Source organism: Bacillus sp. SM2101 (assembly GCF_018588585.1).
GTDB classification, from domain to species: domain Bacteria; phylum Bacillota; class Bacilli; order Bacillales; family SM2101; genus Nanhaiella; species Nanhaiella sioensis.
The window spans coordinates 1-57,671 of record NZ_JAEUFG010000020.1 but is presented as its reverse complement, the minus strand read 5'-3'; the positions used below and the strand labels follow the sequence as shown (position 1 = coordinate 57,671).

Genomic DNA, 57,671 nt, shown 5'->3' with positions numbered 1-57,671 from the left:
TTTAATTGAGAAAAATGGAGCAATTCACGTATATAACAAAGGGGAGTTTATTGATGAAGTCAAATTTTCCTTTTCTGGTAAATATCCAGAGCTTGATCAAATTGAACAGCTAGTTGATAAATATTGTGAAGAGCGAGGAATCTGATTACCTTACATTCTTTCTTCTACCTTGCGTTTCACTTGCCCAATTCATTAAGAAAAGCGCATTTCTTTCTCTAGAAATGCGCTATGTAGTGGGATCGAATCTCTGGCACTATTACATTATTTAGCTATAAGATTACCGATTAAAGAATTGATTTTATTTTCTCGTTATTTTCGAGCATTACGGTCTATGGTCATTCCTTAATTGGATGTCATATCGCTTTATAATGTAATACATACTATGTACTTGGCACCTGTGTATCCAATCATTAAGAATGGTTACATGGCTTTAAAATGCATATTGATACAAACCATAATAAAGAGGAATACTGATTAATACTCCAAAAATACTTTCTATAATTGATAGTTTTTTTATATAACCTGGAGGAAAAACGATTCCTGTTATCCCCCATATTAATGCACATACAAATATTATCATCCAAATAAAAGGAGTTAACATTTGAACATTGTACACATAACCGAATAACCCGATAAAAGTGATAATGTGCATTACTAAATCAAGTTTTTGCCTTTTGGTTTTAAGCTTCTCCACGTATAAAAAAACAATCAATGAAGCTGCTAGAAAGATCAAATAAATTGACCACATTACTGTAGCAAACATACTTTCCTCCATGATATGAATAGTTTGCTCAATCTTATAATATTAAAATTGAATTGTCATTAGTAAATTTTTGGTAGAGAAAGCATATATTAATCTACAAAACAAACGCTTAAAAATGACACAATACTTACTTCTTTGACGGTTGAAGGCTTAACTATAGAAATAATATAGAAGCTAAAATAAATTCATGCTAACTTCTTTAATGGCAAACGCTAATCTCTATTTTAGATTAGCGCCAGATTGTTAGTAAGCATCCATCATATTTCCATACCTAATGTGCTTCTTTTGTAACTAGCTGATGGGTATATAGATTTCTACTTCTTCACCGTTTTCTACAGGATGATAAGTTTCTATTATGTATGAACCTTGTTTATTATGATACCCTTGTTCTTTAGCCCATTCTCCTAATTTAGAATGAAGTTCACCGACTTCCATGATACTCCCTCTCGTTACAACGAATTCATCCTTTACTTCAATATATTCCATGTCTGAAGGAAGTTCTGATATAGACTCCGACACAATAATTCCTACATAATATTCTCCTTCAAGATGGTCATCGCCCTTTTTAGGCTCAAAGAGAGCGATCTCTGTTCCAGTGTGGTTCGAGATTTCGTCTACCCTACTCATAAATTTCTGAGCATTCATCGGTACTTCATTTCCAAAGTTTTTGAATTCTCCTTTATTTTTCATTCCGACAATTTTAAATGTTTTTTCAAGCTTTTTAAATTCCATATTTTCTCCCCCTGATTATATAATTTTAGAGTCCATTTACTGGTAGTAGGTAATAATAGGTTTTTATTACCATATGTATATCCTAAACCTTGAAGTTAGTTTAATGTCAAATATTTTTTTCATATATTTTTTTAAAATCTATTTGTCTTTAAAAATAATAAGGTAACTTCTGTTAACGAACGAACCCTGCACTTAAACAAACTCCTAATAATAAAAAGAGCACAAATCTTTATTTTAGATTTGCACTATATTGTAGAATATCATTATATTTTTCAAAACATGTCATTTTACCAATGTGATAATCTTCTACCCTATGATAAAGAAATCATTAAACATAATATAAATACAATACTCGATAAAGGTGTCATTACGTATCTTTCTCTTATACTTCTGAATATTAGCTTTCCTACTGTATTTAAATAAACTGTTATTACTCAAAATAAAATATTTGTAGGTGAAAATTAAATATATTCTGCAAGTCAGAATGCTGTAAAAATACAATTCCCATAAAGTGTAGCCGATCCATTTTTTGATTTATATAAGAATTGGTTGTTATAGAAATAAAAACCAATCAATTACATATTACAAAGAGATCATTCCTGTATAATGTATTTATAAGTTAATGTTATATTTCACCAAGAAACCTTTCACTCTAGATATATTTCTTTCTATAAAATTTGTTGGATTTTCACTAACCTCTAATATATAATTCAGGAAACTTACTCTTCTAGCTGTCATAAATAGATCTAGCTCATAGTCAGTTACATCAGGCAAATCACGGATCTTTCTATAACCATTAAAATAAAGTTTTTTCACTTCGTCAAAATTTAGAGATTTATTATACTTGTAGTAATACAACATAATTGATAAATCGTGTATTGGTAAACCGAGCATAGAATCTGCAAAATCAATAATGTGCATTTGTTCATTTTGCACCTTAATATTAGCTGGATTTAGATCACCATGTATTAATTGAATGTCTTTGATATTATTTTTATAGTAAGACGATAATTTATCATTTAAATAAGGGATAATACTGTCCATTATTTGATGGTATTCCTTTGACAAAAATTTCTGAAACTCTTCTTGCTTATATATTGCTTGTTCTCCCTTAAAATAAAACACTTCATCCCACATTTTGGGGGCAAGCTCTGTAGGGACCGAAATCCCGTATGTTGCGTTATGCAAATGAGCAGTTAGCTCACCTAATTGTACAAACCGCTTATCATTTTCATTTCCCTCTAGCTCTTCACCGTCCAACCAACTATATACAGCAACATGTTTCGGTGTAGAAGTATAATCAGATGTAACAACTTGTAATTTCTCACCATCTTTAGCAGGGATCATTTTTGGTGCTGAAATGTGGTTTGTTTTATTTACAATGTCCATAAAAAATATTTCAGTAAGGTTATCTTCAAGAGAGCTATATTCATCTTCAAAAATTTTTAACACATATACGTCACCCAAGCTATCTATAACCTTGTATAGAAAGTTGGTCTCTTCACTCAAAAATTCTAATCGCTTAACTTGTAGATGATATCTTTCTGTCGAAAGTTCTGCTACCTTTTGTAAAGCTTCTTTTCTTGATAATGGGTTACTTTGTTCGTATGCCATACTTTAATACATCCTTTCACATTGCAGCTTTTCTCATGATTCTTACTATTAAGACTAATTGATGATTAACCACAGATATATAGCAAGAATCATTAGTAATCAAGGTCACCATAAAAAAACTGAGCATCTATTTTGCTAGATGATCAGTTCTAATTCATTAATTCTTTGTATAAATTATTTTTTTTACAGTTTCAGTTGAAAGGAAATATTGTTCAGCTAATTGATAAACAGTCTTCCCGTTTTTAAAATCATTTTTCATAGAAGTATTTCTTTCATTGATTTTTTGCCTTCCACCAGAACATGCACCCCATTTTTGAAAATTATTCTTCGTCTTAGGGATATATATTGTTTCCCCTTGAACATATTGTTGAAGTTCTTTTAGAAGTTTTTCAGGTAGAATATTGTTTGCATTTATATAACTCATTTCTGCAGCCCCTTATTCGTAATTAATTACTATAAATAAGGTGCAAAGCCATATATCAGAAATGGAAATACAAAGCAGCAGTGATTTTATTCTTCACTTCATGCGAAGTATTAATTTCTAATACAAGACTTTGCATGAGTAATTTCCAAATTTGCGAACGAAATAATTATCATAATAATGCCCCTTCCCAAGTTAGACTATTATATTATTTTATCAGAATTTTTAAACTTTCAAAACTAGTAATGAACACAATTTACATTTCCACATTTCCCATAAACTTTTAGGAGGTCAGAAATATGTTAGATGATGCTGACTAGATCTATTTAAACTTTATTAGAACTAACTATATAAGACTAAGAGCATTTTTATTTATATTTTATCCTTCAAATGGTGAAAAGCACTAACCCTTGTTACAGATTTACGCCATTTTGTTGAATAAATAACATTTAATTAGTAAACAGAATACTGGCTCATCTTCTCATCACCATTATCACAGAATTAGTACAATATTATATGTATCTTCTTTTTCACCGATTGGACAATTAATTTATAAATACTATCCTATTCAAAATAAAAACACTGGAACTTTAAATTTTTTAAAGTCCACAGTTCTCATTTTTTAGTAACCACAATTTATATTAAGTTTCATATTTTACTATGTACTTGTGTATTTTTTTGGTAAATACCATAATTTAGGATTTTTCGTCCAAGCTAAAAAGAAGTTATAGCATACACTATAGTAGTTTCTATTAAGGAGGTGTATTAATATTGTCTTTTTGTGTTCGTCTTAAGGAGCCAATCGCCGCAGAAGTCGGTGTTCAAGAGTTTATTCAAGTATGCGCTTTTTCAACTACTGATTTAGAAAGGGACACAAAAGTTTTAGTAGCTTTAGGAGATCCCGATCAAGTAGATGATATAAACTTTGTGTTTAGCGAGGGCTCACCAATTGAATTTAACGAAGTAGGTGTTCATGTTTTTGATGATGTAATCTTAAACACATGCGCTAACATTCTTGGAACTTTCAATAAAACAGGAGAATATTTATTTCAAGTGGCATTACTTGATCAAAATACTAATGACATATTAGATTTTGAAGCTGCAACTGTAAAAGTATTTAGCTAGAAATTAAAAGCGCTATGAGCACAGGCTGATTATCACAATATCACTTGTGTTTCATAGCTTGCGAATTAACCAATCCTATTTTCCATATCTTTATTATAACAAGTATTGAAAAGAGGTGGCTTTATTTGACGAGGACGGTGATTGATGCGAAAACGCATAAAGTAATTGCAACGATACCTGTTGGTATTGTAGCAAAAATTTTGTACAGCTTGACGTCTTTTCGCCAGATGGAAAACTTGCTTATGTCACGAACAATGACGATACAACTGTGTCTGTGTAACAACACATAGCGTTATTGCAACTGTGCAAGTTGGGGGTAGTCCACGTTTTATGGCCATCTCTCCTGATGGAAAACTCGCTTATATCACAATGATCTCTGGAACTGTATCTGTCATTGATATGAAAACGCATAGCATGATCTCTATCATTCAAATAGCGGACGGCGTTTAAGGTATTGTCGCCTTTACGCCTGATAGGAAACTTGCTTATGTCGTTGAATCATCTTAAACATAGTTGACAAATTGTCCATTTTGGTTACTACAGTATCTGATTTACGCAATATTGTTCAAAACATAATACCCTTAACCACATTCTTGCGTCAAATTGTTCAATAAATTTAATCTACCAAAAACCTATCACCTTTACTTGATGGTTGTGAAATCAACATAAACTCAACTTCATTATTTGACCTGTTACACATTTGGTGGGGTACCAAAGGAGGAACTTCAATTCCCTCTTGAGGATTTAAGGTTATCTCTTTACCATCTACCTTAATAGTTGCTATTCCTGATAAGACAAAGAAGAATTGGTGTGATTGTTGATGGTAATGATTTGATTCAGATGTATTAGCTGGCATACGTTCATGAATAACACTTAAATTTTGATTTTTCACTAAGTGCCACCCTTCAACGATATCTCCCAATATGTAATGTTCAGCATTGTTTTTGCTTATTTTCATTTTCTGAACCCCCTATCAATAAAAATCTTAGCTTTTCCAATACATAAATAACTTCAATTAAAAAGTTCGGTTCACTTTCTAAAAATTCCTGCTCTTATTCAAGAAAAAGACGCTTATCTTTTAGATTAGCGCCAGGTTGTGGAATAACATTTTCATGTACTCCAATAGTAAGCTAAGCTTATCTTAGTACTATTCGACTCATTAATCACTATGTTTACTATAAGGTGACGCTAATTCGCCCACCTGAAACTATGGATTCATTTTTAGACATTAATAAATTCTTTATGCTTTGCCTCAAGTACACCTTTTTCTTCCCACTTATCTAAAAATGATTTAAAGAAACCTTCTGTATGATGATTAAGTTTTTTGGCAAAATTATACCCATTAATTCCAGCTGATATGTTGTATGAGTCTAATTTTAACGTCTTAACAAAAGCATCAATAGCCTCTTCTTCTCTTTTTAACGTACCTAAACAATGCCCAATCATATACTGGGTGAATATTAACCTTGGAAGACCAACATGTAGAGATTTTTCAAACATTTCTAATGCTTTCTCAACCTGATTAGATGCTAAAAAGACCTCTGCTACCTCATGATACGAAATACTCCAATTCGGATCTAATCTTAGAAGGTTTCGACCTGCTTTTTCAGCTGCCTGCAGATTTTTGGATACATATAAATGCTCCTTTAATTCGGATTCATAAATAGTTTTGATGGCATCTGATTTACGATATTCCTGCCAGCTATTTTTAGGAACAGCTAAATTAGCAAAGTATAAAGATTTTTCCATTTCTTTTCTTGTTTCGTTTATTAGTAAATCCTCTGCTGGAATCATTGCATAAGCACGATAAAATTGTGATAAAGCAATATGCTCTTTAAAATCTCTTCCTTCTCCTAAACTATCGGCAGTTTTTAAACCATACTCAACAAACCAATTAAAAAGTTTCTCTCCAATGCTCTTAGCCTTTAGCTTCCACACAATCGCATTTGAGCAAACCATCAAAATTTGTGATTCTGGTAATGTGTGTACTTCGAATAATTCCATCATCTTTGTAAATTCTTTTTCATGTTGATTTTGATTTTGTCGATTCTGCAAAATAAATTTTAAAAAATAGTATTGAATTTTATTTTGTACAACTAAATCATCGATATTGATTGAAGAAAAAATAGAAATGGCTAAATCATAGCGCGCTATGTATGTTAATCGGTAGGATAAAATTAATTTTTCTATAGACGATAACGATGACATATTGCTTATATTATCTTTTATATCACGCATAAATCCACTAGTTTCATAGTCTAATTTTAAAATTTTTTCTAAGGGCAACTCTGTTACTCGAGACACCTCAACTAATGTAGAGGGCTCCAATACTTGTCCCAAATGAAAAGGTATTTCATGTTCTATTGTTCTACAAACACCCTGTGTCCAAAGTGAAGATATATTATCAACCTCTTTTAAATGTAGGATAGCTGATAAAAAAGCATTATCATTTTCCATTGTTATTATCCTCCCTTTCCTATTAAACTCTTATCTAATAAAAAAGCGATAGTGAATTCTCAGAGAGAATTCACTATCTTAGTAGCTTATGCAGGGAAAAGTGCAGATAGACGATCAACTACAGGACTCTCAAATGTCATCATGGAAAATCACCCCTTTTATGTAACTTATTAACATTGTAAACCAGATTAATTGTTTTGTCAAACAATTACAAAAATATAATTTATTTCTAAAATTGGAAAATTTATACTTTTTTGTGTTATAATTGATTTTGGAGGGTGATTAATTTATGAATAAACTATGGACAAAAGACTTTATCTTTCTTTCTCTTAGTAACCTGTTTATGTTTGGAAGCTTTTATATGCTTTTACCCACATTACCATTATTTATAGTCGATTCTTTACAAGGAGAAGAAAAGCATGTAGGGCTAATTATTGGTCTTTTTTCGGCAGCACAAATCTTTTCGCGACCCTTAACTGGTAGATGGCTTGATTATTACAGTAGAAAACATGTATTCTTGTTGGCTAGGATTTTATTTGCTCTTTGTATGTTCTTCTATTTAGGAATTGCTAGTCTGTTTGTTTTTTTTCTTTTGCGTTTCGTGCATGGTTTTGGTTTTGGAATGGCTACAACTGCTTCAGGAACAATAGCTTCTGATATTATTCCTCAAGAGAGAAGAGCCGAAGGTATGGGATATTATAGTACCTTTGCAAGCATTGCCATGATTGTTGGTCCATTTTTGGGACTAGTATTATTACAGGCTTATGATTTCTATGCGATGTTTCTTATTTGTACATTATTATCGATAACGAGTTTTGTATTAGGCTACTTTATCAAAGTTTCTAAGACAGAAAAATCAAAAGAACGTTCGAAAAAGAAATTTAAATTAACTAATTTCTTCGAATACAAAGTAGTTCCGATATCAATTGTATCTGGTCTTATGTATGTCCTATATGGTGGAATTGTGTCCTTCATCTCCCTATACGCTAAAGAACGTGGTAATGTTGATTTAGCTGGTTATTTTCTAGGGATTTTATCTATAGCTTTAATTTTCGCACGTCCACTATCGGGAAAAGTATCGGATAAGTATGGTTCCCATCTGGTAGTTTTTCCAGGCTTTATATTAGCTATCATAGGTGTATTACTGTTAAGTCAAACTCAAACTGTCCTCACCTTTAATATATCAGCAGCACTTATAGGGATAAGCTTTGGGTTAATGCTACCTAGTTTGCATGCTACAATGCTTGAGTTAGTTCCCGCTGAAAGACGAGGAACTGCAACAGCTACATACTTTATGGGAAACGACATAGGTATTGCATCTGGATCATTCATTCTTGGTTTTATTGCTAATTATCTTGGATATGCCATGATGTACTTATCATCAACTCTTTTCATAGTACTGAGTTTCATTTCATATCTCACTGTTTTACACAAGAAAAGACTGGAACAAAAACAGGAAACATCATTATCATCATGAAATGTGATTTATATTTTAAATTGTTATTTACCTCTTAGAACGTTACTTTTAAGTAACGTTCTTTTTATTTGGCAAAAGGGAAATACAGGAATACAGTTATGATATCAAAATGAAACGCAGCATGATTTTACCCTGAGCATTATTCAGATGAAATTTGTAGTATATATCCTCCCATTTACACATAGTTTCATGGATAAACATAAATATATTTATGTTTATAGTGAATTACAATAAGATGACACTCATTAGCTTAAAGCTCCTACTTCCATAAAAAAATGAAGTCTACAACTCTTTAATAATTCATTTCTATAACAATGCAAAAAGGACTGATTTCAGTCCTATGTAACCTAAATTTCTAAAATGTTATGGAAAGTATTTTTCCTCTTGTTTATTAAGCTAATAACTAAAAGGGTGAATAGTAGTAGAACTAAAGCATCTGTAGAAGATAACCACCTCAAAGTTGACCAACGGCTTTCTTAATATAACTTTGTTTCGAATAAAAACTATGTTTTAATAAAATTGAAATCAATCATCAACAATTGAGGTGAAAGAAGCATGGAAAAAATATTTTACGGAACAAACCAAAATCAATTTGGTGAACTACTTCTTCCTGAAGGTGAAGGACCTCATCCTGTCGCCATTGTCATTCACGGTGGATTCTGGCGAAAACGAGTCACGCTTGAGAGAATGAGAAAGGTTGCTCAGGATTTAACAGCAAGCGGGATTGCAACATGGAACATTGAATACCGTCGCACAGGCCAAGAAGGTGGAGGTTGGCCCGGTACATTAATTGATGCTGCGAATGCGAGTGACTACATACGTACCCTTTCAAAATCTTATCCACTCGACCTGAATAAAGTTGTGACAATCGGTCACTCCGCTGGTGGTCATCTCGCAACCTGGATTGCTGCACGCCATCGTATTGCAAGGGATAGCGAGCTTTTCATCGAAGACCCTATCTCTATTCTCGGTACTGTTAGCCTTGCTGGAGTGAACGACCTTGAAATGATGCATGGTGTGCATCATTATCGTGACAAGGTGCTATCTCGCGAACCAGATAATCCAACAGCTGAATTAATTGGGGGATCGCCAGAGGAATATCCAACGCGTTACAAACATGCTTCTCCTGTTGAACTTCTTCCAATCGGTGTCCACCAGACACTTATTCATGGTGCACTTGATATCCACGTACCGATCGGAATTAGTGATCACTTTCACCGTGAAGCAGAAAGGGCAGGAGATAGTGTAAAATATGTTAACCTTCTTACTGCAGAACATCTCATGTTGACAAATATCACCTCTCCCGCATGGCCAACAGTCAAAGAAGAGGTTCTGTTACTAGTCAACAATTAAGAAATAAGCAACGCTTCTATCCAGTTGAGTCACAGTGTATGGTGCCAGTTAGGTTATTACATAGTGCAACATTCCAGCAGGTATCATAATGACGGAGTTATCATAACTGCTTCTTTGAGAGCTTAAATTGTTTCTATCCATAGAAGGTTCATACCTAATAAGAAAAATACTGACTACTAGGTATGATCCTTTTATCACTTTTTAACAAATAGATTGAAATGATCCATTCTAAAAACTCTTAAAATGTATTTTTCAAATCTTCCTAGCTAACTAGACAAATTTTCATTCAATGTCTTGTCCTCTTAATTTGAATAAAGACACATCTTTTTCAAAATGTGCTCCATATTGCTTAACAAGAAGTTATTCATTAAGGTACTCATTAAACCATACATCAATTTCATCAACCACCTCTTCAAAATGAGTGTTTAACACATGATCACCTTTAGGATAACTTATAAATTTATATTCTCTATTATGCTCTTTTAACTTATTAGCTAGTTCATTCGCTTGTTTAACGGAGACTCGCCAATCATCTTCACCATGTAAAATTAATGTAGGTACCTTTATTTCATCAGCCCAGAAAATAGCTGATCTATCAATGTATTTTTGTTTATCAAGCAGCGGATTCCCTACTAAATCTTCTAATACGCTTTTCATGTCTTCTCCTCTGTTTTCATACGTATCAAAAAGGTCAGTAATTCCACCAACTACTGCAATTGCTTTTACTTGGATATCTTTTTTTGCTGCTAAGTAAGCCATCATTCCACCTCTTGACATTCCGAGCATGAAAATATTATTCGTATCTGCATAAGGTAGTTCTTTGGCAACATTCACAAGGTTCATAACATCATTTACATCTGATCCACCAAATTCATCTTGTCCTTCTTTACTAATACTCCCCCGATATTGTGACGCGATTACGATATATCCTTTCTGCGCCCACCCTGATAAATAGTTAATTGTATTAATGTCTATCATTCCATAATCACGATTCCCACCTCTGTTAAAAATCAAAACAGGGGAAACCTTATGATTCTCTTTAGGTTTTATGATATATCCAGTAACCTCATGTCCATCACTACGATACTTTAAGTTTATTACTTCAGTATTCTCTAACTTTCCTTCCGGACGGTTTTCATTTTCTAAGCTAATAATCGTTTTTTCAGCCTCAGAACAAGCAGCTAGACTTAAAACAAGAAACATTAATAGAATGACCTTAGACCTTTTCATATCTTTCTCCTCCATTTGTACTATCTGCGTGAAAAAACAAAATTTAGTTTCAATATCACTTTAGCTTTATTAAACTATTTTGTTTTTTTCTTTAGAACCTTCTATTAATTGCTAATAATTACAACGAGATTGTGTTTATAATACACGAAAGAATGTAGTCAATCTTAGCTTAGTACTATTCGGCTCATTAATCATTGTGTTTCATTATTTTTCTACCACTTTAACTTTTTTTCACCCATGAAAATGTGATTGATCCAAATATAAGAAATAGCATACTGATTACCCACATGATTCCTGCCACACTAAGCTTTAAGGATACTTCTTCTGATGCCATGGGATGATTAAAATCAAAATTAATTGCTGCAAGGAATAAATTTACTGCCCAAGCTAAAAAAACGAGATAACCTAGAACGAATCCATAAGCCATTCTATACGACTTTCTTTTGATAAATAATAATAAAATAACGATAAAAGATATTCCCATTACTATAGAAAATCCATATGTTAAATATCCCATCGTTTCTTGCTCCATAGGCATAATTTTCCCTCCTCTATTTACCTTTATTTATTCTCTTCATATCAATAACTCCTGCTATTGTATAAGTATTTTGAGGTCATACTAATCTAATAATATACCATAAAATTCCTTATATAAATTAATAGGCTAAAATGAAAACTAGTAACAAATGTCCATCGAGACTACTAAATAACCTCGTTTACACAATATTGCACAAAACATAAAGAAAGACGCTTTCAGTATTATTACTGAGCAGCGCCTGCTAACCTTCAAGATAATGGTCCTAAAACGAAAATGACGCTAACCTTTTCCACATTAACGCCAGATTTCGGAATAAATAAAAGTTGCTTCATCCTCAGATTTCTAATTCTGCTTCACAAGCACCACTGATACTAAAATAACTGATGTTATTTACTTTCTATCTCACTCCTGGCCTTCTCTATCATGGTTTTTATAAACGGTTCTTTCTTCTTTGTATAAGTCGGTCTATCAAACTTATATTTAGAAGCAAGTTCTTTTTTTAGTGAGGCATACTCTTTAGCTGCATGGGGGTGTACTCTAAGATAATCACGAAACAATAATTTTTCAATCCACTCACTGCTATTAAATTCACAAATATGTAGATGCGAAGTACCCTGTCTCCATAATCCCTTCCTAAAAAACTCTCTATCTTTAAACTCAGGTTGGGGGACATATTCATATTCAATCAATTTTATCACCTAGAACATTAAGAATTCTTTCTTTCTCATATCCAAATTGATTTTCCCAATTTGGATTATAATTACTAAGAACAACAATTGGTTTTGTCATATTTATTCCACCTATGAAAATATTACTTTTTTATTTTGCACTTATAATTCTAAAATGATTTGTTGCTTACTACAACTTTCTGGTGAATACAAAAACACGATGATGTTTAGGTCATCGCGTCATATTGCTGAAGATTAATGCATTATTTTTTGTGTAGTTTCGAGTATAAGCTTATGTTCTTGAAGCATATCAATATTTCTTGTGTAACCTTTGATTTACTTTCCTAGTTTGGCATAAAGCTTTCCATTCTCTTAGTTAGACATGGGAATCTATTTTGCACCTTTTTGATTAGGGCCAAGTTTGTCATCTCGGTACAACACAATTTTTGTACATTCAAATATTAGAAAATCTGTGTCTTTCCTTACATATCAAAATATGCATACTCATAAACTAAAAAAATGAAAGCTTCTTCCCTAAGTGTAAGAAGATTGTTTGGTAATGTAGTCATAACGTCACAAGAAGCTTTTGCATAAAGGACTCATAATCATGGGCATCCTCGCATTAGCCACGCGTTGACCTCCCCCCTTGCCTGCACCGAATGTCTATTGGATTATAAAAATGATAGATGTTCGTTTTAATTACGTTCTCACTTTTGTTTCAAATTACTTCAGCAAGCTGGTTAGGCAGTGTTGTCTTGCCAAATAACGTAACCTATGCGAATAAGGTGATTTATTTTTCTACTTTATATGCTATTTGCTCACTCTGACACCTGTTTGCTACCCATTATTTAAAACCCTTCTTAAATTTATACCAATTTCCACAAAGGTGATTTACGAACCCATAGAAAAATTAATAGACTAAACATACAAGCAAGTAAAAATACTAGCGAAGGATTATACCACTCTGCAATCCAGCCTGATGCAATAATTGCGATAGGCATACCAATCTTAAACATTGAACCTGTAATCCCGCTAATTCTTCCAATTAGTTCATGTGGCGTCGTTTCTTGGCGATATGACCAAATACAAATTGATGAGATCGTTCCAAATAATCCGTATAAAAACAAACTGAATCCTAATATCCAAATGTTATTTGCAATAAATAACATAAAGTATGTTAAACCTGATAATAATGTTGTCATTCCGAGAATCACACCAACCGCCATTTTATTGCGAATCCACGTAACAACACTACTCCCTACCAATCCTCCAAGGCCAGCACATGATAAGACGATTCCCAATTGTGAACTATTTAGCTGTAATACATCCTTAGCAAAAAAGATAATCATTGTATCTACCATTCCCGAAGTGGAGTTAGTAAAGATAACTAGAATGGTGATCATCCAGAGTGGCCTATTATTTCTAAGTTCTTTCCAGCCTTCTTTTAATTCTTCACGAAAATTTGTATCCCTCTCTATTTCAGCTTCGTTTGAATCCAATAACATGAGTAGGAAGAATGCAACGGTAAAAGCAATTGCTGTAATAAGTAAACCGATATGCAAATTAGAAAAAAATAATATTAAACCTGTTATTGCAGGGCCCATTATCCCAATAAATGTAGTAATAAATGCAAATGATGCGTTAGCAGGAGTTAATAACTCTGTTGGTAATACTTGCTTAATTATACTTGCCCTTGCATTAAAATAAGCGTAACTACAAGTCATCAACATGAATCCAGCACTGTAGAAAACGATTAAGTTCTCAAACCCAATTTGGATGAGCATAAATAACAGAAAAAGCACAACAATTTGTAAAAAGATCGCCCATAAAGACCACCTTTTTTTATTGACACGATCAACGATAACACCAATAAACATTGCCAATAATAGATTAGGAAGAAATTCAATAGCCCTCATTGTGGACATTGCTACTGAGGATGCTGTTAAAGTGTATAATATCAACGGAAGCGCTAATTCATAAACCTTACTTCCAAAAGCAATAATTGATCCAGTGATGAAAAGAATAACAAAATTTTTATTCATCCATAGTGATGAATGTTCGTTCTTTTGTCGAATAGATATGTTTTCTTTTGGTTTAGGTAGATTCATAATCTTCCCCTTTCTACTGTTATTTATTGGCTGTTTTCGCATAGATTGACCTTTGTTGTACTAATAAATAAACACAAATACAACTAGATTTCGTAGCTTTTTTTCTATACAAAGATGATTTATGAGTCAATGACACCTTTAACTTCTAATTTAGGAGCTATTATCAACAAAGTTTACGAAAAGAGCCTATTTATTAGTTTAAACTCAATTAAGGTGAAAGAAAGCTGAAAGAATTATATTGTTTTTTCACCTTTTATCTCGTGTCAACTGGTTGGTTTAACTAACCAACAGTGGAGAATGAAGAAAAAACTGCACTGTTGGGAGCTTCAATTAGTTTGAATAGCCATCTATGAAGAGCTTGATTTTGTGTTAGTTAAAGTGTTCTATTACTTTATTGTTTCTAAAAAATCCCTACTCCATATAGAGTAAGGCTTATCTGACAATCAATTATTTGAAAAATTTCTCAGCACCATTATTACTAATATTTGTATATTCCACTGTCACACGCTTGACTCGTAAGAATGGAACTCAATGTAATTCTAATTCCCACTATTGAACTTTCAAAGTAATAATATTGATTTCATACGTATTCCCATGTACGCCACAAGGATATAACCTAAGCCCTCTCACACTTATACTTTCATTGACATTTATTAGTGAGTCTTAACGTCCTTAGTAAATATATAATCGAGATTAGCATAGTCAATAATAAAATAAAAAAAGGGTATAATTGATATATTATTAGTAAATTGTTCGCTAGCACATCTTCGCAACTACATGTTTGTTATTGTAAGAGCAACGCTATCAAATTAATTAGGAATTAATATTTTGCTTTCACTTGATTCCTGTATTATACCTAATCAAATTCACGAAAGATAATAACAACAATGTCTCTTTAAAAATCTACCTATTAGGATGTGTGACAAATGTTAGTGGAAGAGCACTACCTACAATTACGAACCCATTTTTCTAACGAACAGAACAGAGAATGGATTGAAGTAAAATTAACGAGAATCAGTGAAATTCTATATAGTACAAAAAGAAATACCAATATTCTAATCAAAAAAATGGAAGACCGTAACTGGATAAAGTGGTCTTCTGGAAGAGGTAGAGGAAAATCTTCTAAAATTATGTTTTTAAAAGAGAAAGACCTTTTATTAGTAGATCTTGCTAAACATAGAGTTTTGTCAGGTGACTTACATAGCGCGCATACTTTATTAAATACATATAATATCAGCAATGAAGGCAGCGTAATGTTCTCCAACTGGATGGAACAACAACTAGGGTATCATCAAAAAGAAAGTTCACAACAGCAATTGGACATGCTTCGTTTCCCATTTTATCGACCAATACCATTTCTAGATCCTGCATTCGCAATGCGTCGAACTGAAGTTCATATCGTTAAACAAGTGTTTGACACATTGGTTATCTTTAACCCGAAAACGAAAGCTATTGAACCTCATCTTGCCCATTATTGGACTAATGATGAAACATACAAGGTGTGGACATTTTATTTACGAAAGGGTATACGTTTTCATCATGGAAAAACGATGTCATCATTAGATGTGGCCTATACCTTACAAAGAATACAGAACCCTAAAACGGAATCACCACATCAATGGATGGTTAACGGTATAAAAAAAATTACTTGTATGCATGAACATGCCATTCAGATTGAACTTTTTGAACCTAACTCTTTATTTGTAAATGTTCTAAATTCTTCTAAATTGTCTATTGTCCCTAATGATTTACATGAGCATGAAGAATTTTCAACATTCCCGGTTGGAACAGGTCCATTTTCTATTAAACGAAACGACAAGTCTAAGCTATTATTACAAGTAAATGAATACTATTTCAAAGAAAGAGCTCATCTAGACCAAATTGAAATATGGATATGGCCAGACTTTACAGTTGAACAAAAACTAAAAAGCCTTAACTTTAAATACTTACATATAACTCATTCATTGAGAGATGGAGAAGGCTTCAACGAGTTAAATCGGTTTGAAAATGAGAGTTTTTATTTGGCGTTCAATTTACATAAACAATCACCATATCAAAATGTGAATTTTCGTAAAGCATTTCATCTTGCAATTAATAGGACCTCATTAATAGAAGACCTTGGTGGACTAAGGCATAAACCAGCAAGTGGCTTCCTGTCCAGTAATCTAATAGAAACATACATTAACGACTACGATATAACTAAAGCTAGAGAAAAACTAGCTCAAAGTGGTTACGCTGGAGAAACCATTCATTTGTATACATATGAAATGCCATTAAATATCGAAGATGCTCAGTGGATAAAAAGGGCAGCTGAAAAGCTAGGTGTTTACATCGAAATATCGGTATTTCCAATCGAGGAATTAAGAAAAAAGGATGTCATGATGCAGGCTGATCTAATTGTAGCAGGTGAAGTATTTGATGCAAATATTGAAATTGAATTAATCGGTGTCTATAAAGAGAAAGGTTCATTTATCGGCTCGCTTATAGGAGAAAATTATGAAGAAGAAATAGAAGAATTAATAGCAACAGCATTAAAAACATCAAATAAAGAACAGCGTTTGCACATATTAAATAACATTGAAAACATCATAAGAAACAGCTATAACGTTATATTTTTATATCACAACAGACAAAATGCAGTACACCATGACAGCTTAAAAGGTGTCTCTCTAAATGCACTTGGTTGGATAGAGTATAGAGAATTGTGGTTGGAAAAATGAATCATCTACCAACAAACAAAAAGCTTCTCTATTGTTAATAGTAGCTAAAAGGTCAATCAAATTTTTGATTGGCCTTTTAGCTGTATAAACCGTTGATAATTTACTCAAGAATTTTTCAAGATAATTATTAAAACGTAGTTGTCCTTACTGTATAAACATAGAAGTTGATGATCACAACTGCTTAGTTTTTGTACATCTATAGCTTCGTATCATTATTTTTACAAGGTGGAACCCCAAACTACTCCTCTTGTTGACTAGTTCTCCTAGCAAAGTATAATTCAAAAGATTTTTTAATTCCTATTAGATTTAGAGATATAATAACGACCGTGAGTTAGAAAATCTTTCTTACAGACTAACCACCCTACCCAATATTCATTATTTCTCATTTATCACGATACTTTTTGCTTGAACACTTTTTATTTCCTGTACAGGCATGATTTTATTGTTGTATACGTAGATTATGTAATGGTTTACGATTAGCAAAGTATTTTTCGATAGAACGAAGTACTTCTTCATTACCTGGTAATGAAACTGTTTCAAATGCTTCCTTGAAGGAAACCCATTTATAATCATTATGTTCATAGTTTAAACTTACCTTTTGTGCTTCATCCACATAACCTATGAAGACCGGAGCAATATAGATGTAATTTTCTTGAGGTGAATAAATTTGATCAAATAGATTCGAGGTATAGAGGGAATTACAAGTAATCCCTGTCTCCTCTTCAATTTCTCTAAGAGCAGCTTCCCACGCTTTTTCTCCTTCTTCTATACTCCCACCTATATAACACCAAACATCTTGTAAAACTGCTGTATCACGTTTAAGCAATAGAACTTTGTAATCTGCTCCAACTCTTTTTAATAATGCAGCCGCAACACCTGTACATCTTAACGGCACTTCTACATTAACCAACGTAACACCCCCTTATCTTGTCGTTATAGCTTTTTTTTGACAATCAAAATTTGATTCTCCTCCCTCTCTAAAAAGAAATTTGAGCCCAATTCTGATAAATAAGTCTGAATTTCTATAATAATCCTTTGTCTCTTTTCAAAGAAGATTCCTTGAAAGCAATTTACTCATCGATTGGTTTTCTGAAATTGTTTCTATTTTGAAAAACTACGAATTTATTATCTGGAGTAGTCTACCTATTTTTAGTTAATCGACAGTTGTCGTTTTTCTTGTCCTTTTTGATGAGATTGAGATAAAGACCAGTCATGTGTCACATTCCTTGTAAATATCTTTTTAAAAGAAGGTTTCCATTCTGATAAATCCTGATAAACAAACGTTATATTGTTACATATTTTGTCTGCAACTTCGTACATATGATTTATATCATAAGCCGTAAATAATATATAACCTTTACGTTGAGTACTGTCTACAATAGTTGGTATGGTGTCGCCCTCTTTTACTAATAGATCAATTAATACAACCTCGGATATGTTAGCTAATCCTTCATACTTGATTTCTTTTAGGCAACCTGGTTTTGGAATCAAACTTAAAGACATAGCTTGACATTTAGAAGGTACACATCTAAATTCATCAATAGTTTTAGTTGCCAACGCATCATAATAGTATCCAAATTGAGATATGCCAGTTGTTAATTCTACCATTCTCCAAATATTTCCTCCACCTATTCTGACTTGAGACTCTATGATTATTGGGTTATTTTGTCTGTCTATCTTTACCTCTGTATGAGTAATGCCGTCTTCCAGCTGCATGTCGTCCAAAAATAGCATGACTTTCTCAATGATTAATTTTTTTTGAGATTCATCTATAGGTGCCGGCATAATAGTATAGTTTATTAAAAACGTAGCTTCTTTAAATATTTCAGCTGATATAGCAAGTATAGAATGTTTTTTGTTATGAGAAACGGCTTCTACCGTATAAACCACGTTACCTTCAACGTACTCTTCCACTAAAATAGGTAGCTGAATACCGTTATCTTTAATAAATACCTCTACGTCATCTCCTCTGTCTAACTTAGATACCTCTTTACCACCTGCACCACTCGGGGGCTTTATGATAATACTATCTTTTTTGTTCAAAAATTCATCAATATCTTTTATATTATTGCAAACTATCGAATCTATCGAAAAGTCCTTGCCTGCTAAAATTTCACGCATCATGTCTTTATTACGGGTTATCATATTAGCGTTGTAAGATGTTCCTTTAACATTAAAAATCTTTGCAATTATAGAAGCCGTATCTAAGGCCGTTTCGTTGAAAGATACAACCATATCAAACGGTTTCTCTTTGTACAATTCTTCAGCGTAGTATACACATATGGGTATGTTTGTTGTGTCTATTTCTTTTTTATAGAAACACTTTTCTAAGATCGTTCCATCGAAATATACGTGTTTAGTGTAAGACCCTATATACGAAACAGTAAATCCTCTTTCTAAAGCATCTTGTATAGGCTTAGTCCATCCCCCTACAAATAAAACGTGTGGTGTATTTTCTAGTTCAGTTCCTTTTAATATCTTATACATCATAATCATCTCCTCTAAAGTGAAGTCATATATTCAATGTTGGTTCCTTTTGATACGCCTCGCCTTAACAACACTATTAAACACAATGTTGTTCCGAAGCCCCCTATAAATAACGTAGTTTGAAGTCCAAATATTGAAACTAACAATGCACTAGCAAAACTTCCTAATGCCCAAGCTCCCCAATTAAGCGTACGCTGTACAGCATTCACTCTGCCTAGCATGTGGCTTGGTGAGGCAAGTTGTCGTATGGTTGCAGCGTAAGGGCCAAATACTCCTTCTCCCATACCATGTATGATACTTGCAGCTACTATGCCGATAACGGTTCCCAAATATCCCATGATCGGTATAAAGCACAGACCAATAACTGATACAGTAGCGCTATAAATAAGCACTTTTGTATTATTAAATTGTTGACTTTTTTTCATAAGTATCGTATTGCCTATTAAAAATCCTACCGCTGCTGAACCTACAATAAATCCTATTTCAAGTTCAGATAGACCCATTACCTTATAAAGGAATATTACTAAAATGCTATTTAGTATGTATTTAAAAAAACCGTAAACAGCGCCACAACTTACAATTGGTTCTAACACAGGGTGTTTTTTAAAATATATCAACCCTTCATATATGTTTTTATAAATGGATTTTACATTTACGTTTTTTAAAGAGCCCTCTGTATGCGGTTTAAACCTTGAAATAAATAATACAAATACAAAACAAACAAAATACGTTACTGCGTCAACAGTGAATGAGCCTGTTAATCCAACTAGAGTAATAACAATTCCTGCTAGCATAGGACCAATTACTATAGAAAGAGACTCCGATAGAGCTAGTTGAGCATTTCCTTTTTTCAAGTTATCTTTATCTGTTAATATTTCCGGCAAGAAAGAAGGAATTGCAATATTGTAAAAAGTAGTAAATATGCCGTTTAAAAACATGAGAAACACCAATAAAGGGAACGTCATTATATTTGTTACAGTCAGTATGAAAACTGATAAAAATAAAACGCCTTGGCATATACTACAAATTAGCAAAACCCTTTTTCTGTGAAGGACGTCTATCAAAGCACCAGCTACTAATCCGAAAATTAGGTAGGGGATGAATATAATCCCACGAAGCAAGGCAGCATTCGCCTCACTTGTTTCTAGCACCTCTAATGCAAAAAGTGGCAAAGCTACTAGTGTAAACTGGGTACCTAACAAACTTATAGACTGTCCTAGCCAAAGCTTGTAAAAATTAAAATGTTTGTTATTTTTCATAATACAACCCCGTTAATTCATATTTATCATTTCCCAGTCAGAAGACCCCCACTTCAAACAAAAACAATGCAAAGCGAGTAAAGGTTAAGTGGGGGTTAATTGACCATTGGCGCAAGCCAAAACTCGCTTGTGATATCGAACAATCAACCTATTAATAGATAGGTTAGGTGAAGACGGTGCTCGTCAATAAAACCTTTTAATTTATAATCTATCCAAACAAAGAACAAAAACGATCAATTGCTAAAACTATAGGTTGCAGTCGTTTTGTATACAATCATTTTTTAGCTAAATGGCAGATACATATAAAGATCCTGTACAACATAAGTAAGATAAGGTGAAGCCATATTTTTCATATAACATTTGTACCACGTCAGTATCAAAACACTTTTAGTTCCAAAATGAAGACAAGGTGGTCCTTATGACAGCACTATGGTTCGAAACCCCTCTGGCTAATGAAAAGTTCGTCTTCTGAAAAATACTGTCGCATGCGCTTATAAACCATTTGATAGGCGGAAGGATGATACCATTCTTCCATTTCTAGATTTCTATATAATTCTTGTAAGCCCAACTTGTATGTTCGTTTCCCACCGCTGCCGTCCCCCATAAAATAATCATCAATACATACTCGGCTAACCAGGGGCCGCAATATTTCTGCAAATCGCTCGCTACTTGGCAATACAGGTGCGATGGCAACCTGTGTGGGAATACCGGATTCAGCAAGCAGTTGGAGTGTTTTAAGCCTTGCCGGAATAGGAGGAGCGTACGGCGCAAAATGCTTGCGAATATCTTCTCTATCAGTCTCTACTGTCATACTTACCCGAACTTTGGTTCCCAACTGTTGCAACATCTTAATGTCCCTGCGAACAAGTGGGCTTCGTGTTTGAACAAGCAGGAAGTCCGGTGGACTTTCCACCATGATTTTCAGTAAAGACTGCGTAACTTTCTCTTTGTGTTCGATTGATTGATAAGGGTCCGTGCTAGATGACATAAAGATGGTGACCGGTCCTCTTGTCTTAGCTCTGAGCAATTCTTTTTGAAATGTAGACGCAGCATCTTTCTTAATGTCTACCCAAGTTCCCCATTCTGCCTTACGAAAAGTGGAGACAGGCATTTGACGCACATAACAATACGAGCAGGCGTATGCACATCCCGTATATGGATTCAATGAGTGGCTATATCCGGACAAAAAACCAGTACCCTTATTCAGCAATGTTTTCGGCGTTTTATATAAATACTCAATTGTCATCTGCAACCACCTGCTAAATCATATTTTGTGTACGGATTAGACAAGAAGCAGCAATGCTGATTTGTTACATGCTTACATGGAGGACATGTCGGCTTGGGTTTACTTCGCATCATGAAATATAACCCCCAAACTATACCGCTTTCCAGAGGTGACCGTGCCAACGCCATGTCGCAGAGTCACCCTATAATAGCCACGCGTACCCAATACCGGTCGATGTTGGGTTGGAAAGATGAGACCTTCACCTTGATTCAGCGTAATGACATGACCTCTGCTCTGTGCCCGTGGTCGCTGTTCGATGAGTAAAAATTCACCGCCTGTATAATCTTCGTTCCGTTGGTTCAGAGTAAACACGACTTGAAAAGGGAAGAAAATATCACCGTACAAATCCTGATGGAGACAATTGTAGCCCCCTGCTTCATATTTCAAAATTAGTGGAGTGGGGTGTTTCTGCCCCGCCTGATGACATTGATCGAGAAACATTGCCAAGGTTTCTGGGTACTCGGGTGATCTATTCAGCTGTTCTAACCAGCGATTGGCCACCTTCGCAAGTTCCGGATACAATATATCGCGATGTTGTTGTAATAAATCAGGAATAGGCGTTTGATAATACTTGTACTCCCCCATTCCGAAACGATATTGCTTCATGTCGATGGTCTTGCGATATAGAGATTCGTCTTCATAGCTATTGATAAGACTAGCGCACGAGTCCGCATTTAAAAGTGGTGGCAGTTTGGCGTAGCCCTGTTCATCAAGCATTTGATGCAGTTCTGCCCATTTGAGATCGGCTAAAGATGTTATATGTTGTTTAGACATGTTGTTGCTCCTTCTCATTGGTAGCTGAGCCTCGTTCAAGTTCCAACAGATGTGTTTTCATTTCCATTCCGCCGCGATATCCCGTCAGCGATCCATTTTTGCCGATCACACGGTGGCATGGAACCGTAATTAGGATTGGATTTGCTCCAATGGCCCTCCCAATTGCCCGAACCGCAGTAGGTCTTCGAATTTGACGAGCAATATCTGAGTAGGATCGAGTTTGACCGTACGGAATATCACATAGTGCTTTCCATACAGCTTCCTGAAAAAGTGTTCCGCGATAAAAGATTGGAATCGTGAAACGATTGAGTTTTCCTTGAAAATAACGATTAAGCTCATCTACATATGGTTGCAATTTTTCGTCATCTTGAATCAGATCGTTTCCAGGCAAGTAATGATTTGACCATTGCACCAATTCTTCAAATGGTTGATTATGCGATCCGACAAAGCATAAGCCTCTTCTTGTTGCAGCAATGTAAACCTTCCAGTTTTCATAAGAAAACAAGGACCAATAGAGAGAGATGCTTTTGTTAAGTGTCATTTGAAAAAGCCTCCTTCAAGCGTTGTTTTTGCTGTCGACGATAAGCTTCAGGCGTTTGTCCGATTTTCTTCTTAAACAGCGTAATAAAATAAGGCGTATTGGAAAGCCCGACAGATTTACCGACTTCAGCAATCGGGTCATCGATAGTAGTCAATAACATTTTTGCCTTTTCCAATCGGATATGCTGAATGTAATCCACTGGAGTCATGCCTTTGATTTTTTTAAACGTTCGATGCAAGTGATAAGGAGATACGTGGCTCATAAGCGCAAGGACTTCAAGCGTCAACGTTTCATTGTAGTGGCTATCCACATATTCGGTTATGAAAGCAATCCACTCCTCATCTGGCAACCTTTTCCCTGTTGGCTTGCACCGTTTGCATGGGCGAAAATGTGCGGCTAATGCTTGATTAGCATTTTCAAAGAAGCCAATGTTTTCTCTATTGGGTAATCTTGATTTGCAAGAAGGGCGACAAAAAATCCCTGTTGTTTTCACTGCATAAAAAAATTGTCCGTCATAAGAAACATCATTATTGGCAATGGCCTCCCATTGTTCATCAGAAACAGGTGCGGATAGAATTGGCTTGTCAGAGTCTGGTTGTTGAAAAGCCCAATGTGGATTCATTTTCCAATCGTCTGTCATTATGAATCACCTCTAGCTTTAGTATAAACCTGAAACTCAGCTTATGTATGTATTTTAGAATGTAATAGCAAGATAACGAAATCTCCAATGACATGTTGTTATATTAATATACGTAGTCAGGTCACGCTGAAAAACCTGTGAATCCAGGCAACAGTTCGACTTCAATTTATCCCAAATATACACTTGTGAAATCGGGTCAACGTTTCATAAATTGTTTGGAATCCTAAAGACGTCATGTGATAACTGGTCAAAGTGTAAAACAGCATAATGACAAATATCTTCAGGCCTTTCCTATGGTGTAAGGAATGAACACGAGAAATGTGTGTTAAAGGGAGGGACATGTAGTTTGGGTTACTGATCATGATTAAATATCTTCAAAAGCGCACAAGAATAACTTTTTCAAAAGTTTTTTGGAAAAACATCGAACTTAGTGTTCGTTGTTTTTGTTTATAAAAGACAAATGAACATATAGTTTTAGATAAAATGACATGGTATAATTATCCAAAATGAAAAAGGGGTGATAACAATGTCAAAAGAACCTAATTATAAAGAAATTAAAAATCTTAACATATACCACCTTGAAGTGGCTAAAGTTATTTCTTTGTTTTTATTCTAGCTTTTTCCGTTGTTAATCAAAAATACTAGTTATTCCACATGACCCTAAAATAACAGAGACGCTAATCTTTATTTCAGATTAGCGCCATGTTGGTGAATAATATCAGTATATGATTAAAGAGGGGTAATAAAATCCTTCTATCCCAGAGTGACACAACAACTATTCGTATTACGTTTTAAACTTTTTGTCAAAGCTCTTTCTAATTTTCCTTATCCATAAAGATTTCATTTACACGTACATAAATAGAGATCGTGGCATCTTTTCATCTATAAAACGATGACTACCATATAAAAACACTATTATGGTACGAATTTGGTAACAATAGCAACAAAGATTACGAAAAGAGTCTTTATAAAAGTAACTCTGTACTTAGCCATTCATTAAATTCTTCATTCGTTTTTCTTATGCTTTCTCCATCTAAAATTATATTTATACCTTCTTGTTGATAGTAAAAAAATATATAATATTCTTTACCATTCTGTGTCCCCTGAAATAGCATTGCATTATAATCATCACTTTCAAAGGTCCAATCTGGATTTTCAAATGTATGATTTAACAAATCGTACATACTCTCTTCATTCGGACCTTTAAACTTTGCCATTTGCTCCTTCATTATTTCATCAAAATCTTCCATATCTTCTCTTCGTATCGGATTCTCTTGTGATTCTTCTGTATCGGATAATGTAACCTGATTATTATTTATTGAAAATTCACTTAGCCATTCATTAAATTCTTCATTCGTTTTTCTTATGCTTTGTCCATCTAAAATTATATTTATATCTTCTTGTTGATAGTAAAAAAATATATAATATCCTTTACTATTCTTTGTCCCATGAAATAGCATTGCATTATAATCATCACTTTCAAAGGTCCAATCTGGGTTTTCAAATGTATGATTTAACAAATCGTACATACTCTCTTCATTCGGACCTTTAAACTTTGCCATTTGCTCCTTCATTATTTCATCAAAATTTTCCATATCTTCTCTTTGTATCGGATTCTCTTGTGATTCTTCACTCTCAGATAATGTAACCTTATGATCATTTATTGCAAAATCGGTTTTCTGATATACTAACCCTCCACCGATTAATGACATTGTTAACATACTAGCAATTATGATTTTTATCATGTTGTATAACCTCCAATTTTTTGGTTTTTCTTCTTGATGATTGTATTTTATTACGATTTATTTAAAAGAAGATTACAAAAAGGTTACAACTTTGATCACTAATAATGCTCCAACTTAATAATAGAAGTAAAGCGATGTAATAAATACAACAACCCTTCAATATGTAATAAATGTTTGCTCAATATTTAACACCCTTCATTTATATAACTGTTCTATGGAAAAAGTAACTCCTCAATTTATCGTCTCAAGTATTTTGACTAAATATATATGATTCAACAAAAACAGGAATGCCTCGCCTCTCACTATTACTAACCTCTCATTCTAAAGTTGTATTAATATATCATTCTTAATTCTCATACCGTCCTTGATACATATTTAGTATAATGAAATAAGCTGATCTAGAGAAGAAAACTCTTATCACCTTCGATAGAGTTGAACGAAGGATACATAGAGTAACTCGGAGGGAGGAGTGTAAGTTGGGAATCAGAAGAATTCATCCAATAAGTCTCACCATAATCATTGGTACACTCTTTGCTCGAATGGCTACATTTATGACAATCCCATTCCTAGCAATTTACCTCACTTCAGTGAAGGGGGTTAGTCCAGGTTTTGCTGGTGCTATTATTGGAGTTAGTTCAATTGTAGGCCTATTTGGTGGTTTCATCGGTGGTTATTTGTCAGATTTATATGGGCAAGAAAAGGTCATGAAATATTCCATTTTTATTTGGATTTTTGTTTTTGTTGGCTTTGCTTTAGCAGAAAGTGTAGTTACGTTTTTTATTTTAAATGCCTTAAATGGTTTATGTCGTTCTTTTTTTGAGCCATCGTCTAGGGCGTTACTTTCAAAAGTTACTAAGCCAAAAAATAAACTGTTGGTGTTTAACCTTAGATATGCAGCCATTAATATCGGTGCTGCAGTAGGTCCCCTTATTGGATTAAAGATAGGTAGCTCATCTTCAACATCAGCATTTTTTGTGACTGCAGTTATTTATGCTTTTTACTTTATTGTTCTGCTTGCCATGTTTTCTATAAACCAAATTGATGATAGTTTAAACACTAAAACAAGTGAACGAGTAACCATGGCAAAAGCATTGAAGGTACTTAGTGCTGATCGTGTATTTTTTTTCGCAGTCATTGGACTAATTATGGGGGTGTGCGGTTATTCTCAATTTAGTTCAACCATCCCACAATATTTAGCCTCCTCACCAATTATAACAAATGGTGTAGAGGTATTCTCTTACCTTATCGTGTTTAACGCTATAACAGTATTAATTGTCCAATATCCAGTAACAAGGATAGGAAAACGTTATTCCGCACTAACATCAATCATGATAGGAACATTAACGACATCTATTGGGTTACTAGGCTTTGCGTTTTTTACTTCTATACCCTTTTTATTCTTGTCGGTCTTCGTATTTACGGTCGGTGAAGTAATGATGTTTACAATGACAGATTTATTTATTGATCAAATATCACCACATGACTTAAAAGGTTTGTATTTTGGTGCGATGGGTTTTACTGCAATTGGAGGATCATTCGGTCCTTTGATTGGAGGGCTTATGTTGGAGTATTTCGGTTATACAAACCATTTTACTTTGTTTAGTGTGTTGGCACTAGTCTCTTCACTTGGGTTCCCCGTTCTTCTGTATGTTAAGGGCTTAATGAAGTCAACAAATCGGAAAGTAGGATATAGTTTATAACAGATTTTACTTAGGGATAGAGTTATAAATACCAGAGACAAAATAAGAGATGAGTATAAAGCAGGTTTAATTACATTAGACCTCAATATCTTCACTCCTCCAATACAATCTTTTTAATAAAATAAAATGGTATGATTAATGATGTATACGATGAGTTTGGATATTGATCATTATTTTCAAACCTTAATTTATAATTAATTCAAGTTACTGGTTTAATTTCAGCGTGGTTGCCGCTATCGCTTGTGTGAATAAGCTCTTACACTGGATCTGTACCATATTAAAAGCAAAACAACCTTCCAAACTGTATATTCGGAAGGTTGTTTGTCATGGATTATTTTAGTATAGCATGGATAAATAAAGTTTTTATTGGAAAATCGTGATAAAACATGAGCTGGTTTATTGAAAAAAGAGCTTTTCTTATACCATTGTCTTTTATGTTAAAATTCTATTATCACTAAATTAATAAGAAGGGGAAAAATGATTTCTTACAAAAAAATTAAAGAGTATGCAATTTATTTTATTGTTTTTATAGTGTTTTGGTTCTTTAAGAGTAAGTTTGATAATTGGTTTAATGCAGAGTGGGAACGATTTTCAATTTCGTTTTATATGTATTCTACTCTTTACGTAATTTCTAATTTCATATTCGGTATTGTGATTGGATTACCGACTTTTTACAAAGAAATCAAAAAGCAAGGTAAATGGAAACTTCATCTTGAAAAACTTCTATTACTAGGCGTACCAGCTATGTTTATTGTTATAATAAGTTATTTTTACCTTCCGAGATATCCTCTTTTCTTTGAGCTCCAGGCTCATAGCTGGGAAAGTGGTCTTAGTCTATATGCTACTACATTTTTAGGTTATGTGGTTATATCGAGCTTTTACAAAAAATGGATTAGGGTTGAATTTAGCCCTTAGTAACCTTGTTTAACAATATTGCTCAATACATTAAGAAAGGCGCTTTCAGTATTATTACTGAACAGCGCTATATCGTATTATGAAGTCATCCAGTAACTTTCTGGTTGACCTATTTGTAATAGGTATTATTCTTAATGTAGTCTGGATACCCTTAACTACCTTCTTGCACCAAATTGTGGAATAATAAATTCAGAATTGTCTTTAATCTAATAAATTTATAGATTTTAAATCATTGAGTTCACTAATTAAAATAAAGATACGGGCCGTCACTTATTATTTTTGTGTTTATTTATTCTTATTTTGGTGAGAATACAACATCACCTGCACTATCGAGTAAATTAATCGTCGCGATTTGTTGGTGCGTCTTCGTATCAATCACTGATATTTTATTATCATCTGCACTCGATGCATAGACAAACTGTCCTTTAGGTTCAATTGAAACAAAATTATTGCAAGCCCCAATATTACCAACAGTTGCAATGACACTATGTGTTTTTGTATCTATCACAAGTAAATCACCAATATTAAGTAATAGCACGTAGGCCAACTTTCCATCTGGGGTAAAGGAAATATCGGATACAACATCATTTACATCTAATGAGGCAATGACACTATGTGTTTTTGTATCCATAACAACTAACCTATTTGGGTTCTGACTTCTAAGATAGGCCACCTTCCCATCTGGGGTAAAAGCTATATCATTTGGAAAATCACTAACAGGTATAATCGCAATTACACTGTGAGTTTTTACATCAATCACCGATACAATACCCTCATCATCAATAGTCACATATGCTAGTTTCCCGTTTGGCGTGAAAGCAATCTTATTCGGCTCGGCACCAATCGATATAGTCGCAATCATATTATGTGTTTTTACATTTATTACAGATATAGAGCCGTTGTCCATACCAGTGGCTGATACGTAAGCTAGTTTCCCGTCTGGTGTGAAGACGACTTTATCTGGACTGCCTCCAACCTGCACTGTTGCGATTTCACTATGTGCTTTCACGTCAATCACTGATAATGTGCTCTCCCCATCAATAGTCACATAAGCTAGTTTCCCATCTGGTGTTAAGGCTACATCATCTGGATTGTTCCCAATCTGTATTGTTGCAATCACACTATGTGTTTTCACATCTATGACAGATACTGTGTCATTGTTTTCACCAGTATCTGATACATAAGCCAACTTCCCATCTGGTGTAAAGACTATATTTACTGGCACCCCTCCAACTTGTATTGTTGCAATCACACTATGTGTTTTCGTATCAATTACAGATATCATACTACCAGCCCTAACATAAGCAACTCCCATAAAATCCACCCCAACATCATTTTTTTATTGTTACTATACTCTATGTACGTTGGTGTGGGTTGACTCACTTTAATATCACATGTGTTTCAAAAAAAGAAGGTCTGAAATCAGCCCTTTAACTTTCACTACAAATTTCATTAATCCTTTTCTGTGGATCTTCTAATTACAATAATGGCTGATGTTAACAAATAAGAACTAGTCCTTATTCATATTCGACAAGTTGAAAGCATTATATGGGATAAAATATATAGTTCACTAATAATCTACAAGCTTTTTATAACCATCTTGAAATGTATTAAAAAAAGTATTCTCATTAAAAAAGAAACTCAAAAATTTATCTTCACCTTTCGAATGTATTACTTTGTAAAAATAGGTAGAATCCACTTTTAAACCGTTTTCGAACTTAATGATTAAATGTTTTGACTCAATGGAAGTATCATCATATGTATTAAAAAGAGGTAATATATAGGTTTGTGTATATTGGATGTCAGTATCAATAAGATTCTCTCCTGATTTAACGATATAATAATTATTCTTATCTTTATTATAAATTATAAATTCAGAATTATCTTTTAAATACCCTTCTTGATGAGGTCGTTCATCAAACAAATCACTTTCTACAATACCTATATATTCTAATTTCTCTGCACCTATTTCTGACTTTATAGATGCAGTCTTACTAAAGAAAGAATTATAGATAACATAGATGGTAATAAATAATAATAAAATACCAACTATTACTGTGGCCTTCTTTTTCAATATAAAAGCCTCCATTCATAAAAGTTTTTTTTCAGGGGGTATAACACTCTCTTTGGATAGTTTTGAGTCTATCCATTCTCCGAACAATACTCTTAAAATTATAATAGTGTAGAGTAATATATCCCCCCCTTTAAATGAACTATTTAATTTGGTTCAATACCTTGTAAATACCAAAAGCTTGACCCAGCAAGGTTTAAGTATAGATAAGCACCTCCACTTGTAGTTCCCCAATGGTCGTTAATACGAACAAACTCATCATAATAAGTACGGTTGATTAAAAATTGATCTCTAATCTAAATGTTGTCTTATACTTTGCATAACCTTATACAGTAACTGTGTGTTCACCATAAGGTTCATGATTCATACTTAGATATGATGGCCCATATGTTTTAATTTAATCTTTATAAGTTTCATAGGATGGCCCTAATTTCCAACAAGGGTCATCACTTGTGGATTGTGTTCCTTCTCCTATTGCTTCTGCAGCTACCTTAAATATATCATCGTTGTTGTAATTCCAAACACCATCTTTTGAGTCAAATTTGAGTACCCCTTGCCCATTATTTCATAACTTTTTTATCAGTAGACACAAGGAGTTAAATATCACCAACACTGAATGACTAGACTCAAACTAGGAACAGCTTCCAATATATATACAACAATAAAGTGAAAATGCAGTGTATATTATGCTTGAACAAAAAGCAGTTGTTGGAACTACTGAAAAATATACTAAGTTATTAAATTACTATGAGTTTAAAGTAAATTATTTATCAAACACAAAGTTTTTTATCTCGTTACATAAAATAAAGCATAAACCTTCCAACAAGGAAGATTTATGCTTTACGTCACAAAAATAAATAAAACCACCAAATGTATGTATTTGGTGGAGACGGTGGGAGTCGAACCCACGTCCAGAAACATCGTCACTTAAGCTTCTACGAGTGTAGTCGATATATTAGTATTTCGCAGACTCTTCAGCCTATCGACAGGCTTCCAAGTTACTAGTCTGATTGTTCTCTTCCTTCATCCTCAGACGGTGGAATCCGGCGTAGCCCACTTAAAGTGAGTTCCTTACCCTACCACATGGGCGATGGAGGGAGGAACCGCTAGCTGACTTAAGCAGCTAAAGCGAAGTTATTGTTTTCTTTGCCAGTTATAGGCGTTGACGTTTTAACGAGGCCGATCCCCTCGACTCGCAACTTAAGCTCGAACTATCCCTGTCGAATCCGTAACGTCCCCATTATAAAATGTTGTTCAATATTTAGGATGAACAACTTTAAGGAAGTAACAAACGGATAGATAAGCTACAATATATATTAAGTTATGTTAATTAGTGTTGTTATCTTAACTACATTTATTATTATAGCACATACACATTATTTTTCAATTGACAATTTATAGGTAATTAAAATGACTTCTGACGATCGCGGAATGCCCTTTCGACCTCACGTTTTGCTTCTTTCTTCTTTAAGTCCTCACGTTTATCGTACTTCTTCTTTCCTTTTCCTAGGCCGAGTAATACTTTTGCAAAGCCATTCTTCAAATATAACTTAAGTGGAACGATAGCATAACCATTTTCCTTTGTATACCCGATCAGCTTGCTAATTTCCTTCTTATGCAATAACAGCTTTCTTGTTCGAAGTGGATCATGATTATAACGATTTCCCTGCTCATACGGACTTACATGCATATTATGGAGGAATACCTCGCCATTTTGCACTCTCGCAAATGCATCCTTTAAATTAACTCTACCTGCTCGGATCGATTTTATTTCTGTACCTTGCAGAACGATGCCAGTCTCATATGTTTCTTCAATAAAATAATCATGATATGCTTTTTTATTTTGTGATATAACTTTTCCTTGACCGCGTGGCATCAATTGTTCCCCCTATATAAACGTATATTATATTTTAACAGAGGCCCAATTCAGATTGCAACTATATTAACAACTCCTCTATACAACTTTCAAATATTTATACGTATTGTGCAAGCAATATTATTAATACTAAAGAAATCCATAGCTACGATTTTACTCGTAGCTATGTAGTACTAGCGCTTTTTCTTTTTCTTTTTACGCTTAGCGTTAGGGACATTTTCGTAAAACTTCTTTTTCTTCTGGGCTTTCTTTCCATCATTCTCGCTCTTATCATGCTGTTTGTTCCGAGAAGAATGCGTTTTTTTGCGTCCTTTGCCAGCATGGATGACCTTTGGTACGTCTTTTGAAGTTTTGCGGCGACCTTTCATACCTACTACTTCAAAATCTACTGAACGTTCATCTTTATTTACGTTAATAACTCTTACAGCTATTTCATCCCCAATACGAAATACATTTCCCGTTCGTTCACCAATCATGGCATAGTGGCGTTCATCATAGCGGTAATAGTCATCTGTTAAATAGCTAACATGAACAAGCCCCTCAATTGTATTTGGTAATTCAACAAATACACCAAAATTAGTAACTGAGCTTATAATTCCATCAAACTCTTCACCAATTTTATCTTCCATAAACTCCGTCTTTTTAAGTTCATCCGTTTCACGCTCAGCGTCGACCGCACGTCGTTCCATACTTGATGAATGCTCAGCAATTTCTGGTAGTTTCTCTTGCCAATTTTGTTGAACCTTTTCATCTAATTGACGATTAATTAAATATGTACGTATTAACCTATGAACGATCAAATCCGGATAACGACGAATTGGTGACGTAAAATGAGTATAAAAATCAGTCGATAACCCAAAATGACCAAGGCTTTCTGGGTCGTATTTAGCTTGCTTCATAGAGCGTAGCATAACTGTTGATACAACAACCTCTTCTGGTTGTCCTTGAACTGCCTCAATAATCTCCTGTAAAGCACGAGGATGGATTTCATTTGCTGAACCTTTTACTACATAGCCAAAGTTTGTAATGAACTCTAAAAAGCGATTTAACTTTTCTGGATTAGGATCCTCGTGAATACGATATATAAAAGGTACATTCATCCAATGAAAATGTTCAGCGACAGTTTCATTTGCAAGTAACATAAACTCTTCAATAAGCCTTTCTGCTACTGACCGCTCTCGAAGTACGACATCATAAGGGGCACCTTCTCGATTCACTAGAACTTTTGCCTCTTTAAAATCAAAATCAATTGCCCCACGTTGCATCCTTTTGTTACGTAACAATTCAGCAAGGTCAGCCATATCCTCAAACATAGGCACTAAAGAATCATACTTGTTTCTTAACTCTTCATCCTTATCAGTTAAAATATTGTTTACATCCGTATACGTCATTCGTTCAGTCGTTTTTATGACACTTTGAAATATTTCATGATGAACGACATCACCAGCTTCATTTATTTCCATTTCACATGATAAGGTCAATCGATCTACTTGAGGATTCAAGGAACAAATCCCATTTGAAAGCCGATGTGGAATCATCGGAATCACACGATCGACTAAATAAACGCTCGTTCCTCTTTCATGCGCCTCAATATCAATTTCTGCCCCCTCTTGGACATAATGACTGACATCGGCAATATGTACTCCCAGTTTAAAGTTACCATTCGATAATTTAGTTACCATAACAGCATCATCTAAGTCCTTAGCATCCGCACCATCAATCGTCACAATAACTTGGTCACGTAAATCACGTCTATCTTTGATGTCATCTTCTGATATAGTATCAGGAACTGAATTTGCTGCTTCTATTACTGCAGATGGGAATTCTTGAGGTAGTCCATGTTTATGAATAATGGAAAGAATATCGACACCCGGGTCATTCTTATGACCTAATATTTCTATAACTTCTCCTTCGGCACTCATTCTACCTTCTGGATAGCTAGTTAAGCGAACGACAACTTTATGTCCTTCAACTGCACCACCAGTCTTCCCTTTCGGAATAAAAATGTCATTTACAATTTTTTTATTATCAGGAATAACAAACCCAAAATATTTGCTTTCCACAAATGTCCCTACAGCTTCCTTAATACCACGATCTAATATTCTTACGATTGACCCTTCTTTTCTTGAGCCAGAAGAATGTGGGTTAATGCGAACAAGGACGACATCGCCATGCATTGCATTTTTTAATTCGTTTGGTGGAATAAAGACGTCATCAAGTGATTTGTCATCAGGAACGACAAACGCAAACCCTTTTGCATGACCTGTTAACGTGCCTCTAACTAGATTCATTTTTTCTGGTAGCCCATAGCGATTGCTTCTTGTTCTAACGACTAGCCCTTGCTCCTCCATTAAGACAAGTGCTTTGACAAATTGCTTAAAATCAGATGAATCTTCTATACCAAACGCTTCCTCTAATTCTTGTACTGTTAATGGCTTATACGCTTCTTCTTTCATAAAAGATAGCAATTTATCGGTATGTTGCTGGATTTCATCCATTGTATCTCCCCTCCTTTTTAAAGCATTTTCACATAGCCTGTTTGGAATATTATACTAGACACTCCATAACTAAGGGTAGTAACCTCATAGAAATACAACAAATTCTTCTACCCTTCTCTTTTTAAACTCGCTTGTTTCATTGATTATATAATAATTAGCTATTCCAATCTAAACTTTCTAAAAAGGCATAAACATCTTCATGCAACTGCTCCCGCTCTTTGTCAAGTGTAATCACATGGCCAGATTCCTCATACCATTTCAATTCCTTAATTGGTGATTCTACGCGGTTATAAATAATATTAGCACTGTCTGTATTAATCATGTTGTCGTGTCTTGCTTGAACGACAAATGTTGGTGCATAAATTAAATCAACTTGATCTCTAACACCAGCAATTAACTGCTGTAGTGCTTTTAAGGTCGTCATTGGCGTTTGCTGAAACTGCTGCATTTCTATGTCAATTTGTTCAACAGATTTCCCTTCAAACTTCTTATATTCTCTTGCATAATCAAGTACACCCTCGTACATGACCTCTTCACTCTTAATATACATCGGTGCACACATAGGAACAATTGCTTTTATAGGTACAGTGTAACCTAATTTTAACGAAAATACCCCCCCAAGTGATAGACCTGCTACGGCTATTTCTTCATGTCCTCTATCTTTTAAGTGTTGATAGGCTTCCATGACGTCCTGCCACCAGTCCTCTGGCCCTGTATGAACGAGCTCCTCTGGAGGAACACCATGTCCTTTATAAATAGGCGCATGACACGTATAGCCTTTCTTTTCTAAAAATCTTCCTAGCATTCTTACATCAGCTGAATTACCTGTAAAGCCATGCAATAATAACACCGCACGTTCGCCTGCTTCAAAGGTAAACGGCTTTGGGACGACTTGTTTCATTGTATATTCTCCTTTTCACGATGCAAAATACTGTTATAGTTTGCTCAAAACCATATAAACGTTATTATAGATCAAATTCACCATTTTCTCACTTAATAAATCTTTATTCATAGTATGTATATCGGACTTAACCATTCATTCATGTAGAATGGAAAAATAACATCATTTTTGCACCTAAAGTTGGAGATTTTCTCCCATAAAATAATTGTCTAATCGGCAATCCAAATGGAACACAATTTAAAAATCGCTGTGGTGAAGCATTAGATATCTCTACATTAATGAAAGAACCATTACACTCAGACGTTAACCACCAACAAAAACCACATCTAATGGTAACGGAGCATGGAAGAATTTAAAAGCGTATTACTTTTAGATTGTACGAAAGTATTCTTAGAGAAAATAAATAATACCAGCTTATTAAGTTTTTTGTATATTTACACGTACACAACTAGAATCCGTGGCATCTTATCAAACCCCTTTTTCGGTCTAATATAACAAAGGAACAAAGTTTACAAAAAGAGTCTATATTAAAAATAGAAATTTTTGTAATAAAAAACATCAATTTAGCTTTATGTCAGATTTGTCTCTTCTCCATCTCGACCTTAATCTTTATTTTCGAGAGACCCGGCTGCTGTCATCGGAGACTTATATAGCCTGTTTCAGAACTTAAGTTGGGATTATCGTGCTAATAGACATCGAATTTTCAATCAACCCTAATTGTATCGCTATGTGATACACGAGCTACAAATCTCATATAATTGTAAAATATACGATATAATAACATTTAGATTTCCTTGTCAATATAGGAGTTATCTATAATACTACAATTCGTGGGGAGTGAATATAAATGGATGAAAAAATCGCGATTGTAACAGGAGCTAACTCAGGAATGGGGTTGGCAACAACCGTTGAAATCGCCAAAACTGGGGCTACAGTTATCATGCTTTGTAGAAATAAAGAACGTGGTAACAAAGCTTTACAGGAAGCGATTGAACAAAGCAATTCAAACAAAATTGATTTAATGCTCTGTGATTTAGGTTCCTTTGAAAGTATTCGTTCATTCGTCAAACAATTTAAAGAAAAATATAATGTTTTGCATATATTAGTGAATAACGCTGGGGTTATCTCTTTAAAAAGGCAAGAAACAGTAGATGGTTATGAGGCACAAATAGGTGTTAACCATCTTGGACATTTTCTGTTAACTAATTTATTGCTAGATGTTATGAAAAACTCTAAGGAAGCTCGAATTGTTAATGTATCTTCTGGAGCTCATAAAATTGGAAAAATACATTTTAACGATATTAACCTAACGAAAAGATATAGGACTTTTAAAAGCTATTCACAATCTAAACTAGCGAATATTTTATTCACTAAAGTGTTAGCTGAAAGATTAAGAGAATCCTCTATTACTGTAAACGCTCTCCATCCTGGCGCAGTAGCTACAAATATTGGTGTCGACCGCAACACAGGTTTCGGTAAGACCGTCGTTGGATTGTTGAAGTATTTTTTCCTGACACCAGCTGAAGGGGCAGCTACTGCTGTTTATCTCGCTACAAGCCCTGAAGTTAAAGGTATAACTGGAGAGTATTTTTATAAAAAGAAGATCACTCCAGTTTCAAAACGAGCTCAAGATAACGAAGCTGCGCATAGGTTATGGAGCTGGAGTGAAGCTGCCGTAGAATTAACAAACGATTCTTTATAAATAACGGCTCTTAACGTAAACTTTGTTGCTATATAGATAAAAACGTCGTTTCACTTAACATTCATCGTTTTATAGAAGAATAGGTGCCATAGAATTTTTTAGTATGTTTATTTTTTCGTACAAAAAACAAAAGTCTATATGAAAACATCCTAAAAAAATGATAGCTAGGTACTTATAATATTACACTTTCCTATAAATAATTCTCTATCGTCACTTCCATACTATTAATAGCATTATGACGAAGGAGGATTTCCATATGAACCAAAGTAAAATACCTGAACAGCATCAAAATCAGCAACCTGGCCTGGAAAACATGATGGATCCAAAACCAGTTTCAGCTCTGCCTTCCTATAAGGCGAGTGGTAAACTAAAAGATAAAGTTGCGATTATTAGCGGTGGGGACAGTGGAATAGGAAGGTCAGTCGCTATACATTATGCAAAAGAAGGATCACATATTGTTATCATTTATTTGAATGAACATGAAGATGCGACCGAAACAAAAGACCTTGTAGAAAAAGAAGGTAGCAAATGTCTGTTAATTGATGGTGATATTGGTGACGAATCTTTTTGTATGCAAGCGATAAAGCAAACCATAGAGCTTTTTGGAAAGATTGACATCATTGTAAATAACGCTGCAGAACAGCACCCACAAAGTGGGTTACTTAATATTACCTCAGCACAACTAGAACGAACGTTTAAAACAAATATTTTCTCCTTCTTTTATCTTACAAAGTTTGCATTACCCTATTTACAGCAAGGAAGTGCCATTATTAATACTACTTCTATTACAGCTTATGAAGGAAATGAACAGCTCATCGATTATTCAGCTACAAAAGGTGCAATTGTTGCCTTTACTAGATCATTGGCAAAGTCATTGGTAGGGAAAGGTATTCGTGTAAACGGTGTTGCTCCCGGTCCAATTTGGACCCCTTTAATCCCTTCCACCTTTTCAAGCGGAAAGGTAGCAACATTCGGAAATAATACGCCAATGAAACGCCCAGGACAACCATGTGAAGTTGCCCCAGCATATGTATATTTAGCTAGTGATGATTCATCATATATGACTGGTCAAATACTACATATAAACGGTGGAAAAATAGTTAATGGGTAAAAAGAAAAGCAGGATGCAGATACTGGAAGCATAACACATGAAGATGAAGGTGTTTTCCTTTCGACTCAAGACTACACCACTTTAGGCTGAACATCTAGAATTGTTTAAGCACCTTGATCACCCTGAAAAAGCGCTGGAACTAATTAGGATCTTATTTATAGAAGGTAGAATTTAAAAAACAAAGCAGAAAAGCCGATTCCCTCTGGAATTCGGCTTCTTAGATTAATAACAATAACAAAGCATTTATATATAGGTTACTAAAATATTGCTCAAAACATAAAGAAAGACGTAATTAGTATCATTACCGAACAGCGCCATTTCATGAATAATTTTCAACTAGTCCAATAGTAAGCTACGCTTACCTCTTCGAACTATTCAACTTATTAATCATTGTGTCATATAATAATGATTCATTTGCAATACATACTTTTCCAAATAACTAACATCTTTGTAAATTGAAAGTTATTTAGGCGTAAATGCGACAGCCCTAGGATTTATCCCCACTTGCACAGTAGTTAGCACACTATGCGTCTTCGTGTCTATAACAGACACGTCCCCTGATCCATTGTTTATGACATAAGCATGCTTTCCAGCTGGTGTTATCGCTATATCAACTGGACCCATCCCCACTGGTACGGTAGCTATTACGGAGTGTGTCTTTGTATCGATGACTGTCGTAAACATACCTAGCAACGGATCTGTCCCAAAAACCTCTGTGTTCGTGACATAAGCGAGTTTGCCATCTGGAGTAAAAGTAACTGAAGCAGCTGCACCACCCGTATCTACGGTCGCAAGCACACTGTGGGTCTTCGTATCTATAACCGATACATTTCTCGATTCATTGTTTGTGACATAGGCAAGCTTTCCATCCGGTGTTATTGCTACATCAAATGGATTCGATCCCACTGGTACGGTAGCTATTACAGAATGTGTCTTTGTATCGATGACTGTCGTGAACATACCAAACACTGTTCCTATAAACGATGCGTTTGTAACATAAGCGAGTTTGCCATCTGGAGTAAAAGTAACTGAAGCAGCTGCACCACCCGTATTCACAGTAGCAAGCACACTGTGGGTCTTCGTATCTATAACTGACACGTTTCTTGAGTCATTGTTTGTGACATAGGCAAGCTTTCCATCCGGTGTTATTGCTACATCAAATGGATTCGATCCCACTGGTACGGTAGCTATTATGGAGTGTGTCTTTGTATCGATGACTGTCGTGAACATACCAAACACTGTTCCCATAAACGATGCGTTTGTAACATAAGCGAGTTTGCCATCTGGAGTAAAGGTGACATTAGCAGGAGTGCCAGCGGTATCCACGGTAGCAAGCACACTGTGGGTCTTCGTATCTATAACTGACACGTTCATTGAGGCATTGTTTGTGACATAGGCAAGCTTTCCATCCGGTGTTATTGCTACATCAAACGGATCACTTTCCACATCCACTGTAGTAATGACACTGTGGGTCTTCGTATCAATGACCGACACAGTTGCTGATCCTTGATTTGTGACATAGGCAAGTGTCATAAAAAAAACACCTTCTTTCGAATAATTGAGGATCAAAACGATTTTATCTATAGGAATGCTACGAATAAACATAATTTAATAATTATAAATAATATCCATATCTCAGATACCATAAAACTTATTATGTTTGATGAAGAAGGATTTCTTCTGTAACTCCTTACTACTTGACGTGTAGTAAAACATGTTTCGCTATCGGGGGCACATAAAAAAAGACTTTTCCAAAACAACTCTTCGTTAATAACCACTAGCCATCCTTAAATTACTCTTAATATAGTATATGTGTGTCTGTCGATGTTGTAGAACCACCAATAAGCATACATAATATTGAATTTCCAGCATATTTACTTCTGTAAAAAGACTTCTAAAATTCCCCCCTCAGAAAGTATTAACTTTTCTCCCGAGCTTTATTTAATATAAACCACAATGAAAAAGATGCATATTATCCTTAAATGAGTGAGCATCTGTAGTGTTAGATGGAATTAATGATTAAGGTTCTTATTTATGTTAATTATTCATATTCATTCTTTAACTAAAAGACTTTATATATATCTATTTATTTTCTCTCAGTTTCATTATTTGGATATAAGCCTCCTAAATCTCTAGTAGGATTGGGTCGGTGTAGAGTCTTCACCCGACTCATCGTTGGTGTAGTTAAATTGAACAAAATCACTGATGGTGTCTAGCTCTTTCATATTATAGAAAGCTATTATTAATTCTGGATAAGGTAGGTAAATATTTATAAATAGGATAAAGGGGTGATTAACTATTGCTAAAAATAGGATTAGACTCAAGGGTGTTAGATTGTCAACATAGAGCCGGTGTAGCAAGGTATACTCATAATGTAATTAATGAAATAGTAAAAGATTATGAGGACCAGTTTTATTTGCTAGGTGGACCTGTTGATTATTTAAATCATTTAAATAGAATTAGTATCGAACTACCCAACTATAATTTTGAGTATGCAAATAAAAGCATAGAATTAGCAGGGAATTCATCTGAATTGGATTTAGTGTTTTCTCCATTTTATTCAATTCCAGAACAACGAAATTTCAAAGCAGTATTAACAATTCATGATTTAATCCCATTAAAGCTAGAGGAGTTTTATAATAATACGCTAATTCACCAATTAATGGATGAATTTATTCGTAAAACAGTGGAACATGTAGAACATATCATTGCAGTGTCAAATCATACTAAACATGATATTATCGAGTTATTTTCTGTTGAGGAAGAACGAATTACTGTTATATATCCAGGACTAGATAATATTTTTTTGTCAGAACAAGAAGTCGAAAGCACATCTAAAAGCCAAGCTATACTGAATAAGTACAATATAAATAAACCATATATTTTATCAGTCTGTTCGTTCGAATTTAGAAAGAATCTCCAACGAATTTTAAATGCTTATGAACAATTAAGAGAAGCTCATAACGATAATATTGGATTAGTGTTAGTTGGAGGAGGGTTGTGGCCTTATGGTGAGTTATTCACTAATATAAGACACAGTAAATATTTTAATGACATCGTTATTACAGGTTACATTCCTGATGAACACCTCCCAACCCTTTATAAAAATGCTGAAACTTTTGTTTATCCTTCATTATATGAGGGTTTTGGATTTCCAGTTATCGAAGCAATGGCTTGTGGTACTCCAGTCGTTACATCAAATGTATCTTCATTATGTGAAGTAGGCGGTGAACTAGCTGTTTATTGTGATCCCTATAAAGTTGATTCTATCGTTAATGCGCTAGAGGAGACACTATTTAAAGCTAATAATTATAAAGAAGCAACAGCATTGAAAAAATGGGCTAGACAATTTTCATGGAAAAAAGCTGGGGAACAGACTAGAGAATTGTTATTTACAACTGTAAGTAGTATTAAGTAACACTCCTAATTACTTATTTTAAATAAGTAATAGGAATGGAGGAATAATCCCAATCATAATCTAAAGCCATTCGACAATGATCAAATGAGCTTATCTCTTCCATTAAGTTCTCCTATTTATTATATAAATAATATATCAATACTTCTAAATACTATATGTACAATTCTCTTCTTAATTAACAACTATTTATCGTTGCTTACAGAACTAGAAAAAATGATTATAACTTTTACCACTCTGCTAAACACTATGTGATAGATTGCTATTCGCTATGTTTCTTTAATAAGGATAAAGTATAATTGTAATTTTATGTTAAAATAATCATAGGGATGGTGAAGGGCTGTTCTAAATTAACGAAACAAAGTTATGTTTAAGACTATGGAGTAATAAGGTTGGTGAAAAACTATTAAAAAGATTTTACTCCCAGTGATTTATGTAAGTGAATGGGTATTATTTTTGTATATACTAATTTTTGTCTTTATGTTCAATATGATATATTACGCTAATATAATTCTGATTGATATGCCCTGGGAAGAGCCTATTGTATTGCCATTTATGAAATCATTAATCTTTGTATTAGTAGTAGGCATAGTTAGCTTTATATATATCAAATATCTAATAGGTAGTGCGTTATACATAAAAATTAAAGGAGTTATTTGGGGGTTATTATTCAGTTCGAATCTTCTAAGTTGTCTTCTTTGGTTTAGTTTAAGCTTTGGCTTTAATTTGTCTTATCATGAACGGATTTTACTAATAATAGCTATGTTAGTAAGTGCAATATTAACAATTCAAATTGTCTTTAAATATCGAAAAACTACAGTGACATAGTCCACTTAAAGTAGGTTGTTATACTCCCCTTCACTTATCAGATCTCACGGTCTTGATTCAAGTGGGGTATTCTGACCGTAAAATGATAAAATCTCTCTTAGCTAGTAAAATGTAATACACTTAAGACGTAGATACTAATAATAGATTCGGACATAAGGATATAGTTATAAAATCACCACAAAAATCTACGATTATATTTTGGAGGTTATGGACAGATAATTCTACCAGTATAGAGGAAAATAGTAGATTTTTTTCGCGAAAGGAAGAGGAGAGAAAAAGACCATTCATAGGATCATTTTTTTATAGCGAGATTCATAGACATATTACAAGAACAATTGAGAAAATTAAAAAGGAAGAACCTGTGCAAACAAGAAGAACTGGGCGCTGATCAATATAACCCAACTTTCTTTAATTCACTAAAATGGGCTTTCTAAGAGTGGTCAGCTCTGAGGGAATCGTCTATTGTGTAAGACCGTGAGTTCTATAGACACTTGCGGTCTTTCTTATTTTATGCAGATATTGCTTTTCTATATCATAAATGTTTGGAAACGTACAATTCCACATCTGGTAACTTGTAAGATGTTACGATAGATATTGAAAAATTTCTTTAATTACAAACTGTTCGTTGACTGATAAAGGAATAAAAGGGGTAAATGTATTGTGAAGATCTTATATGAGTTAATTATGATAAGCTTAGTAATTTTAATCATACTTACTTTTTGGATAGAAAATTCTTTTAATTCCATTATAAGTTGGATAGTTTGGGTTGTGTTTTTCTTAGATTTCATTTGTAGATTAATTTTTGTGAAAAACAAATGGGAATTCATAAAAAATAACCCCTTACTCATCGTTGCAATTATTCCATTTGATCAATTTTTTCAATTGGCCCGCCTTGTAAGAATCATTTATTTATTTAGGATTAAGACCATTACAAAATATTATATACAGCCATTGGTTCAACGGATATCTAATTTATCAAAATTACTTATTATCTTAGCCTTATTGATAATATTTTCTGTAGAAGCACTGCTATTATGGCAACTAGAGAACAATATTATATCTTTTTGGCATTCTTTTTACTTTGTGATAGGGCAATTGATGTTTTTTGGACGTGATATATATCAGGTAAATCACACTGTAAGTTATATTTGTGTAACTTTTAATTCAATAGTCGGAGTAGTCATTCACGGGTTGGTGATTCAGTGGTTTTTCAATAGAATTGAACCCTTTTATTTGAAATTTACTAGGATCCAACGCAAAGGTGAATAATTTGGTAAAACTACTCGTCTCTCTATCGTTCGTCTTTTCTAGGGGCAGTTTGAATTGAATAAGACAATACTCATAATGAAAAACGCTTGAATTAATATTCAAGCGTTTTTTTGTGTCGTCTTATATACGATAATTTACGTTACCGTTTAATATACGTTTGTATTTATTTCACCAGGTTATCTGAACCGCCTAGAGAAAAACCCTGAGCATGATAGTACATTAATGAAATAATAATATTGCTTGTAAGCTTTTTTTATTTAGCTTTGTTAACCCTTAAAGACCCATATATGCTAATACAATTGTTAACACGAAAAACAATACAGACAAAATAATCGTTAAGTTTTGTAAAACAGCATCTAATCCTCTTGCCTTTTGCTTTCCAAAAAGCTGCTCGGCTCCACCAGAAATGGCACCTGATAATCCTGCGCTTTTCCCTGATTGTAAAAGAACTACCGTAATGAGAGCTAGACAATCTATCACTAATAATGTCACAAATAATGTGGACATATGATACACCTCCAGAAAATCGTACTATTCACTTATTATAATTTAGCATATCTTAAAACTACAAACAAGTCCTTTTCAGGTAGTGACAGTATTTCAAGCACTACCGTAACAAATTATTTGTACTATTTGTTATTCCAGCTGTACCTATACTTATTTATATGAGGAGATATTTAATGACCTTTCGCTGCCACCCAATGTCTGTTGCACTATGGCATTTATAGTATTCAAGTAGAGTTACCTTAGCATTGAAACTAATTTTTTCCCGATGGCTTCGTCATTTGCTATTAGAGAAACATGACGTGATATATTAAAATCTTGAATTTCGATAGCTTTAACATTCTCTGATCTATTTTGTATAAATATTTCTGGAAGAATGGACATACCAAGGTTTGCTTCAACAAAACCTAATATACTTTGACCAAATTCAATTTCTGAGGCAACCTTTAAAGTAGAGCCCTTTGACGCAAATTCTTTGTCAACGAGCATTCTAGCATCGCATGTAGAGGGAAGTACAACAAATGATTCATCCTTTATTTCATGAAAGGAAATAGAGGTTTGGTTAGCATAAATCGGATGATTGGCATTTATAAATAAGAAAAAGCGTTCTGAAAATAAAAACTTAGAGTAATAAGAATGTTTGATTTCTCGATCATCAAATAATGCAACGTCTATTAACCCCTTCTCTAGCCCCGATAATAATTCCAAAAAGCTATGAGAAATTTTTACTCTGAATTGATCATTGTACTTATGCTTAGCAAATTTATAAGGAAGATAAGACGTTGCTATACTCGGCCAAGATCCTATTGTAATATCACCTATTCCTTGACTAAGATTAATTTCTTTACGTACAGAATTGACTTCCTTTAAGATTTTTTTACTGCTCTTTAATAATATTTCACCAGCCTGAGTTAATCGAACACCCGTAGAAGAGCGAATAAATAAACTAGCGCCTAAATCTACCTCAAGGTTTCTTATTTGTTTACTTAAAGCAGGTTGACTCATGTGTAATAATTCACTCGATTTAGTCAAACTTTTCGTTTCTGCAGTTATTTGAAATGCTTCTAACCATTCAATTTTCATGTATTTCACCTTTATAACTTTCTGTTATTCCCATCTAACATAATGGAAGTACATAATCTTATATATTGATGATAACCTATAGAAGTAACGAAGACAATTTTCCAATAAGAACAATACTACATCAATAATTATTATAATTAGGAGGTATATACATTGGCAAATATATTAATGGTTATATCAAATGGAATAGCAGTAAAATCATATCGAACAGGTTATTGGTCTGAGGAATTTCATGTTCCATTAAATGTATTAGAAGCAGCAGGTCATACTGTGTCAATTGCTTCACCAAAAGGCGGAGATGGGATGGTTGATCAGTTTTCTTTAAATGATGAAACAGACCCAGACGGGAAATCAAGAGAGTTTGAAAAGCTTGGGCGTTGGAAGGATACGTTACGTTTAGCTGACTTACAAGGAAAAGATTACGATGTCATATTATTTGTCGGAGGACATGGACCCATGTTCGATGTTTCCTACGATCCACATGCTCATCGTTTAATAAATGAAATTTATGATAATAAAGGCATCGTTGCAGCAGAGTGTCATGCACCTTCTGTGTTAGCTTTCACTTATAGAGAAGACGGTAAATCAATCATCGATGGGAAAAAGGTTACTGCTTTTCCAGATGCCTATGAACCAAAGGAAGTAATAGAATTTCTACCATATAGTGTAGAGCAAGAGCTGGCTAAAGTAGGCACATATGTCGGCAAATTAGACCAGCCAGCATTATCGATCTGGGCAGATGATCAAATTATTACGAGCCGTGACCCTGCATCATCGGAAAGTATCGCTCAAGAAATTGTAAAAGCATTAAAGAAAGATTAATTATATTGACAGCTGGCACATGAAGAATTTCAATTTGTGTTTCAGCTGTTTTCTTTTCTGAAGATTTGACTACGGAAAAATGCAAGTCTGTTCGAACGGTAAACTTGTTTAAGTATACATTCACACTTAATAACAGACTAAGATAAACAAATAAAAGGGTGGGACAGATGTTTATTAAGCAAAATTTTATAAACGGTCAGTGGATAGCATCAGAAGATGTTATTGCTATCAAAAACCCGGCAACGAAAGCAATAATAGGAGAAGTTTCAAATGGCGGGCATACAGAAGCAGTTCTAGCTATTGAAGCAGCATCAAAAGCCTTTGCTTTATGGTCGAAAAAGACTGCAAGGTATAGAAGTCAACTTCTTTATCAATGGTATCAATTAATTAAAGAGAATCAAGATGAACTAGCTCGGATCATAACGATTGAGCAAGGAAAACCATTAAAGGAAGCTTTAGCAGAGATCGAATATGCAAATGAGTATGTGTTATGGTATGCAGAGGAAGCGAAACGAAATTATGGTAATACGATTCCAGCCTCTACAACTAATAAACATATTATAGTAAAAAAAGAGCCAGTAGGAGTAGTTGCTGCTATTACACCTTGGAATTTCCCTGCTGCAATGATTACTAGGAAACTTGCCCCAGCATTAGCAGCTGGATGTACCGTCGTTGTAAAGCCCTCAGAAGAAACGCCTTTTACCGCTTTAAAGTTAATACAATTAGCAGAAAAAGCTAATTTCCCTAGAGGCGTAATAAATATCGTAACAGGTAATGCTAAACAAATTGGCAATGCTTGGTTACGAGATAAGCGGGTTAGAAAATTAAGTTTTACTGGATCAACACCTGTAGGAAAACTTCTAATGAAAGAAGCAGCTGATTCTGTAAAAAAATTATCTCTCGAACTAGGGGGACATGCACCATTCATTGTCACAGCACAGGCAGACATCGATAGAGCTGTTAAAGGAGCCATTCAATCTAAATTCCGCAATGCAGGTCAAGCGTGTGTTGCATCTAACCGATTCTACATTCATGAAGATGTGATAGAAAGCTTTACAGCTAGATTAGTAGAACGTACTTCACGTTTAACCTTGGGAAATGGGTTGAACAATAACATTGATATAGGACCCCTCATTAATGAGAATGCTATAGCAAAAGTTATGTATCATATTGAAGATGCTGTAGCGAAAGGTGCGTCTATTTTAACAGGCGGGAAAAAGATCTCGGAAGAAAAAGGTCATTATTTTCAGCCTACTGTCGTTGGAAATGTGACAGATGATATGGTCTGTATGCAGGACGAAACGTTTGGACCGTTAGCCCCTATTACCTCTTTTAAAACGATTGAGGAAGTAGTGAATAGGGCAAATAGCAGTCAATATGGTCTTGCTGCATATGTATTCACAACAAGTTTAGATGAAGCTACATTTTTCATGAACAATTTAGAGTATGGAGTAATAGGTGTAAATGACGGACTCCCATCAGCTGCGCAAGCTCCTTTTGGCGGTTATAAAGAAAGTGGATTAGGTAGAGAAGGCGGGTACTTTGGAATAGAAGAATATTTAGAGCAGAAGTATATCTCTGTTGACTCCTTTACGCAATAAGCCGTGATTCAAAATACAAAGCTATGGGTATAGAAGGAAAAAGTTATAGTATTTGTCTAACCAACCATATCACGAATAGTCTAATTAAGAGTTACAGAAAGATAATAATAATCCTTTAAGAAATACTAACCAAAACTAAAAAGACCTCACATTACGTGAGGTCTTCAATAATGTTATTTCTTTAAGTTATAGAATGATGCTAAACCATCAAAGCGTGCTGTTTCTTGTAATTGATCTTCGATGCGTAACAATTGATTATACTTCGCAACACGATCTGTACGTGATGGAGCACCAGTTTTGATTTGTCCTGCATTTGTTGCAACAGCGATATCAGCAATCGTGCTATCTTCAGTTTCACCTGAACGGTGAGAAATTACAGCCGTATAGCCCGCACGTTTTGCCATTTCAATTGCATCAAATGTTTCAGTTAATGTACCAATTTGGTTCACTTTAATAAGGATTGAATTACTAATTCCTTTTTCAATTCCTTCTTCAAGCTTTTTCGTATTTGTTACAAATAAATCGTCACCTACTAATTGAACTTTGTGTCCGATACGTTCTGTTAGTAGCTTATGACCTTCCCAGTCATTTTCATCTAATCCATCTTCAATTGAGATGATAGGATACTTTTCAACAAGCTCCTCATAGAATGAAACCATTTCTTCAGACGTTTTCACAACGCCTTCACCTTCTAAATGGTATTTGCCATCATCTTTGTTGTATAACTCAGATGAAGCTACATCCATTGCTAACATAATTTGTTCGCCTGGTTTATAGCCTGCTTTTTCAATAGCTTCAATAATTGTTTGCAACGCTTCTTCATTTGAGCTTAGGTTTGGTGCAAATCCACCTTCATCACCTACAGCTGTATTATAGCCTTTTGCTTTAAGAACAGATTTTAAACTATGGAATATTTCTGCACCCATACGAAGTGCTTCCTTGAAGTTTTGTGCACCTACAGGCATAACCATGAATTCTTGAATATCTACATTATTATCTGCATGCTCTCCACCGTTTACGATATTCATCATAGGAACAGGTAATGTTTTTGCGTTAAATCCACCTAAATATTGGTATAGTGGAATCTCTAAGAAATCAGCCGCAGCACGTGCTGCTGCCATTGATACACCTAAAATTGCATTTGCACCTAAATTACCTTTGTTTTCTGTCCCATCTAATGCCATTAACGCTTTGTCAATTGCTACTTGATCAGTCACGTCAAAGCCTACCATTTTTGGAGCGATGATTTCATTTACATTATTTACTGCTTGGATAACTCCTTTACCTAAATAACGATCTTTATCACCATCACGTAATTCCACAGCTTCATATTCTCCAGTTGATGCACCACTTGGTACTAATGCACGTCCAAATGCACCAGATTCAGTATATACTTCTACTTCAACTGTTGGGTTTCCACGAGAATCTAATACTTCACGACCATAAACGTCTACAATGATTGACATAATTATCTCTCCTTATTCGTTAATTAATGATTTTCCAGTCATTTCACTTGGTTGCTTTACATTTAATAATTGTAGCATTGTAGGTGCTAAATCACCTAATTTACCGCTATCTCTTAACTCAATTCCGTTTTTTGTTACGATTACTGGAACCGGGTTTGTCGTATGTGCAGTCATTGGCTTTCCTTCTAAAGTTACCACTTCATCTGAATTTCCATGGTCAGCGGTAATAATAGCTGTTCCGCCTTTGGCTTCCATTGCATCAACTATTTTTCCTAAACATTCATCCACTACTTCTATCGCCTTAATGGTTGGTTCTAGCATTCCGGAATGCCCAACCATATCAGGATTGGCATAGTTTAGAATAATTGCATCGTGCTTATCTGCGTCAATTTCCTTTAACAACGCATCAGTCACTTCATATGCGCTCATTTCTGGCTTTAAATCATACGTTGCTACCTTAGGTGAATCAATTAAAATCCGTTCTTCACCAGGGAATTCTTCTTCACGACCACCGCTCATAAAGAAGGTGACATGCGGATACTTTTCAGTTTCTGCAATCCTTAATTGCTTTAAGCCATTTTGTGATAGGACTTCACCAATTGTGTTGTCTAAATTTACTGGTTTAAAGGCTACGTATCCTTTTACCGTTTCACTAAAATGTGTTAGACAAACAAAATGTAAGTTTTTCGGATGCTTTGGTCCTCTGTCAAACGAACGAAAATCTTCATTCGTGAAAGTATTTGAAATTTGTATTGCTCTGTCTGGCCTGAAATTATAGAAGATCACCGCATCATCATCTTGGATGGTTGCTACTGGTGAGCCATCATCTTTGACAATAACTGAAGGTAACACGAATTCATCATAAATGCCGTTCGCATAAGAATCGTCTACACATTCAATCGCACTTTGATACGTCGGTCCCTCGCCATAAACCATGGAGCGATAAGATTTTTCTACACGGTCCCATCGTTTGTCCCTGTCCATAGAATAATAACGTCCAGAAATTGTAGCAATTTCTCCTACACCAATCTCAGCAATTTTTTCATTAAGACTATGAATGTAGGTTTTCGCAGTTTGCGGACCAACATCGCGACCATCTAGGAAACCATGAACATAAACCTTTTCTACACCTTCATTTGCAGCTATTTTTAGCAACGCGTACAAATGTTGTATATGGCTATGAACACCCCCATCAGATAATAAGCCAAAAATATGGAGGTTTGAACCTTTTTTCTTCGCATGATCCATCGCATTTAAGAAAGTATCGTTACTCTCAAATTCACCTTCGCGAATGGCTACGTTGACACGTGTTAAGCTTTGGTAAACAATTCGACCAGCACCAATATTTAAATGTCCAACTTCTGAGTTACCCATTTGACCCTCTGGAAGTCCTACTGCTTCCCCACTTGCTGTTAATGTTGCATGAGGATAGCTACTCCAATATCGATCAAAATTAGGCTTCTTTGCATGGGCTACAGCATTCCCTTTCGTTTCATCACGAAATGCAAAGCCATCTAAAATAATAAGTGCTACTGGTTTTTTACTCATGATTTGCTGCCCCCAAAAGCTGCAGGAAAGACTTAGGCTCTAGGCTTGCTCCACCGACGAGCGCACCGTCAATATGAGGTTGTGCCATATACTCGTTAATGTTCTCAGGCTTTACACTTCCACCGTATTGAATACGTGTTGCATCTGCCACCTCTTGAGAAAATTGCTCAGCGATAACTGAACGAATATGTTCACAAACTGCATTGGCATCTGCTGATGTAGATGACTTACCAGTACCGATTGCCCAAATTGGTTCATATGCTATAACAGTTTGTTTTGCTTGTTCAGATGTTAAACCATCCAACGCTTTTCTCACTTGATCAGCTACAAGGTCATTCGTTTGACCAGCTTCACGTTGCTCTAATGTTTCACCACAGCAAACAATAGGAGTAAGTTGATGATCAAAAGCTGCTTTTGTTTTTTTGTTTACAGTTTCGTCAGTTTCAGCAAACATCTCTCTACGTTCAGAATGTCCAATAATTACATAGCTTACTCGCAAATCTTCAAGTGCAACTGGGCTAATTTCTCCAGTAAAAGCACCACTGTTTTCGAAGTGCATATTTTGTGCACCGATTTTTAAATCAGTACTTGTAGTACTTGCCACTAACTTTTCTAAGAATAATGCTGGAGCACAAACGACTGAGTCAACTTTGCTAGGAGCAGGCACAAGCCCTTTCACTTCATCAACAAAGCTTACTGCTTCTGAAAGTACTTTATTCATTTTCCAGTTCCCAGCGATGATTGGTTTACGCATCGTACAACATTCCTTTCATTCTAGAGGATGTTCAAGAAGTTTCAATCGTTCTTGAACAAGCATTTATTGTGAAATTACTATAAGGTCCTGTTCAAAAAGGATGGACAACTCAGTAATTCGTCCCTCATTTATCTCTTACATTTTGAACAACCTCGTTAATTATTTATCTTGTAATGCTACAACACCTGGTAAAGCCTTACCTTCCATAAATTCAAGTGAAGCTCCACCGCCTGTAGAAATATGACTCATCTTATCAGCTAAATCAAATTTCTCGACCGCTGCAGCTGAATCTCCGCCACCGATAACAGAATACGTATCATTTGCATCCGCAAGTGCTTCTGCAACTGCTTTAGTTCCATTTGCAAAAGAGTCCATTTCAAAAACACCCATCGGTCCATTCCAAATAACAAGCTTAGATTTTGCAATCACATCTGAGTATATTTCTCTTGTTTTTGGACCAATATCTAAACCTTCCCAATCACTCGGAATGTTGTCGATACTTACATGTTTTATGTTAGCCTCATTTGAAAAATCGTCTGCAACAACCGTATCAACAGGCATATAAAAGTTCACACCTTTTGCTTTTGCCTTATCAATAAATGACTTTGCAAGATCAATTTTATCTTCTTCTAATAATGATTTACCAACATCATGTCCTAATGCTTTGATAAATGTGTACGCTAATCCCCCACCGATAATGAGATTATCAACATTATCAAGAAGGTTATCAATTACACCAATTTTATCTTTTACTTTAGCTCCTCCAATAACTGCTGTAAATGGGCGCTCAGGATTAGATAAAGCTTTGCCTAGCACTTCAAGCTCTTTTTCCATTAAAAATCCTGATACTGCTGGTAAATGTTCTGCAATACCAGCTGTTGTTGCATGCGCGCGATGTGCAGCACCAAAAGCATCATTTACATATATGTCAGCAAGCTCTGCGAAAGCTTTTGCTAATTCAGGATCATTTTTTTCTTCCCCTGGATAGAAACGAACGTTTTCAAGTAAAAGTACATCACCTTCTGATAAACTAGCAATTGCATTGTTTACTTCTTCACCGTATGCAACATTCGTCTTAACTACTTGTTTCCCAAGATGCTCACTTAAACGTTCTGCAACCGCAGTTAAGCGTAGTTCTTCAACAACGTTTCCTTTAGGACGTCCAAGATGACTTGCTAAAATTACTTTTGCGCCTTGCTCCATCAAATATTGAATTGTTGGAAGTGCTGCACGAATACGAGTGTCATCAGTGACAACTCCATCTTTCATAGGCACATTAAAATCGACACGACAAAAAACTCGCTTTCCTTTTACATCAACATCTTTTACAGTCTTTTTGTTCATTTGCAAAAGGCCTCCATTTCTGATGATTCTTCATAATCATTACTAAATCATGATAAGCGAAGTATTTATATCAAATTCTCTTTTCTTAAGTAAAGGGAGGGGGAATACTTCCCCTCTCCCCTATTGCAATGTATTTATGTTATCTTACAAGCCTTTTGAAACCATGTAGTCAATTAAATCAACAACACGATGAGAATATCCACTTTCATTGTCATACCAAGATACAACTTTCACAAGATTTCCTTCCATAACCATTGTTGAAAGTGAATCAATTGTAGATGAAGCAGGGTCACCGTTGTAATCGCCAGATACTAATGGCTCTTCACTGTAGTTTAAGATTCCTTTTAGGTCGCCTTCAGAAGCTTGTTTGAAAGCTGCATTAATTTCTTCAGCAGTAACTTCTTTGTCAACCTCAGCAACTAAGTCAACTAAAGAAACGTTTGGAGTTGGTACACGCATAGCCATACCATTTAATTTTCCTTTTAATTCAGGTAATACTAATGACACAGCTTTTGCAGCACCAGTAGTCGTTGGAATAATATTTTCAGCAGCTGCACGAGCACGTCTGTAATCTTTATGTGGTAAATCTAAGATTTGTTGGTCATTTGTATATGAGTGAACAGTCGTCATCATACCACGACGGATACCAAAGTTATCATTTAATACTTTAGCAAATGGTGCTAAACAGTTTGTAGTACAAGATGCATTTGAAACTACGTGATGGTTTGAAGCATCATATTGATCTTCGTTTACACCCATAACAATTGTAATATCTTCATCTGATGCAGGAGCAGAAATAATAACTTTTTTAGCACCAGCTTCAATATGTTTAGCAGCATCAACGCGCTTAGTGAAACGTCCAGTTGACTCAACTACAACATCAACTCCAAGATCTCCCCAACCAAGTTGTGCTGGATCACGTTCTGCTTTTACAAGGATTTCCTTACCGTCAACTACTAAATTGTTACCATTAACAGTTACATCAACATCTAATTTTCCATGAACTGAGTCATATTTTAAAAGATGAGCAAGCATATTTGCATCTGTTAAATCATTAACAGCAACTACTTCAATATTAGGGTTTTTTAATGCAGCACGAAATACGATACGACCAATACGGCCAAATCCATTAATACCAACTTTTACAGTCATGATAATTTCCTCCTTAAAATAGAAAGCTTAAATATATTAGGTAGGGATTAACCCTTAACTAACTCTTTTGCAGCACCTTCGTCGGTAATGAGCAAGGCGTTACTTGTTTGTTTAAAATAGGCTTTAATTGCTTTAGCCTTTGAGCCACCACCAGCAATTGCTATTACTGATTTATTATGTTTTAGGTCTTCAAGTTGTAGGCCAATCGTTTGAGCTTTATATACGACTTCTCCATGCTTATTAAAGTAATATCCAAAGGCTTCTGCTACAGCATTCGCCATTTCGATTTTCTTCATATCTTCATCTGAAGTTTTTCGGCGTATAGCCATAGTTTTAGCGTCTCCGATACCATGTATAACTATACTGGATGATTTTATAAGCGTGAGTACCTCTTTAATCGCAGGTTCTTCTATAATCGATTGGTAGGCTTCAGTACTAACTTGATCTGGGACATGAAGCAGTTGGTAGTTACCCATTGCTTTTTCAGCCATTTTTGCACATATCGTATTCGCTTGATTTTTTACATTCTCTCCTAAGCCACCTCGTGCAGGAACAAATAAGGTTTCCTTACTTTCGGTATTCGGAGTCATCATCTCTGCTACAGCAGCTAAAGTCGTACCTCCAGTTACCGCAACGATGCTGTTATCTTTCAAGCGCTTTTTAATACATGCAACACTCGCTCTGCCCATTTCTTTCTGAACCCAAGCTGATTGATCACTATCCCCTGATACTACAATTACTTCTTGTAGGCCTAATTTTTTCTTAACCTTCTCTTCAAGTAGCTTTAGTCCAGAGATTTCCTTCATCATCTCCTCAAGCTGCCGAAGAACGTAGACACCATCTTTCGTAATTGTCATACCAGACGCTTGTACAGAAAGTAAATCTTGATCCTTTAAGAATTGTACTTCAGCACGTAAGACCCTTTCACTCATACCTAGGCTAAGTGATAAACTTCTTCTGCCTATAGGTTGCATTAACCTTACATATTGTAAAACTTGATAGCGCCTTTGCATAACCTCTAGAAGGTTAGGTAATAATTTTTGTTGAACTTCAATTAATGAACGCATTGCAGTTCTCCTTAAAATTGGTGAAATTACCATCCGGGACTTTTAAAGTCCACCTATGACATATTATGTCCCGCATGTGGTAAAAAAAATCACCCCTGTTACAACTCTTATTCTAACAGGACTGACCCCTTTAATCAACCATTTAATCCTTGCTGTAAGCGCTTTTTTATTACATCTTTGTGAATAACTCCATACGCAATTTCTTCTCCCGCTATCTCAACTACAGGTATCATTAACTGATATTTCTCTAATAGCTGATCATCCTTGTAAATATCAGTTAATTCAAGTTGAAAAGGAATTTCAGTTTGTAGTTCAACTAATATTTTTTGAGCTTTGTCACATAAAGGACATTTTTCCTTCGTATACATGATTACTGTTTTGCTCATATCTTTCATCCTTTCAAAACAAAAACGCCTTCTTCAATCATATCTTTTTCTTTTTGAAGAAGACAAGATACCTAATTGATCTCTATACTTTGCAATTGTTCTTCGTGACACAATGATTTTGAAATCTCTATTTAACAGATTAACTAGTTTTTGGTCAGACAACGGACTTGCTTTGTCTTCCTCGTTTATCATTTGCTGTATTAACTCTTTAACTCTTGTTGAAGAAGCATCTTCATTAGAAGACGTATTGAGACTACTACTGAAAAATACCTTCATTTCAACTAAACCAAAGGGAGTCTGTACATATTTTCCTTTAACGGCTCTACTGACAGTAGATTCATGACATCCGACTACTTCTGCGACCTCTCTCATTGTAAGGGGTTTCAAAGATGATAACCCATGAACAAAAAAATTCGTCTGCCTCAATATGATTTGTTTTGTAACACTTAATAACGTCTGCTTTCTTTGTTCGAGGCTTTTTATAATCCATCCCCATTGTAAACCTTTTTCTCTTACAAAAGCACTCACTTTCTCATCGTCTACATTAGATAGGTCTTGCTCATATTGGACGTTAAATGATAGCTTTGGAAAATAATCTTCGTTAATAGCAGCTTCAAAATGTCCATTTTTCCGTTCAATAATTATATCAGGAATAATATAGGTTGTCTGTTCATGATGAAAAATATGTCCAGGACGAGGCTCTAATAATTGGATATGATCAAATATTTGTTGAATCTCTTTAGGCTTTACATTCAAAATCTTCGCCAAAGCCTTCCACGATTTTTGTGCGAACAATTCAAAGTAATCTTTAATAATAACTTCAGCTAATTCGTTCCTATGCTGCTCCCTTTGTAGCTGTATAAGCAAGCACTCTTGAACACTCCTTGCCCCAACTCCCACTGGATCAAGGTTTTGAATAATTTCTACACATTTAGTTATATCCTGCTCAGTAACCCCAAAGCGATTAATGACATCTTGAGCCTCAAAATGAAGATAACCGTTATTATCTATATTTTCTATGAGATGATCAACAACATTTCTTTCTATATTACTTATTGGTAATAGTAATATTTGTGAACGAAGATGATCGTATAGTTTTTCAGGCTCTCCCCCGATATTTTCCAACCAATTATGTTGCTTACTTTGAGATGATGTGTTGGAAGTTTTTTTTCTAGGTATATCAAATGGTGTACTTTCCTGTATCTCAACAAGAGGATTTTCTATAGCTATATCATGTAAAAAGGTAAGTAGTTCTTGAGAGGAATATTGAAGAAGCTCAATTGCTTGAGATAGTTCCTTAGTCATCGTAAGCTTTAATGTTTGTTCTTGAAATAACCCCGGTCTCATTTCCATGCTCTCCACCCCATATCTATTTTACAATATATGAGATAATAGGTGTATGGTAAAACAATGGAAGTTAGAAAAGCGACGCCGACTAAGCAGACTCGACAAGCACTGGAAGCTTTTCATTTGAAGGCGATTTTTGCCTTTCTGAAGCTCTATCATTTGAAGGCGCTCTTCGCCTTCGAAGTTTCTTGAACAAAAAGAGGCTGTGACAAAACCCACCTCTGAGATGAAAAAGCCGGTGAAATTTTACAAGAAGTAAAATTTCACCGGCTTTGTTTATTTTGGAATTAAAATAAGGACCACTTCTGATAAAATAAAGTTACCACACCAAATTTCATCGGAAAGAAGGGTCCTTATGTTTAAAAATTATATCA

Annotated in this window: 47 protein-coding genes, 1 other RNA gene and 1 pseudogene (1 of these 49 running past the window's edge); 14 read left to right on the top strand and 35 right to left on the bottom strand. The window is 34.6% G+C overall.

Annotated elements, in window-relative coordinates:
* Window positions 1-145: the 3' portion of a YbxH family protein gene (locus JM172_RS17450; RefSeq protein WP_214483661.1), read on the top strand. The gene continues 47 nt to the left of window position 1, outside the view; 145 of the gene's 192 nt are visible here — the last part of the coding sequence; its start codon lies beyond the left edge, outside the window; its stop codon occupies window positions 143-145.
* A 285-nt stretch (window positions 146-430) separates the two neighbouring features.
* Here JM172_RS17450 and JM172_RS17445 read toward each other — a convergent pair whose 3' ends face one another.
* From JM172_RS17445 to JM172_RS17430, 4 genes are all read right to left on the bottom strand, one after another.
* On the bottom strand, window positions 431-763 hold the full coding sequence (locus JM172_RS17445) for a hypothetical protein (RefSeq protein WP_250886741.1): 333 nt from the start codon (window positions 761-763) through the stop codon (window positions 431-433).
* A 291-nt stretch (window positions 764-1,054) separates the two neighbouring features.
* Entirely contained in the window at window positions 1,055-1,495 is a 441-nt protein-coding gene (locus JM172_RS17440) for a GyrI-like domain-containing protein (RefSeq protein WP_214483660.1), read from the bottom strand.
* Between the two features lie 612 nt (window positions 1,496-2,107).
* A complete protein-coding gene (locus JM172_RS17435) occupies window positions 2,108-3,109 on the bottom strand; it encodes a phosphotransferase enzyme family protein (RefSeq protein WP_214483659.1) in 1,002 nt (333 codons plus the stop codon).
* A gap of 157 nt (window positions 3,110-3,266) precedes the next feature.
* Complete coding sequence (locus JM172_RS17430; protein WP_214483658.1) at window positions 3,267-3,533, bottom strand: CD3324 family protein; 267 nt, start codon at window positions 3,531-3,533, stop codon at window positions 3,267-3,269.
* A 768-nt stretch (window positions 3,534-4,301) separates the two neighbouring features.
* Here JM172_RS17430 and JM172_RS17425 point away from each other — a divergent pair.
* Window positions 4,302-4,655, top strand: a complete 354-nt coding sequence (locus tag JM172_RS17425) for a hypothetical protein (protein WP_214483657.1) — start codon at window positions 4,302-4,304, stop codon at window positions 4,653-4,655.
* 616 nt (window positions 4,656-5,271) lie between these two features.
* Here JM172_RS17425 and JM172_RS17420 read toward each other — a convergent pair.
* Window positions 5,272-5,613, bottom strand: a complete 342-nt coding sequence (locus tag JM172_RS17420; RefSeq protein ID WP_214483656.1) for a cupin domain-containing protein — start codon at window positions 5,611-5,613, stop codon at window positions 5,272-5,274.
* 263 nt (window positions 5,614-5,876) lie between these two features.
* The gene (locus tag JM172_RS17415) at window positions 5,877-7,112 is read right to left on the bottom strand and encodes a tetratricopeptide repeat protein (RefSeq protein ID WP_214483655.1); all 1,236 of its coding nucleotides are present in this window, start codon (window positions 7,110-7,112) and stop codon (window positions 5,877-5,879) included.
* A 289-nt stretch (window positions 7,113-7,401) separates the two neighbouring features.
* Between JM172_RS17415 and JM172_RS17410 the strand changes: the two genes are divergently transcribed.
* Entirely contained in the window at window positions 7,402-8,589 is a 1,188-nt protein-coding gene (locus tag JM172_RS17410; protein ID WP_214483654.1) for an MFS transporter, read from the top strand.
* Window positions 8,590-9,144: 555 nt separating this feature from the next.
* On the top strand, window positions 9,145-9,942 hold the full coding sequence (locus JM172_RS17405) for an alpha/beta hydrolase family protein (RefSeq protein WP_214483653.1): 798 nt from the start codon (window positions 9,145-9,147) through the stop codon (window positions 9,940-9,942).
* A gap of 360 nt (window positions 9,943-10,302) precedes the next feature.
* Here JM172_RS17405 and JM172_RS17400 read toward each other — a convergent pair whose 3' ends face one another.
* The 4 genes from JM172_RS17400 to JM172_RS17385 all read right to left on the bottom strand — a co-directional run bounded on the left by JM172_RS17400 (window position 10,303) and on the right by JM172_RS17385 (window position 14,486).
* Window positions 10,303-11,172 (bottom strand): alpha/beta hydrolase family protein, encoded by an 870-nt coding sequence (locus JM172_RS17400; protein WP_214483652.1) that lies wholly within the window; start codon window positions 11,170-11,172, stop codon window positions 10,303-10,305.
* 220 nt (window positions 11,173-11,392) lie between these two features.
* Complete coding sequence (locus JM172_RS17395) at window positions 11,393-11,710, bottom strand: hypothetical protein (protein WP_214483651.1); 318 nt, start codon at window positions 11,708-11,710, stop codon at window positions 11,393-11,395.
* Between the two features lie 386 nt (window positions 11,711-12,096).
* Complete coding sequence (locus JM172_RS17390; protein WP_250886740.1) at window positions 12,097-12,399, bottom strand: GrpB family protein; 303 nt, start codon at window positions 12,397-12,399, stop codon at window positions 12,097-12,099.
* A gap of 845 nt (window positions 12,400-13,244) precedes the next feature.
* Window positions 13,245-14,486, bottom strand: coding sequence for an MFS transporter (locus tag JM172_RS17385; protein WP_214483650.1), 1,242 nt, complete (start codon window positions 14,484-14,486; stop codon window positions 13,245-13,247).
* Between the two features lie 926 nt (window positions 14,487-15,412).
* Between JM172_RS17385 and JM172_RS17380 the strand changes: the two genes are divergently transcribed.
* Window positions 15,413-17,206: an ABC transporter substrate-binding protein gene (locus JM172_RS17380; protein WP_214483649.1), complete on the top strand. Its 1,794-nt coding sequence runs from the start codon at window positions 15,413-15,415 to the stop codon at window positions 17,204-17,206.
* 439 nt (window positions 17,207-17,645) lie between these two features.
* Here the strand turns inward: JM172_RS17380 and JM172_RS17375 are convergent, their stop codons facing one another.
* The 3 genes from JM172_RS17375 to JM172_RS17365 all read right to left on the bottom strand — a co-directional run bounded on the left by JM172_RS17375 (window position 17,646) and on the right by JM172_RS17365 (window position 20,952).
* The gene (locus JM172_RS17375) at window positions 17,646-18,116 is read right to left on the bottom strand and encodes an NUDIX hydrolase (RefSeq protein ID WP_214483648.1); all 471 of its coding nucleotides are present in this window, start codon (window positions 18,114-18,116) and stop codon (window positions 17,646-17,648) included.
* 239 nt (window positions 18,117-18,355) lie between these two features.
* Window positions 18,356-19,693, bottom strand: a complete 1,338-nt coding sequence (locus tag JM172_RS17370) for an ATP-grasp domain-containing protein (protein ID WP_214483647.1) — start codon at window positions 19,691-19,693, stop codon at window positions 18,356-18,358.
* Window positions 19,694-19,707: 14 nt separating this feature from the next.
* Window positions 19,708-20,952, bottom strand: a complete 1,245-nt coding sequence (locus JM172_RS17365) for an MFS transporter (protein ID WP_214483646.1) — start codon at window positions 20,950-20,952, stop codon at window positions 19,708-19,710.
* Between the two features lie 203 nt (window positions 20,953-21,155).
* Here JM172_RS17365 and JM172_RS17360 point away from each other — a divergent pair.
* A pseudogene (locus JM172_RS17360) lies at window positions 21,156-21,248 on the top strand (helix-turn-helix domain-containing protein); the annotation flags it as partial.
* A 131-nt stretch (window positions 21,249-21,379) separates the two neighbouring features.
* Here JM172_RS17360 and JM172_RS17355 read toward each other — a convergent pair.
* The 5 genes from JM172_RS17355 to JM172_RS17335 all read right to left on the bottom strand — a co-directional run bounded on the left by JM172_RS17355 (window position 21,380) and on the right by JM172_RS17335 (window position 25,937).
* Window positions 21,380-22,198, bottom strand: a complete 819-nt coding sequence (locus JM172_RS17355; RefSeq protein ID WP_214483645.1) for an SPL family radical SAM protein — start codon at window positions 22,196-22,198, stop codon at window positions 21,380-21,382.
* A gap of 99 nt (window positions 22,199-22,297) precedes the next feature.
* Window positions 22,298-23,011 carry a 2OG-Fe(II) oxygenase gene (locus JM172_RS17350; protein WP_214483644.1) on the bottom strand — a complete coding sequence of 238 codons (714 nt, stop codon included), beginning with the start codon at window positions 23,009-23,011 and terminating at the stop codon, window positions 22,298-22,300.
* The gene (locus JM172_RS17345) at window positions 23,004-23,552 is read right to left on the bottom strand and encodes a methylated-DNA--[protein]-cysteine S-methyltransferase (RefSeq protein ID WP_214483643.1); all 549 of its coding nucleotides are present in this window, start codon (window positions 23,550-23,552) and stop codon (window positions 23,004-23,006) included. The genes JM172_RS17350 and JM172_RS17345 overlap by 8 nt, the downstream gene beginning before the upstream one ends.
* On the bottom strand, window positions 23,542-24,192 hold the full coding sequence (locus JM172_RS17340) for a bifunctional transcriptional activator/DNA repair enzyme AdaA (RefSeq protein ID WP_214483642.1): 651 nt from the start codon (window positions 24,190-24,192) through the stop codon (window positions 23,542-23,544). The genes JM172_RS17345 and JM172_RS17340 overlap by 11 nt, the downstream gene beginning before the upstream one ends.
* A 965-nt stretch (window positions 24,193-25,157) precedes the next feature.
* Window positions 25,158-25,937 (bottom strand): hypothetical protein, encoded by a 780-nt coding sequence (locus JM172_RS17335; protein WP_214483641.1) that lies wholly within the window; start codon window positions 25,935-25,937, stop codon window positions 25,158-25,160.
* Window positions 25,938-26,413: 476 nt separating this feature from the next.
* On the opposite strand from JM172_RS17335, the gene JM172_RS17330 reads away from it, so the two are divergent.
* Window positions 26,414-27,637: an MDR family MFS transporter gene (locus JM172_RS17330; protein ID WP_250886739.1), complete on the top strand. Its 1,224-nt coding sequence runs from the start codon at window positions 26,414-26,416 to the stop codon at window positions 27,635-27,637.
* 477 nt (window positions 27,638-28,114) lie between these two features.
* Window positions 28,115-28,552: a hypothetical protein gene (locus JM172_RS17325; protein ID WP_214483640.1), complete on the top strand. Its 438-nt coding sequence runs from the start codon at window positions 28,115-28,117 to the stop codon at window positions 28,550-28,552.
* A 295-nt stretch (window positions 28,553-28,847) separates the two neighbouring features.
* Here the strand turns inward: JM172_RS17325 and JM172_RS17320 are convergent, their stop codons facing one another.
* The 6 genes from JM172_RS17320 to JM172_RS17295 form a co-directional block, all read right to left on the bottom strand.
* On the bottom strand, window positions 28,848-29,867 hold the full coding sequence (locus JM172_RS17320; protein WP_214483639.1) for a cytochrome D1 domain-containing protein: 1,020 nt from the start codon (window positions 29,865-29,867) through the stop codon (window positions 28,848-28,850).
* Window positions 29,868-30,122: 255 nt separating this feature from the next.
* Entirely contained in the window at window positions 30,123-30,626 is a 504-nt protein-coding gene (locus tag JM172_RS17315) for a hypothetical protein (RefSeq protein WP_214483638.1), read from the bottom strand.
* Window positions 30,627-31,504: 878 nt separating this feature from the next.
* Window positions 31,505-31,862, bottom strand: a transfer-messenger RNA (tmRNA) gene (gene ssrA, locus JM172_RS17310).
* A gap of 166 nt (window positions 31,863-32,028) precedes the next feature.
* Complete coding sequence (gene smpB / locus JM172_RS17305; RefSeq protein ID WP_214483637.1) at window positions 32,029-32,499, bottom strand: SsrA-binding protein SmpB; 471 nt, start codon at window positions 32,497-32,499, stop codon at window positions 32,029-32,031.
* 173 nt (window positions 32,500-32,672) lie between these two features.
* Window positions 32,673-34,997 carry a ribonuclease R gene (gene rnr / locus JM172_RS17300; protein ID WP_214483635.1) on the bottom strand — a complete coding sequence of 775 codons (2,325 nt, stop codon included), beginning with the start codon at window positions 34,995-34,997 and terminating at the stop codon, window positions 32,673-32,675.
* Window positions 34,998-35,151: 154 nt separating this feature from the next.
* Complete coding sequence (locus tag JM172_RS17295) at window positions 35,152-35,898, bottom strand: alpha/beta hydrolase (RefSeq protein ID WP_214483633.1); 747 nt, start codon at window positions 35,896-35,898, stop codon at window positions 35,152-35,154.
* 847 nt (window positions 35,899-36,745) lie between these two features.
* Between JM172_RS17295 and JM172_RS17290 the strand changes: the two genes are divergently transcribed.
* Complete coding sequence (locus tag JM172_RS17290; protein WP_214483632.1) at window positions 36,746-37,600, top strand: SDR family oxidoreductase; 855 nt, start codon at window positions 36,746-36,748, stop codon at window positions 37,598-37,600.
* 256 nt (window positions 37,601-37,856) lie between these two features.
* The gene (locus JM172_RS17285; RefSeq protein WP_214483631.1) at window positions 37,857-38,711 is read left to right on the top strand and encodes an SDR family oxidoreductase; all 855 of its coding nucleotides are present in this window, start codon (window positions 37,857-37,859) and stop codon (window positions 38,709-38,711) included.
* A 462-nt stretch (window positions 38,712-39,173) separates the two neighbouring features.
* Here the strand turns inward: JM172_RS17285 and JM172_RS17280 are convergent, their stop codons facing one another.
* Entirely contained in the window at window positions 39,174-40,244 is a 1,071-nt protein-coding gene (locus JM172_RS17280) for a cytochrome D1 domain-containing protein (protein WP_214483630.1), read from the bottom strand.
* 766 nt (window positions 40,245-41,010) lie between these two features.
* Here JM172_RS17280 and JM172_RS17275 point away from each other — a divergent pair.
* Together JM172_RS17275 and JM172_RS17270 are read left to right on the top strand one after the other, a co-directional pair.
* Complete coding sequence (locus tag JM172_RS17275; protein ID WP_214483629.1) at window positions 41,011-42,129, top strand: glycosyltransferase family 4 protein; 1,119 nt, start codon at window positions 41,011-41,013, stop codon at window positions 42,127-42,129.
* Between the two features lie 1,485 nt (window positions 42,130-43,614).
* Window positions 43,615-44,223: a transporter gene (locus JM172_RS17270; RefSeq protein ID WP_352223737.1), complete on the top strand. Its 609-nt coding sequence runs from the start codon at window positions 43,615-43,617 to the stop codon at window positions 44,221-44,223.
* 273 nt (window positions 44,224-44,496) lie between these two features.
* Here JM172_RS17270 and secG read toward each other — a convergent pair whose 3' ends face one another.
* Entirely contained in the window at window positions 44,497-44,730 is a 234-nt protein-coding gene (secG, locus tag JM172_RS17265) for a preprotein translocase subunit SecG (protein ID WP_214483628.1), read from the bottom strand.
* Between the two features lie 234 nt (window positions 44,731-44,964).
* Window positions 44,965-45,810 (bottom strand): LysR family transcriptional regulator, encoded by an 846-nt coding sequence (locus tag JM172_RS17260; protein ID WP_214483627.1) that lies wholly within the window; start codon window positions 45,808-45,810, stop codon window positions 44,965-44,967.
* Window positions 45,811-45,963: 153 nt separating this feature from the next.
* Between JM172_RS17260 and JM172_RS17255 the strand changes: the two genes are divergently transcribed.
* Together JM172_RS17255 and JM172_RS17250 are read left to right on the top strand one after the other, a co-directional pair.
* Window positions 45,964-46,632 carry a type 1 glutamine amidotransferase domain-containing protein gene (locus tag JM172_RS17255; protein WP_214483626.1) on the top strand — a complete coding sequence of 223 codons (669 nt, stop codon included), beginning with the start codon at window positions 45,964-45,966 and terminating at the stop codon, window positions 46,630-46,632.
* Between the two features lie 167 nt (window positions 46,633-46,799).
* Window positions 46,800-48,233 carry an NAD-dependent succinate-semialdehyde dehydrogenase gene (locus JM172_RS17250; RefSeq protein WP_214483625.1) on the top strand — a complete coding sequence of 478 codons (1,434 nt, stop codon included), beginning with the start codon at window positions 46,800-46,802 and terminating at the stop codon, window positions 48,231-48,233.
* Window positions 48,234-48,406: 173 nt separating this feature from the next.
* Here the strand turns inward: JM172_RS17250 and eno are convergent, their stop codons facing one another.
* The 8 genes from eno to rpoN form a co-directional block, all read right to left on the bottom strand.
* A complete protein-coding gene (gene eno, locus JM172_RS17245; protein ID WP_214483624.1) occupies window positions 48,407-49,699 on the bottom strand; it encodes a phosphopyruvate hydratase in 1,293 nt (430 codons plus the stop codon).
* Between the two features lie 12 nt (window positions 49,700-49,711).
* On the bottom strand, window positions 49,712-51,247 hold the full coding sequence (gene gpmI, locus JM172_RS17240) for a 2,3-bisphosphoglycerate-independent phosphoglycerate mutase (protein WP_214483623.1): 1,536 nt from the start codon (window positions 51,245-51,247) through the stop codon (window positions 49,712-49,714).
* Window positions 51,240-52,001: a triose-phosphate isomerase gene (gene tpiA, locus JM172_RS17235; RefSeq protein WP_214483622.1), complete on the bottom strand. Its 762-nt coding sequence runs from the start codon at window positions 51,999-52,001 to the stop codon at window positions 51,240-51,242. The genes gpmI and tpiA overlap by 8 nt, the downstream gene beginning before the upstream one ends.
* 159 nt (window positions 52,002-52,160) lie before the next feature.
* Entirely contained in the window at window positions 52,161-53,345 is a 1,185-nt protein-coding gene (locus JM172_RS17230) for a phosphoglycerate kinase (RefSeq protein WP_214483621.1), read from the bottom strand.
* A gap of 144 nt (window positions 53,346-53,489) precedes the next feature.
* Window positions 53,490-54,497, bottom strand: coding sequence for a type I glyceraldehyde-3-phosphate dehydrogenase (gene gap / locus JM172_RS17225; protein ID WP_214483620.1), 1,008 nt, complete (start codon window positions 54,495-54,497; stop codon window positions 53,490-53,492).
* A gap of 47 nt (window positions 54,498-54,544) precedes the next feature.
* Complete coding sequence (locus JM172_RS17220) at window positions 54,545-55,564, bottom strand: sugar-binding transcriptional regulator (RefSeq protein WP_214483619.1); 1,020 nt, start codon at window positions 55,562-55,564, stop codon at window positions 54,545-54,547.
* A 134-nt stretch (window positions 55,565-55,698) separates the two neighbouring features.
* Window positions 55,699-55,950 carry a glutaredoxin family protein gene (locus JM172_RS17215; protein ID WP_214483618.1) on the bottom strand — a complete coding sequence of 84 codons (252 nt, stop codon included), beginning with the start codon at window positions 55,948-55,950 and terminating at the stop codon, window positions 55,699-55,701.
* Between the two features lie 33 nt (window positions 55,951-55,983).
* Window positions 55,984-57,303, bottom strand: coding sequence for an RNA polymerase factor sigma-54 (gene rpoN / locus JM172_RS17210; protein WP_250886738.1), 1,320 nt, complete (start codon window positions 57,301-57,303; stop codon window positions 55,984-55,986).
* Window positions 57,304-57,671: the final 368 nt, after the last annotated feature.

Coding starts and splice junctions, on each gene's coding strand:
- rpoN (WP_250886738.1), bottom strand. CDS start 57,303: ATGGAAATGAGACCGGGGTTATTTCAAGAACAAACATTAAAGCTTACG.
- JM172_RS17285 (WP_214483631.1), top strand. CDS start 37,857: ATGAACCAAAGTAAAATACCTGAACAGCATCAAAATCAGCAACCTGGC.
- JM172_RS17435 (WP_214483659.1), bottom strand. CDS start 3,109: ATGGCATACGAACAAAGTAACCCATTATCAAGAAAAGAAGCTTTACAA.
- JM172_RS17320 (WP_214483639.1), bottom strand. CDS start 29,867: ATGGGAGTTGCTTATGTTAGGGCTGGTAGTATGATATCTGTAATTGAT.
- JM172_RS17370 (WP_214483647.1), bottom strand. CDS start 19,693: ATGTATAAGATATTAAAAGGAACTGAACTAGAAAATACACCACACGTT.
- JM172_RS17295 (WP_214483633.1), bottom strand. CDS start 35,898: ATGAAACAAGTCGTCCCAAAGCCGTTTACCTTTGAAGCAGGCGAACGT.
- JM172_RS17230 (WP_214483621.1), bottom strand. CDS start 53,345: ATGAACAAAAAGACTGTAAAAGATGTTGATGTAAAAGGAAAGCGAGTT.
- smpB (WP_214483637.1), bottom strand. CDS start 32,499: ATGCCACGCGGTCAAGGAAAAGTTATATCACAAAATAAAAAAGCATAT.
- JM172_RS17290 (WP_214483632.1), top strand. CDS start 36,746: ATGGATGAAAAAATCGCGATTGTAACAGGAGCTAACTCAGGAATGGGG.
- JM172_RS17405 (WP_214483653.1), top strand. CDS start 9,145: ATGGAAAAAATATTTTACGGAACAAACCAAAATCAATTTGGTGAACTA.
- JM172_RS17445 (WP_250886741.1), bottom strand. CDS start 763: ATGTTTGCTACAGTAATGTGGTCAATTTATTTGATCTTTCTAGCAGCT.
- JM172_RS17430 (WP_214483658.1), bottom strand. CDS start 3,533: ATGAGTTATATAAATGCAAACAATATTCTACCTGAAAAACTTCTAAAA.
- JM172_RS17410 (WP_214483654.1), top strand. CDS start 7,402: ATGAATAAACTATGGACAAAAGACTTTATCTTTCTTTCTCTTAGTAAC.
- gap (WP_214483620.1), bottom strand. CDS start 54,497: ATGACTGTAAAAGTTGGTATTAATGGATTTGGCCGTATTGGTCGTATC.
- JM172_RS17385 (WP_214483650.1), bottom strand. CDS start 14,486: ATGAATCTACCTAAACCAAAAGAAAACATATCTATTCGACAAAAGAAC.
- JM172_RS17355 (WP_214483645.1), bottom strand. CDS start 22,198: ATGACAATTGAGTATTTATATAAAACGCCGAAAACATTGCTGAATAAG.
- JM172_RS17340 (WP_214483642.1), bottom strand. CDS start 24,192: ATGACAGACGATTGGAAAATGAATCCACATTGGGCTTTTCAACAACCA.
- eno (WP_214483624.1), bottom strand. CDS start 49,699: ATGTCAATCATTGTAGACGTTTATGGTCGTGAAGTATTAGATTCTCGT.
- JM172_RS17220 (WP_214483619.1), bottom strand. CDS start 55,564: ATGCGTTCATTAATTGAAGTTCAACAAAAATTATTACCTAACCTTCTA.
- JM172_RS17335 (WP_214483641.1), bottom strand. CDS start 25,937: ATGATAAAAATCATAATTGCTAGTATGTTAACAATGTCATTAATCGGT.
- JM172_RS17280 (WP_214483630.1), bottom strand. CDS start 40,244: ATGACACTTGCCTATGTCACAAATCAAGGATCAGCAACTGTGTCGGTC.
- JM172_RS17400 (WP_214483652.1), bottom strand. CDS start 11,172: ATGAAAAGGTCTAAGGTCATTCTATTAATGTTTCTTGTTTTAAGTCTA.
- JM172_RS17260 (WP_214483627.1), bottom strand. CDS start 45,810: ATGAAAATTGAATGGTTAGAAGCATTTCAAATAACTGCAGAAACGAAA.
- rnr (WP_214483635.1), bottom strand. CDS start 34,997: ATGGATGAAATCCAGCAACATACCGATAAATTGCTATCTTTTATGAAA.
- JM172_RS17345 (WP_214483643.1), bottom strand. CDS start 23,552: ATGACACTTAACAAAAGCATCTCTCTCTATTGGTCCTTGTTTTCTTAT.
- JM172_RS17420 (WP_214483656.1), bottom strand. CDS start 5,613: ATGAAAATAAGCAAAAACAATGCTGAACATTACATATTGGGAGATATC.
- JM172_RS17395 (WP_214483651.1), bottom strand. CDS start 11,710: ATGCCTATGGAGCAAGAAACGATGGGATATTTAACATATGGATTTTCT.
- JM172_RS17365 (WP_214483646.1), bottom strand. CDS start 20,952: ATGAAAAATAACAAACATTTTAATTTTTACAAGCTTTGGCTAGGACAG.
- secG (WP_214483628.1), bottom strand. CDS start 44,730: ATGTCCACATTATTTGTGACATTATTAGTGATAGATTGTCTAGCTCTC.
- JM172_RS17415 (WP_214483655.1), bottom strand. CDS start 7,112: ATGGAAAATGATAATGCTTTTTTATCAGCTATCCTACATTTAAAAGAG.
- gpmI (WP_214483623.1), bottom strand. CDS start 51,247: ATGAGTAAAAAACCAGTAGCACTTATTATTTTAGATGGCTTTGCATTT.
- JM172_RS17325 (WP_214483640.1), top strand. CDS start 28,115: ATGATTTCTTACAAAAAAATTAAAGAGTATGCAATTTATTTTATTGTT.
- JM172_RS17350 (WP_214483644.1), bottom strand. CDS start 23,011: ATGTCTAAACAACATATAACATCTTTAGCCGATCTCAAATGGGCAGAA.
- JM172_RS17250 (WP_214483625.1), top strand. CDS start 46,800: ATGTTTATTAAGCAAAATTTTATAAACGGTCAGTGGATAGCATCAGAA.
- tpiA (WP_214483622.1), bottom strand. CDS start 52,001: ATGCGTAAACCAATCATCGCTGGGAACTGGAAAATGAATAAAGTACTT.
- JM172_RS17440 (WP_214483660.1), bottom strand. CDS start 1,495: ATGGAATTTAAAAAGCTTGAAAAAACATTTAAAATTGTCGGAATGAAA.
- JM172_RS17215 (WP_214483618.1), bottom strand. CDS start 55,950: ATGAGCAAAACAGTAATCATGTATACGAAGGAAAAATGTCCTTTATGT.
- JM172_RS17380 (WP_214483649.1), top strand. CDS start 15,413: ATGTTAGTGGAAGAGCACTACCTACAATTACGAACCCATTTTTCTAAC.